General features: G+C 42.0%; 54 protein-coding genes, 3 tRNA genes, 1 other RNA gene and 1 pseudogene (1 of these 59 cut by a window edge). 43 read left to right on the top strand and 16 right to left on the bottom strand.

Translation table 11 applies throughout. The features are described 5' to 3' along the window. Positions 1–256: 256 nt before the first annotated feature. From L3J70_08200 to L3J70_08175, 6 genes are all read right to left on the bottom strand, one after another. On the bottom strand, positions 257–514 hold the full coding sequence (locus L3J70_08200; protein MCF6236332.1) for a DUF2442 domain-containing protein: 258 nt from the start codon (positions 512–514) through the stop codon (positions 257–259). Beyond that, on the bottom strand, positions 495–812 hold the full coding sequence (locus tag L3J70_08195) for a DUF4160 domain-containing protein (protein MCF6236331.1): 318 nt from the start codon (positions 810–812) through the stop codon (positions 495–497). The genes L3J70_08200 and L3J70_08195 overlap by 20 nt, the downstream gene beginning before the upstream one ends. Before the next feature lie 294 nt (positions 813–1,106). After that, positions 1,107–1,244: a hypothetical protein gene (locus L3J70_08190; GenBank protein ID MCF6236330.1), complete on the bottom strand. Its 138-nt coding sequence runs from the start codon at positions 1,242–1,244 to the stop codon at positions 1,107–1,109. Between the two features lie 10 nt (positions 1,245–1,254). Further along, positions 1,255–1,917 carry a M23 family metallopeptidase gene (locus L3J70_08185; protein MCF6236329.1) on the bottom strand — a complete coding sequence of 221 codons (663 nt, stop codon included), beginning with the start codon at positions 1,915–1,917 and terminating at the stop codon, positions 1,255–1,257. Between the two features lie 68 nt (positions 1,918–1,985). Next, positions 1,986–2,363, bottom strand: coding sequence for a hypothetical protein (locus L3J70_08180; GenBank protein ID MCF6236328.1), 378 nt, complete (start codon positions 2,361–2,363; stop codon positions 1,986–1,988). Between the two features lie 120 nt (positions 2,364–2,483). Beyond that, positions 2,484–3,338, bottom strand: a complete 855-nt coding sequence (locus L3J70_08175) for a hypothetical protein (GenBank protein MCF6236327.1) — start codon at positions 3,336–3,338, stop codon at positions 2,484–2,486. A 129-nt stretch (positions 3,339–3,467) separates the two neighbouring features. Between L3J70_08175 and ssrA the strand changes: the two genes are divergently transcribed. Continuing rightward, positions 3,468–3,828: a transfer-messenger RNA gene (gene ssrA, locus L3J70_08170) on the top strand. 67 nt (positions 3,829–3,895) lie between these two features. Here the strand turns inward: ssrA and L3J70_08165 are convergent. After that, positions 3,896–4,336, bottom strand: a complete 441-nt coding sequence (locus tag L3J70_08165; GenBank protein MCF6236326.1) for a prepilin-type N-terminal cleavage/methylation domain-containing protein — start codon at positions 4,334–4,336, stop codon at positions 3,896–3,898. Between the two features lie 361 nt (positions 4,337–4,697). Here L3J70_08165 and L3J70_08160 point away from each other — a divergent pair. The 3 genes and pseudogenes from L3J70_08160 (at position 4,698) to pnp (ending at position 7,562) form a co-directional block, all read left to right on the top strand. Then, a pseudogene (locus L3J70_08160) lies at positions 4,698–4,884 on the top strand (IS3 family transposase). Between the two features lie 181 nt (positions 4,885–5,065). Beyond that, complete coding sequence (gene rpsO / locus L3J70_08155; GenBank protein MCF6236325.1) at positions 5,066–5,335, top strand: 30S ribosomal protein S15; 270 nt, start codon at positions 5,066–5,068, stop codon at positions 5,333–5,335. Positions 5,336–5,465: 130 nt separating this feature from the next. Next, positions 5,466–7,562: a polyribonucleotide nucleotidyltransferase gene (gene pnp, locus L3J70_08150; protein MCF6236324.1), complete on the top strand. Its 2,097-nt coding sequence runs from the start codon at positions 5,466–5,468 to the stop codon at positions 7,560–7,562. 57 nt (positions 7,563–7,619) lie between these two features. Here pnp and L3J70_08145 read toward each other — a convergent pair whose 3' ends face one another. Continuing rightward, the gene (locus tag L3J70_08145) at positions 7,620–7,913 is read right to left on the bottom strand and encodes a hypothetical protein (GenBank protein MCF6236323.1); all 294 of its coding nucleotides are present in this window, start codon (positions 7,911–7,913) and stop codon (positions 7,620–7,622) included. Positions 7,914–8,006: 93 nt separating this feature from the next. Beyond that, positions 8,007–9,449, bottom strand: coding sequence for a cyclic nucleotide-binding domain-containing protein (locus tag L3J70_08140; protein MCF6236322.1), 1,443 nt, complete (start codon positions 9,447–9,449; stop codon positions 8,007–8,009). A 203-nt stretch (positions 9,450–9,652) separates the two neighbouring features. Here L3J70_08140 and L3J70_08135 point away from each other — a divergent pair, with 203 nt between their 5' ends. From L3J70_08135 to greA, 9 genes are all read left to right on the top strand, one after another. Continuing rightward, positions 9,653–10,417, top strand: a complete 765-nt coding sequence (locus L3J70_08135) for an HAD family hydrolase (protein ID MCF6236321.1) — start codon at positions 9,653–9,655, stop codon at positions 10,415–10,417. Positions 10,418–10,424: 7 nt separating this feature from the next. Beyond that, on the top strand, positions 10,425–12,266 hold the full coding sequence (gene uvrC / locus L3J70_08130; protein ID MCF6236320.1) for an excinuclease ABC subunit UvrC: 1,842 nt from the start codon (positions 10,425–10,427) through the stop codon (positions 12,264–12,266). 3 nt (positions 12,267–12,269) lie between these two features. Further along, positions 12,270–12,848 carry a CDP-diacylglycerol--glycerol-3-phosphate 3-phosphatidyltransferase gene (gene pgsA, locus L3J70_08125; GenBank protein ID MCF6236319.1) on the top strand — a complete coding sequence of 193 codons (579 nt, stop codon included), beginning with the start codon at positions 12,270–12,272 and terminating at the stop codon, positions 12,846–12,848. 44 nt (positions 12,849–12,892) lie between these two features. Beyond that, positions 12,893–12,968: transfer RNA gene (locus L3J70_08120), tRNA-Gly, on the top strand. A 22-nt stretch (positions 12,969–12,990) separates the two neighbouring features. Continuing rightward, positions 12,991–13,064, top strand: a tRNA-Cys gene (locus tag L3J70_08115). 32 nt (positions 13,065–13,096) lie between these two features. Next, positions 13,097–13,183 (top strand) — tRNA-Leu (locus L3J70_08110). A 139-nt stretch (positions 13,184–13,322) separates the two neighbouring features. Next, positions 13,323–14,456, top strand: a complete 1,134-nt coding sequence (carA, locus tag L3J70_08105) for a glutamine-hydrolyzing carbamoyl-phosphate synthase small subunit (GenBank protein MCF6236318.1) — start codon at positions 13,323–13,325, stop codon at positions 14,454–14,456. A 13-nt stretch (positions 14,457–14,469) separates the two neighbouring features. Then, positions 14,470–17,706: a carbamoyl-phosphate synthase large subunit gene (gene carB / locus L3J70_08100; protein MCF6236317.1), complete on the top strand. Its 3,237-nt coding sequence runs from the start codon at positions 14,470–14,472 to the stop codon at positions 17,704–17,706. Beyond that, positions 17,703–18,179, top strand: a complete 477-nt coding sequence (gene greA / locus L3J70_08095) for a transcription elongation factor GreA (protein MCF6236316.1) — start codon at positions 17,703–17,705, stop codon at positions 18,177–18,179. The genes carB and greA overlap by 4 nt, the downstream gene beginning before the upstream one ends. A gap of 43 nt (positions 18,180–18,222) precedes the next feature. Here greA and yhbY read toward each other — a convergent pair whose 3' ends face one another. Continuing rightward, positions 18,223–18,519, bottom strand: a complete 297-nt coding sequence (gene yhbY / locus L3J70_08090) for a ribosome assembly RNA-binding protein YhbY (GenBank protein ID MCF6236315.1) — start codon at positions 18,517–18,519, stop codon at positions 18,223–18,225. 16 nt (positions 18,520–18,535) lie between these two features. Between yhbY and L3J70_08085 the strand changes: the two genes are divergently transcribed. From L3J70_08085 to glmM, 5 genes are all read left to right on the top strand, one after another. Next, complete coding sequence (locus tag L3J70_08085; GenBank protein MCF6236314.1) at positions 18,536–18,814, top strand: hypothetical protein; 279 nt, start codon at positions 18,536–18,538, stop codon at positions 18,812–18,814. Between the two features lie 2 nt (positions 18,815–18,816). Then, positions 18,817–19,437 carry a 23S rRNA (uridine(2552)-2'-O)-methyltransferase RlmE gene (rlmE, locus tag L3J70_08080; GenBank protein ID MCF6236313.1) on the top strand — a complete coding sequence of 207 codons (621 nt, stop codon included), beginning with the start codon at positions 18,817–18,819 and terminating at the stop codon, positions 19,435–19,437. Between the two features lie 92 nt (positions 19,438–19,529). After that, the gene (gene ftsH, locus L3J70_08075; protein ID MCF6236312.1) at positions 19,530–21,461 is read left to right on the top strand and encodes an ATP-dependent zinc metalloprotease FtsH; all 1,932 of its coding nucleotides are present in this window, start codon (positions 19,530–19,532) and stop codon (positions 21,459–21,461) included. Between the two features lie 67 nt (positions 21,462–21,528). Next, complete coding sequence (folP, locus tag L3J70_08070; protein MCF6236311.1) at positions 21,529–22,380, top strand: dihydropteroate synthase; 852 nt, start codon at positions 21,529–21,531, stop codon at positions 22,378–22,380. Between the two features lie 82 nt (positions 22,381–22,462). Further along, positions 22,463–23,815, top strand: coding sequence for a phosphoglucosamine mutase (glmM, locus tag L3J70_08065; protein ID MCF6236310.1), 1,353 nt, complete (start codon positions 22,463–22,465; stop codon positions 23,813–23,815). Here the strand turns inward: glmM and L3J70_08060 are convergent. Next, a complete protein-coding gene (locus tag L3J70_08060; GenBank protein MCF6236309.1) occupies positions 23,812–24,336 on the bottom strand; it encodes a DUF2062 domain-containing protein in 525 nt (174 codons plus the stop codon). The two genes, glmM and L3J70_08060, sit on opposite strands and share 4 nt — an antisense overlap. A gap of 69 nt (positions 24,337–24,405) precedes the next feature. Between L3J70_08060 and L3J70_08055 the strand changes: the two genes are divergently transcribed. The 6 genes from L3J70_08055 to kdsB all read left to right on the top strand — a co-directional run bounded on the left by L3J70_08055 (position 24,406) and on the right by kdsB (position 29,756). Then, positions 24,406–26,700 (top strand): DNA internalization-related competence protein ComEC/Rec2, encoded by a 2,295-nt coding sequence (locus L3J70_08055; protein MCF6236308.1) that lies wholly within the window; start codon positions 24,406–24,408, stop codon positions 26,698–26,700. 77 nt (positions 26,701–26,777) lie between these two features. Then, complete coding sequence (locus L3J70_08050) at positions 26,778–27,404, top strand: MotA/TolQ/ExbB proton channel family protein (protein MCF6236307.1); 627 nt, start codon at positions 26,778–26,780, stop codon at positions 27,402–27,404. Then, positions 27,401–27,814 (top strand): biopolymer transporter ExbD, encoded by a 414-nt coding sequence (locus L3J70_08045; GenBank protein MCF6236306.1) that lies wholly within the window; start codon positions 27,401–27,403, stop codon positions 27,812–27,814. The genes L3J70_08050 and L3J70_08045 overlap by 4 nt, the downstream gene beginning before the upstream one ends. Next, on the top strand, positions 27,792–28,820 hold the full coding sequence (lpxK, locus tag L3J70_08040; GenBank protein ID MCF6236305.1) for a tetraacyldisaccharide 4'-kinase: 1,029 nt from the start codon (positions 27,792–27,794) through the stop codon (positions 28,818–28,820). The genes L3J70_08045 and lpxK overlap by 23 nt, the downstream gene beginning before the upstream one ends. Beyond that, a complete protein-coding gene (locus tag L3J70_08035; protein MCF6236304.1) occupies positions 28,813–28,992 on the top strand; it encodes a Trm112 family protein in 180 nt (59 codons plus the stop codon). The genes lpxK and L3J70_08035 overlap by 8 nt, the downstream gene beginning before the upstream one ends. Further along, entirely contained in the window at positions 28,992–29,756 is a 765-nt protein-coding gene (gene kdsB / locus L3J70_08030) for a 3-deoxy-manno-octulosonate cytidylyltransferase (GenBank protein MCF6236303.1), read from the top strand. Before L3J70_08035 ends, kdsB begins: the two co-directional genes overlap by 1 nt. On the opposite strand, the gene L3J70_08025 is transcribed toward kdsB, so the two are convergent. Beyond that, positions 29,757–30,020 carry a hypothetical protein gene (locus L3J70_08025; protein ID MCF6236302.1) on the bottom strand — a complete coding sequence of 88 codons (264 nt, stop codon included), beginning with the start codon at positions 30,018–30,020 and terminating at the stop codon, positions 29,757–29,759. Positions 30,021–30,131: 111 nt separating this feature from the next. On the opposite strand from L3J70_08025, the gene L3J70_08020 reads away from it, so the two are divergent. From L3J70_08020 to L3J70_07955, 14 genes are all read left to right on the top strand, one after another. Beyond that, positions 30,132–30,581 (top strand): low molecular weight phosphotyrosine protein phosphatase, encoded by a 450-nt coding sequence (locus tag L3J70_08020; protein MCF6236301.1) that lies wholly within the window; start codon positions 30,132–30,134, stop codon positions 30,579–30,581. 121 nt (positions 30,582–30,702) lie between these two features. Next, positions 30,703–32,040, top strand: a complete 1,338-nt coding sequence (locus tag L3J70_08015; protein ID MCF6236300.1) for a trypsin-like peptidase domain-containing protein — start codon at positions 30,703–30,705, stop codon at positions 32,038–32,040. Positions 32,041–32,166: 126 nt separating this feature from the next. Then, positions 32,167–32,739 (top strand): hypothetical protein, encoded by a 573-nt coding sequence (locus L3J70_08010; GenBank protein MCF6236299.1) that lies wholly within the window; start codon positions 32,167–32,169, stop codon positions 32,737–32,739. A 241-nt stretch (positions 32,740–32,980) separates the two neighbouring features. Beyond that, positions 32,981–33,409, top strand: a complete 429-nt coding sequence (locus L3J70_08005) for a hypothetical protein (GenBank protein ID MCF6236298.1) — start codon at positions 32,981–32,983, stop codon at positions 33,407–33,409. A 34-nt stretch (positions 33,410–33,443) separates the two neighbouring features. After that, positions 33,444–34,109 carry a C39 family peptidase gene (locus L3J70_08000; protein ID MCF6236297.1) on the top strand — a complete coding sequence of 222 codons (666 nt, stop codon included), beginning with the start codon at positions 33,444–33,446 and terminating at the stop codon, positions 34,107–34,109. Between the two features lie 49 nt (positions 34,110–34,158). Then, positions 34,159–35,076: a hypothetical protein gene (locus L3J70_07995; protein MCF6236296.1), complete on the top strand. Its 918-nt coding sequence runs from the start codon at positions 34,159–34,161 to the stop codon at positions 35,074–35,076. 32 nt (positions 35,077–35,108) lie between these two features. Next, positions 35,109–35,972, top strand: coding sequence for a hypothetical protein (locus tag L3J70_07990; protein MCF6236295.1), 864 nt, complete (start codon positions 35,109–35,111; stop codon positions 35,970–35,972). A gap of 148 nt (positions 35,973–36,120) precedes the next feature. Next, positions 36,121–36,519, top strand: coding sequence for a flagellar basal body rod protein FlgB (gene flgB / locus L3J70_07985; GenBank protein ID MCF6236294.1), 399 nt, complete (start codon positions 36,121–36,123; stop codon positions 36,517–36,519). Positions 36,520–36,521: 2 nt separating this feature from the next. After that, positions 36,522–36,929 (top strand): flagellar basal body rod protein FlgC, encoded by a 408-nt coding sequence (gene flgC, locus L3J70_07980; protein MCF6236293.1) that lies wholly within the window; start codon positions 36,522–36,524, stop codon positions 36,927–36,929. A gap of 15 nt (positions 36,930–36,944) precedes the next feature. Next, positions 36,945–37,613: a flagellar hook assembly protein FlgD gene (locus L3J70_07975; GenBank protein MCF6236292.1), complete on the top strand. Its 669-nt coding sequence runs from the start codon at positions 36,945–36,947 to the stop codon at positions 37,611–37,613. Positions 37,614–37,627: 14 nt separating this feature from the next. After that, complete coding sequence (locus L3J70_07970) at positions 37,628–39,241, top strand: flagellar hook protein FlgE (protein ID MCF6236291.1); 1,614 nt, start codon at positions 37,628–37,630, stop codon at positions 39,239–39,241. Positions 39,242–39,274: 33 nt separating this feature from the next. Beyond that, complete coding sequence (locus L3J70_07965) at positions 39,275–40,018, top strand: flagellar basal body rod protein FlgF (protein MCF6236290.1); 744 nt, start codon at positions 39,275–39,277, stop codon at positions 40,016–40,018. Between the two features lie 29 nt (positions 40,019–40,047). Next, on the top strand, positions 40,048–40,833 hold the full coding sequence (gene flgG, locus L3J70_07960) for a flagellar basal-body rod protein FlgG (GenBank protein MCF6236289.1): 786 nt from the start codon (positions 40,048–40,050) through the stop codon (positions 40,831–40,833). After that, entirely contained in the window at positions 40,833–41,513 is a 681-nt protein-coding gene (locus L3J70_07955) for a flagellar basal body L-ring protein FlgH (protein ID MCF6236288.1), read from the top strand. The genes flgG and L3J70_07955 overlap by 1 nt, the downstream gene beginning before the upstream one ends. A gap of 136 nt (positions 41,514–41,649) precedes the next feature. Here L3J70_07955 and L3J70_07950 read toward each other — a convergent pair whose 3' ends face one another. Continuing rightward, positions 41,650–42,729 carry a hypothetical protein gene (locus L3J70_07950; protein ID MCF6236287.1) on the bottom strand — a complete coding sequence of 360 codons (1,080 nt, stop codon included), beginning with the start codon at positions 42,727–42,729 and terminating at the stop codon, positions 41,650–41,652. A 320-nt stretch (positions 42,730–43,049) separates the two neighbouring features. Between L3J70_07950 and nirB the strand changes: the two genes are divergently transcribed. From nirB to L3J70_07925, 5 genes are all read left to right on the top strand, one after another. Next, on the top strand, positions 43,050–45,482 hold the full coding sequence (gene nirB / locus L3J70_07945; GenBank protein MCF6236286.1) for a nitrite reductase large subunit NirB: 2,433 nt from the start codon (positions 43,050–43,052) through the stop codon (positions 45,480–45,482). A 13-nt stretch (positions 45,483–45,495) separates the two neighbouring features. Further along, a complete protein-coding gene (gene nirD, locus L3J70_07940; protein MCF6236285.1) occupies positions 45,496–45,804 on the top strand; it encodes a nitrite reductase small subunit NirD in 309 nt (102 codons plus the stop codon). A 75-nt stretch (positions 45,805–45,879) separates the two neighbouring features. Continuing rightward, complete coding sequence (locus L3J70_07935; GenBank protein MCF6236284.1) at positions 45,880–48,060, top strand: nitrate reductase; 2,181 nt, start codon at positions 45,880–45,882, stop codon at positions 48,058–48,060. A 16-nt stretch (positions 48,061–48,076) separates the two neighbouring features. Continuing rightward, positions 48,077–50,062 carry a dimethyl sulfoxide reductase anchor subunit gene (locus tag L3J70_07930; GenBank protein ID MCF6236283.1) on the top strand — a complete coding sequence of 662 codons (1,986 nt, stop codon included), beginning with the start codon at positions 48,077–48,079 and terminating at the stop codon, positions 50,060–50,062. A 118-nt stretch (positions 50,063–50,180) separates the two neighbouring features. After that, on the top strand, positions 50,181–50,471 hold the full coding sequence (locus L3J70_07925; protein ID MCF6236282.1) for a c-type cytochrome: 291 nt from the start codon (positions 50,181–50,183) through the stop codon (positions 50,469–50,471). A 41-nt stretch (positions 50,472–50,512) separates the two neighbouring features. On the opposite strand, the gene lolD is transcribed toward L3J70_07925, so the two are convergent. The 3 genes from lolD to acs all read right to left on the bottom strand — a co-directional run. Further along, on the bottom strand, positions 50,513–51,208 hold the full coding sequence (gene lolD, locus L3J70_07920; protein MCF6236281.1) for a lipoprotein-releasing ABC transporter ATP-binding protein LolD: 696 nt from the start codon (positions 51,206–51,208) through the stop codon (positions 50,513–50,515). Continuing rightward, positions 51,201–52,448, bottom strand: coding sequence for a lipoprotein-releasing ABC transporter permease subunit (locus L3J70_07915; protein MCF6236280.1), 1,248 nt, complete (start codon positions 52,446–52,448; stop codon positions 51,201–51,203). Before L3J70_07915 ends, lolD begins: the two co-directional genes overlap by 8 nt. A 99-nt stretch (positions 52,449–52,547) precedes the next feature. Continuing rightward, on the bottom strand, positions 52,548–53,784 hold the 3' portion of the coding sequence (acs, locus tag L3J70_07910) for an acetate--CoA ligase (GenBank protein MCF6236279.1). 728 nt of this gene lie beyond the right edge of the window; the window shows 1,237 of its 1,965 coding nt (coding positions 729–1,965); the start codon falls outside the window, past its right edge — the gene reads right to left on this strand; the stop codon is at positions 52,548–52,550.

Raw genomic sequence — 53,784 nt, 5'->3', positions numbered from 1 at the left:
AAAAGTATTCACTAATCTCAATCTCCGCACAGCACGCAAGACTCGATACGGGTGACTGGTTAAGCCTTGCCCGACAGGGACTTACACCCTGCAAGATGCTCCAAGCTTCGCTTGTCGCACTAACGCCATGCTCATTGGCCGCCCGGAGGGGCTTTTTTTTGTGTAACATGGAGCTAATTGTTATGTGTTTTATTAGCCAAAAACAACTTTAAGCCACCACCATTTTTGGATCTGTGTGAAACGACTTGCTATATTCTTATTGATTTTTGACAATTTTATTGTGGTATAAGTCTTCAACTGAGAAGATCATTGCATAATCATCCCAGTTTAAATTACCATCAATTATTTCAAATTTTAAAAAATCTTCGATGGACTTATATTTGTCATAATCAGGGTGGCCACTTGTAAATATGAATTTTGAAAAATCGACTATCGAATAATGCCCATCATTAAATTCAATATTTAAAATGTGTCCCGTTAAATGCTTTGCTGATTTAACCGATAGCTCTAACATTTCGCACCTTTTGAGTGATTATTTTAGGAGTTATATGCTTTTTCTTTACGAAATAATCGACCCATTTATCCACTATATCAGTAGCATAAACATTTACGAATTCTTCAAATTCTTTGCGCTTTTTCGGCTCTAGGCCAGGGCTTTTATTTTTTAATATTATTTTTTTAATGACACCATTAAGTAAGTGAATTTCAGCTTTAGTCTCTTTTCCGTTGTGTTGTCCATGAATATGAATTGGTTCATGTTCATTACTATAAAAGAAAAAGACAATTCCTAGGTACTCGTATATTTTTGGCATAGTTAACTCCTTTGGTTTTATATATTGATCAATATTAAATACCCCATTGCAATAATGATAGTTAGGGTAAGTAAAATTTAAACTAAGTAGACAATATACTTGGCTAGAAAAATTGTAATAACACCCACGACAATAGCAGAAGCTAATATTTATATAAATACCCAAATTTTATTTAGTTTATAGTGAGATATTAACTAATATGCACTTAAGCCTGCGTATAGTGAAAATAGTAAAACTACTAACCTCTCGTTTTGTTTTTTTTGTGTATTTTATACTCATTCTTCTGAGTAATATTTATCTCCTTCTCTTATTTTTGCCATTTTTCTTCTTTTCATATAACGCCATGCTCAGCGGCGCGACTTTTGCGGATTTTTGCAAAAGGCGTGACGCTTTAGCACGTCCGCTGGAGCATTTTGTTATGTGTTTATCCATTAATTGATCTCTATCTTTTTATAAATGATTTAGCTTTTGGAATATCAAGGGAATGTTTCTCCCATTTTTTATTTTTATTCAATTCCATATACTCACTAAAAACAAAAGGAAGAACTTTTGCATTTAACGGATTATTCATTTGGTCAAATATATTGATATGCAAATGAGGCATTGTTGAGTTTCCTGAATTACCAATGTTGCCGATTAAATCACCAGATCTAATCTGTTGGCCTTCATCTACTTTTATTGAGGCGTTTCTTAAGTGTGCCAGCAAAACCACATAACCTTTTTCTGACTGAACCATGATGTAGTTTCCTACATTTGGCCTTATATCTAGCCTTCCATTTATTTCTATTGGTTTAAACTTATAAGTTGCGTTGTACCACATGGTAATTGTTTTCCAAACATTGGTTTTTTCATTGTCTTTCCACCCACTACCAACTTGTATAACAGTACCGTCTATTGGCGAATAAATGGGATGTTCCCAACAATAATATTTATTGGAAGGGATATTACCTATAAACAATTTGACCTTACTGCAACTGGAATATTTTTTTCTATTAGCATCAGATCTTACAAAATCAAAGGCAAAAGGATGGTGTCCTGGCGGGCATAATAATTGCCATTCTCCTTTAAGAGGAAAGCCTATCTCTATTTGATTTTCACTACTCATATTACTTCCCGTGTGAGATAGATGCCTTGTTATGTTTCTCATTCGATTCCAGCAGGACTAATAATCAATTAAGCCACCAACAAGCTTGCTAAACCAAGCAAGCACACAATTGCAAATAGGGAAGTGGATGGAAAACGAAAAGGGTTGATTGACCCTTTAAGGGCAACAACTGCGCTTAAGCATGAAAATGCGCCAGTAAGAATTGTTAAAAAGAATACCAGTTCAGTGTTCATTGGATTTAAGGCTACATACCCATAGGCACCTCCCATTAACAAAGTGAAAATAGTTGTGATATGCCAAGTGTAATAATTAAGCCACTTTGACGCTATAGGTAAATCCTTATTTTCTAGTAACGGTTTTGCAACAAGAGGGCCACCAATAAAGGTATGCACAACAAAAGTAATGAAGCTCATTACAACTGCCGACCATAGTAAATAAATTTGCATTATCACTCCTCAATAGATGGAATTATTCTTTTGAAACATAACGCCATGCTCATTGGCGGGGCAAAGGGGCATGTATTTTTGCCCCGCAAAAATCATGACGCTTTGCCGCGTCCAATGGAGCTAATTGTTAGACATTTTAATAGTGCCATTTCCAGGTATTTTTTGGGTGTGTTTTAAAATATACCTCTCATACGGTAAGACTTCCGTACTACGACCAGTATTGATTATTTGATTTAATTTTGTCAGTAAATATTGAAATTCACCTTCAGGATGTTTAAAAAAATATATAGAATCAGAAGATACTTTATTCTCACGAGTACGATTAGCTTTTGTATCCATAAATATTATTATACCATCCTCTAATGATACAATTATATTTGGAGATAAGTGTTCATCCATGCTGTTTAAAATTCCATTGTAATTGTCCAATAAGGTGTCTATTTTCAAACCAAATTTTTGACATAAAATAAATCCATATATCTGATCTTTATGGTTTGTTTTTTGATCAAACCTTTCAGACTGAGTTCCTTCACGTGCCATTGAAGAACCATAATTTCTCCAACATAAAGTATTATTAGAATGTCTTTTTAGTTCTTTAACTCGTTTTATTTTATTAATTGCATCTTTTAAATCTCTCGTAGTCAAAGTGCTTTTAATTTCACCTATAGCTACTGTTCCTTCACAAGGTATATAAGTAGCTTCAGGAGTGTCATTTATTGAAAATATAGGACATTGATCTCTTTCATATAATATTATGTCTGTTTGTGTAGATGTATTGCCATATGAATCAATAATGCAACCTGTTGCTATTGCAACTTTTGCTGGTAATAGTTTTTCTAGTTTTAATCTGATTTCATTTTCTCTTGCTGTACCGACTAAAGCAGGAGTAGTTGCTTTTCCTGCTTTAGCGAAGTTATCAATAACTTCTTTTGCTAGGTCATTAAAAAAATCATGTGAATTAAATGTAAATTCCATTTTAGTCCTTTTCTTGTCTAACAGTTAACTATACAGATTACGTCGCACCCTTCGCGTGCGCAATAGGAGAGAGTTGCAAAGGAACTTAGGTCTAGTATAGACTGTCCCACTTACCAAGTACCAAAAATCGGGGGCGACATGGCTTCGACGTGGGTTACAAAACCCGAGGTGCATGCCGAGGTGCAATTACCTCGTAAATCCAACTGCAAACTTTATAGTTGCCAACGACGACAACTACGCACTAGCAGCTTAAGAACCTGCCTAGCGCCCTCTGCCTGAGTCTGTTCTTGTGCACTCAGATCCAGGGGTCGACTCTCACAAGATCGTGATGAAACTTGTCCGGAGTGGACTCACTAAAACTTAACGGAATCGCTGCATATTTTCCCTGCCCTTCGGGTAGTATGTGGTTAAATTAATAGACGTGGATAAGCATGTAGAGCCAAAGGCAGAGGATTTGCGGACGCGGGTTCGATTCCCGCCGCCTCCACCAAAACGATATTTAAAGCCATCTTAGGATGGCTTTTTTTATGCCTAAAACTAGGCACTTACCTTCTTTTTTACCATGTTTGTTCTTCCGTACTTACTACACTGTTATTATCTCTATCCCAATTTCTTTGCCCGGTAGAAAGCAGCTCCAAATAGCCGTCGTCCTTTTGTGGGCCAGTACTAATGGGGGTTGCACGCAATGTATAAGTCGATGCTGTTAAAGCCTGTATTGTTATATTATAAGTTTTTTTATTGCTATGAAGGGGCGTTTGTGATGCGAAAATCGTGGCAGCAGGTGTGCCTGGCACTGTTGGAGCTGCACCCACATAAGTGAGGTTTTGAGATTGAAAACGTACCATCGCTGCTGCGAACTCCATCAACGCACCTTGCACATCCGCACGGTGGCTTTTTTTGACACTATCAACATAGCTCGGGTAAGCAATTCCAGCCAATATGCCAATTATTGAAATGGCTATAAGCAATTCAACCAAACTAAAACCTGATTTTTCCATCACCAACCTCCGGGTTGATTGTTAACTTTTAACCGCCACCAGGCATGATATAAATCACGCCTTGTAGATTTGTTGAGCTGGCTGATGTACCCGTAATAGTAGCCACACCAGTCAGTTCAATTTCATATCCCAAATATTTCCCAGAACCAGAGTTTCGCCCATATACTCCATAGAAGCACAGCGATTCACAACATCACTTTCCTGATGATAGGCTATCGTCGTATCTACGCTATTAATTGAATTTGTATAAACAACATCACTGCTGGTATTTATAAACTGCTATATATCGCCATTTCTGCTGCCTGAAATGTCATGGTTTTTTTTTGCTGACTATTCGATGCTATTTTCTCTAGGCTTTAATGTGGGTCGAGAAAGAACACGAACCATAATGAAAAAACTAAAGCTGATGGTTCGTCAGCGCGTAGCCCACAAGGTCGCGACAAAGTGTAAACCCAGATGATGCAGTCGCAGTTAACTTGCTGAATCAGAACTTTAATCCAGTCGCTGTAAACGAAGTCTGGGCGGGTGACATTACGTACCTAAAAACCGCTGTCGGGTTATGGCCTGAGAGCCTCAATGGGTGATATGCTGGGTAGGCTCTTAAAGGTAGCTGAGAATTATGGCTAATCAGGAAATTTTAAAATAGTACAGTTTTGGGGGTTGCCTTCTTGTATCAGACGCGTAAAATACTGGCCTTATTTGTACTGGAAACATTATTTAGGGGTAAGCATGGCATTCGACGCCGCACGTAAATCAGAAATCGTAAAAGAATACCAAACAGCAGAAGGTGATACAGGTTCGCCTGAAGTTCAAGTGGCATTGCTGTCTGGTCATATTGACCATCTTTCAGGGCATTTCAAAGAGCATAAGCATGATAATCATTCGCGCCAAGGGCTGCTCAGAATGGTTCATCAACGTCGTAAATTGCTGAGCTATCTAAATAAGAAAGATAGCGAGCGTTATCGCACTTTGATCGGGCGATTAGGCTTACGTAAATAAGAATGGACGGGATGCTGATAACTTTTCCAAGTTATCGGCTCTTTTTTTATGGGTAGCTTAAACATAGTTCTATCTGTGAAACGTTCTATAAAATGTCGTTTTAATATTTTAATATTCAAGGAATTTGTTAGTGACACCAATCAGAAAAGAGTTTGAGTTTGGTCAATATGTGGTTGCCATTGATACGGGCGTAGTCGCTCGTCAAGCTAGTGGCGCAGTCTTGGTTAGTATGGGTGATACTGTTGTGCTCGTCACGATTGTTGGTCGAAAAGAAGCTGATGCAGGACGTGGTTTTTTCCCGTTGACGGTGAATTACCAGGAACGCACTTATGCAGCTGGAAAAATCCCTGGTGGTTTTTTTAAGCGCGAAGGCCGACCTTCTGAAAATGAAACGCTCACATCTCGTTTGATTGATCGTCCGATTCGCCCCTTGTTTCCAAAAGGCTTTATTAACGAAGTTCAAATCATTGCAACAGTGGTTTCCCTTGATAAAGAAGTAAACCCTGATATTCCAGCGTTGCTGGGAGCATCAGCAGCATTAGCGATCTCTGGAATGCCAGTGAGTGCAGTTCTGGGTGCAGCGCGTATCGGTTATCAAAACGGTGAATATATACTCAATCCAACAGTATCTGATCTGAAAGAGTCTAGCTTGGATTTGGTGGTGGCGGGTACTGAAAATGCTGTTTTGATGGTTGAGTCTGAAGCCGATTTGCTGAGTGAAGAGGTTATGCTGGGCGCTGTGATGTTTGGTCATGAGAAACTTCAAACCGCAATCAAGGCAATTGAAGAGCTGGCAAAAGAAGTCGGTAACCCTGCCTGGGAGTGGCAAGCGGCTGAAGAAAATAGTGCATTAACCAGTGCAGTTGAGTCGGGTTATACAAGTGAAGTACGTGATGCTTATAAAATTCAGGATAAGCAAGATCGTAGCTCACGTCTGTCAGAAATTCGTAGCAGTGCTGTAGAGGCATTGACTGCTGATGAGTCGGTTGAGTGGTCTGTTGACGAAGTTAAAGCCGCGATTGGCAAATTGGAGAAAAATACGGTTCGTGGGCAAATTATTGCTGGTGAGCCACGTATTGATGGTCGTGATCTGAGTGCTGTGCGTGATATCGACGTTAAAGTAGGTATCTTGCCTCGTGTGCATGGTACTGCGCTGTTTACTCGCGGCGAAACTCAAGCGCTCGTGGCTTGTACTTTAGGTACCGATCGTGACGCGCAACTTATTGATGCAATAGCCGGTGAATATAAAGAGCCATTCATGCTGCATTACAACTTCCCTCCTTTTTGTGTGGGTGAAACAGGTTTCGTTGGCAGCCCTAAGCGTCGTGAGATTGGTCATGGCCGGTTAGCGAAGCGAGGAATTTTAGCTGTGATGCCAGACATGGCTGACTACCCATATGTGGTTCGTGTTGTTTCTGAAATTACTGAGTCTAATGGTTCCAGTTCAATGGCTTCTGTGTGCGGCACAAGCTTGGCCTTGATGGATGCAGGTGTTCCTATTAAAGCCCCTGTTGCAGGTATTGCAATGGGTCTCATTAAAGAAGGCGAAAAATTTGCGGTGCTGAGTGATATTCTTGGTGATGAAGATCATCTTGGAGATATGGACTTCAAAGTTGCCGGTACTGCGACCGGTATCAGTGCGTTGCAAATGGATATCAAAATTGATGGTATCACTAAAGAGATTATGGCGGCTGCACTTGAGCAAGCAAAAGAAGGGCGTTTGTACATTCTGGAAAAAATGAACGAAGTCATCTCTGAAACACGTGAAGAGTTATCTGACTTTGCGCCACGTATTGTAACGATTAAAGTTCATCCTGATAAAATTCGTGACATCATTGGTAAGGGCGGTGCAACAATTCGTGCTCTTACTGAAGCCACAGGCGCATCAATTGATATTGACGATGATGGAACGGTTAAAGTTGCTTCTGCTGATAATGCTGCTGCCGAAGATGCGATTGAACGGATTAAAGCGATCACTGCTGATGTGGAAGTGGGCGCAACTTATGAAGGTAAAATTGTTAAAATAATGGACTTTGGAGCCTTTGTGAACTTGCTTCCGGGTAAAGACGGCTTGGTTCATATTTCACAAATTTGTCATGAACGTGTTGAAAAAGTAAGTGACAAATTGAGTGAGGGCGAAGTGATTAAAGTCAAAGTGTTGGAAGTTGATAAGCAGGGCCGTATTAGATTGAGTATGAAGGCACTTGTTGAGCACGAAGGCGAATAGATAAAACATCTTCTACTCTAAAGGAAAAAGGGGCTATATAAGCCCCTTTTTTTTCAACTACTCTACAGTGTCCATAATTGCAAAATCTTCTTCTTCTCTGATAAATTCTTCAATTATTTCAGGTGGAGGGGATTTGATCTCATCAATTAATTGACTCCAGTCTTGCGGGGTTGGCATTGTATTGAGTTCTAGGCTCCCCCAGCTTTCTTGATCAAGTTTATCTGTCATGCCATCGTAATACTGAATATCAATAAAATCACAGTTTTCCCCTAATGCGGTGACTTCAAATTCATCAATACCAGGTATGCTATACCATTGGCCAACTTTTGGGCGATGTTTATTAATAAGCATTATGTTACCTCACTTTGCTATTCCTGTAACTCTTGTATCGGAAATTTTAATATGGTCTTTAAGTGATTAATCCGAATATGTGACATATTCGTGTTAAAAAAAGTAAAAGTATGTGGTGCTCGAAATAGCGAAAAATAGAAGCATGTAAATAACCCATGAATACTTGTTGTTGGATATGCTTTTTTTGTGTGAGATTGTGTTGGGTTGAGCCAGTTTTGAGTGGGTTTTCACTGGGTCAGACACTTCAAATACGGCATGATTAGTATTGATTGGTGGTGCTGGGGCTTTATGTGGTATTGATGTTGCAGGCTCTTCGCTCTCACTTGCAATAGGGCATCCCCAATAGTCAGAGGCAATTTCCCATACAATTTTTTTGCTTGGTTGAGATTTATTTGACTCCTTTTGTTCTTGTGAGATGGGTGGAGTGCTTGTCCTTGCTTCAGGTGATGTTGGTTTAATTTGTATTGCTGAGTGCGGTGGTTCTGGTTGTTTGGTTGAGGGTTTTAATGGAAGCGATTGTAATTTTTCTTTAAGTGTTGAGACTCGTAAACCCTGTTGAATTAGTAGGTAAGCAGCAACAGCACTGCGCTTCCCGTCACTACTGCAAACGATATAAAGCCGATTTTTATGGAGCCCACTTGCTTTAAGCCTCAACACAGGCAGAGGAACATTAATACTTCCTGAGAGTGCACCATATTTAAATTCATCGGGAGACCTTACATCAATTAATGTCATATTTTTACGATGCTTTTTATAGTTTTCAAATGAAATATGGCTCAATACGGGATTAAGAACGTATTCAAATAGCTCTTTTTTACTCATACAGATTAGCAGGCCATCTTCCATCATTGTGATGGAGGCATTTCTGCGTTTATCTGTAATCAGAGATTCTTCTCCAAACCCTTGACCAACATTGAGCTCAGCAATGATTTGATTCTCTTTATTTTCTCCAATTTTTCTGGATACTTGGCATCGTCCTTTTTTAATAATGTAATAATAATCATGTAACTCACCCTGGCTGATAATGACCTGATCTTTTTTAACTTCGATTTCACGCAAGTCACGCGTTAAAATCAGAATGTTTTCAATGGGTATTTTTGAAAAAACAGGTGAACTTAGCAGGCAGGAAATCCAATAGTCCTGATCTTGAATTTTAGTGGTATCACAACTTGCTTGTTGATTCCAGCTTAGGAACAGGTCGAGCATCTCAGCATTAACGGAAAGCACTTTTAATGAATTTTTTGCCTTTACTGTCACTTGGCGAGGCTGGTGATGTGCTAAAGCACTTCTGGATAGTTCGTCACCCGCTGTGATGGTGATTGTAGAGCCATTAGGCGCTAATATGGTGGCCGAGCCAGAGATAATAAAAATTCCTTGATTATCTTTATCTCCTTGTTCAAACAGCATTTCATCATCAGCAAGGTCTAAAATTCTACATTTGCTGATAAGCGCTTTAAGCTGTATTGAAGAAAGTGTATCGAGAGGGGTGAAGGAGCTTAATAGTGCTTCTGTAAGATTAGTTTCTATTTTTTTCATAATCCGTTACAACCAAATCAGCGAAAATAAACAAGTTTGTGTGCTAGTATTCGCTCACAAAACTTATGATCTATGTATTGATCGGGTTTTTACATGAAAATATTTAATAGCGCTTAAAAACAAGCGTGGGATCACTTAGGACGAGCACGGAATGTATAAGTTATTTTGTACTCGTTCCTTGAAACTATAGACAGGAAGGTTTTATGCCTGATTTGAAAGCAATAATTTTTGATGTGGACGGTACTCTAGCTGATACTGAACGTGACGGTCATCGCGTTGCATTTAACTGTGCTTTCAGTAATGAGGGTTTGGGTTGGAATTGGACACCTGAACTGTATGGTGAATTGCTTGCAGTCACAGGAGGTAAAGAGCGCATTCAGTTTTATATAAATAATCACAGCCCTGACTTTATGCCCTCAAATGGTAATCTAAAGAGTTTTATTGCTGGGCTGCATGCATCAAAAACACGTTATTATGTGCAGTTATTAAAAGAAGGAAAGATTCCTTTAAGAGTGGGTGTAAAGCGACTCATTGCTGATGCTCGTGAGCAAGGAGTTCGTTTAGCTATTGCAACCACGACAACACCTGAAAATGTGACCGCATTATTGGAAAGTACGTTGGGAGCAGAATCTTTATCATGGTTTGAGGTTATTGCTGCGGGTGATATCGTTCCGGCCAAAAAACCAGACCCTGCTATTTACCATTACGCATTGGAGCAGCTCAATTTGGAGCCTGATGAGTGTATGGCTATTGAAGATTCAGTCAATGGAATCAAATCATCCTTAGGTGCTAATCTCAAGACGGTTATTACCGTGAATACTTATACTGAAAACAGTGATTTTTCAGGTGCATCGCTTGTTATCAGTGATATGGGTGAAGAGCTGGATCCATTTAAATTGTTGGATGGCTACGCAAAAGGCGCTAGGTATCTTGATGTCTCTCTGCTTCGAGAAATAATGAACCAGTAGTTATTTCGTGAAAGAGAGCTCAGAAAACAACTCCAGTTTTGATGCTAAAGAGTTTATAAAACACCTGACGGGTCGCCCTGGTGTTTATCAAATGCTGGACTGTAATGACAAAGTTATTTATGTAGGAAAAGCAAAAAACCTAAAGAAGCGAGTTTCCAGTTATTTTCTACGTTCTGGATTAGCACCAAAAGTACAGGCACTGGTCAAGCATATTGATGGCATTGAGGTGACAGTCACTCATACAGAAAATGAGGCTTTGATTCTTGAAAATAATCTGATTAAGTCACTTTTACCACGCTATAACATCCTTCTGCGGGATGATAAAAGTTACCCGTATATATATCTTTCCAGTCATCATAAATTTCCAAGGCTCGCCAGTCATCGTGGGGCGAGAAATAAAAAAGGGCGCTATTTTGGCCCTTACCCTAGTGCGGGTGCGGTGCGAGAAAGTCTGAATTTATTACAGAAAATTTTTCATGTCAGGCAGTGTGAAGATAGCTTTTTTGCTAATCGCTCTCGCCCTTGTTTGCAATATCAAATCAAGCGTTGTACGGCTCCGTGCACAAAATTAATTAGTGAAGAGAATTATCGGCAGGATATTGATCACGCGGCACTCTTTCTTGAGGGGGGGAATCAACAAGTCATTGATACGCTTGTATTAAAAATGGATGCAGCTTCAAGTTTTCTGAATTTCGAAAAAGCAGCTATTTATAGGGATCAGATTATTGCGCTGCGTAAAGTTCAGGAAAAACAATACGTGAGCGGTGATGGTGATGGTGGTGATATTGATGTGGTTGCTGTTGATGTTCGTGGCGGTATTGCTTGTGTTCAGGTCTTTTATATTCGAGGGGGGCGAAGCTTGGGGAGTAAAAGTTTTTTCCCTCGTAATATAAAAGATTCTGACGCAAGTGGTGTGCTGACTGCTTTTTTGCCGCAATACTATTTAGGTAAGGATGTTCCCCAAGAAATTATTGTAAGTGAGTTGCTGGGTGATGCTGTTCTACTGGAGCAAGTGCTGACGGAAAGTTCTGGGCATAAAGTGACGGTGAGTTACAATGTTCGATCGGCGCGTGCGCGTTGGTTGGCTATGGCGATTACGAATGCACGCTATGCTGTTCTGCAGCGGCTTGCAGATAAAGCGGGAATGCAGCAGCGCCTTGAGGCATTGCAGCAGGTATTGGGTATGGATAGTTTGCCACAGCGCATGGAGTGTTTTGATATCAGCCATACTCAGGGGGAGCTTACCGTTGCTTCTTGTGTTGTATTTGATAGTAATGGTCCTCTTAAGTCAGATTATCGTCGTTTTAATATTGAAGGTATTACGCCAGGTGATGATTATGCTGCAATGAATCAAGCGTTGACTCGGCGTTATACGCGCCTTAAAAAAGGAGAAGGAAAGATTCCTGATATTCTTTTTATAGATGGTGGTAAAGGCCAGCTTTCTGAGGCAGAAAAAGTATTGGAAGAGTTGCAAATTTCTGACCTTATTTTGGTGGGTGTTGCAAAAGGTTCAGAACGTATTGCAGGTAATGAGTCGCTTTTCTTGTCGAGTACGAGCAAGCCGATTATACTGCCTTCCGATTCAAAGGCTTCACACTTGATTCAGCAGATTCGAGATGAGGCGCATCGCTTTGCAATTACAGGGCATCGTAAGCGTCGTGCAAAAGCGCGCACTACGTCACCACTGGAGGCTGTGCAAGGGCTTGGAGCTAAGCGCCGTCAAATATTGCTGAAACAGTTTGGTGGATTACAAGAAGTTGCCCGGGCGGGCGTTGAGGACTTGGCAAATGTACATGGAATCAGTAAGCAGCTTGCCGAGCGTATTTATGAACAGTTTCATGAGGCGTAAAAGATGACGGTCGCGACCGCACTTACATTTTCACGCATTGCACTTATTCCGGTTTTTGTGATAGTTTTTTATCTGCCTGTTTCATGGGCAAGCTTTGCAAGTGCACTGATTTTCAGTATTGCTGCGGCTACAGATTGGCTGGATGGTTATTATGCACGAAAATTAAATCAATCGTCTGCCTTTGGTGCTTTTCTCGATCCGGTGGCAGATAAATTAATGGTGGCAGTTGCACTGGTGTTAATTGTGCAAGCAGATCCCACACCGTGGTTAGCTATTCCTGCGGCAATTATTATTGGGCGAGAAATAACAATATCAGCATTGCGAGAGTGGATGGCGGAAATAGGGCAGCGTTCTGCTGTTGCTGTCAGTCAACTGGGCAAGTGGAAAACGACATTCCAGATCACTGCATTGATCATGCTGCTATATCATGATCCTATCTTGTTTTTTCCTATTCGCGAGCTGGGTTATATCGCGTTATACATTGCCGCAGCACTGACTTTATGGTCAATGGTGATCTATATTAAAGCAGCATGGCCACTGTTTTTTGAAGATAATACAAAAAGTGTTGACACTGAAACCTGAAACTCTATAATGAGCGCCTGTTTCAGTACGCTGAAACAGTTAATGCGGGAATAGCTCAGTTGGTAGAGCACAACCTTGCCAAGGTTGGGGTCGCGAGTTCGAGTCTCGTTTCCCGCTCCAAAATTTGTTTTAATAGTTTCATGGCTGAGTGGCAGAGTGGTTATGCAGCGGCCTGCAAAGCCGTGGACCTCGGTTCGATTCCGGGCTCAGCCTCCATATATATCAGTTTTACATTTTAATAGAAATTAGCCCGGGTGGCGAAACTGGTAGACGCAAGGGACTTAAAATCCCTCGAGGGAAACCTCGTGCCGGTTCGATTCCGGCCCCGGGCACCATGTTTATTTACAGTTGAACTGTGTATGCTGAGTAAAGTACAATCTGGCGCAGGCATCAGAATTATAGACGGGAGGAGCCATGAGGTTCGCTCCCGTTTTTTACGTCTGTCTTTAGTACATTTAGAATATGGAGAGGACTTTGCGTACACCTGCGATACTCATGCTTGAAGATGGGACTTTATTTTGGGGTGAATCTATTGGTATGACAGGGGAGGCTACGGGAGAAGTAGTTTTCAATACCTCTATGACAGGTTATCAGGAAATTCTGACTGACCCATCTTACTGCAAGCAAATTGTTACCCTGACTTACCCACATGTTGGAAATACCGGAGCAAACGACGATGATGAAGAGTCGAGTGATATCGTTGCCAGCGGATTGGTGATTCGTGACTTACCTTTATTGCCCAGTAGTTGGCGTTCACAGCAAACATTAGATGAATATCTTCGAACTAATAATGTTGTTTCTATTTGTGGGATTGATACTCGAAAACTGACACGAATACTACGTGAAAAAGGGGCTCTGAGCGGCTGTATTATTGCTGGGGAAAATATTGATGAAGTGGTTGCATTAAAATATGCACGTGATTTTTCTGGCTTACAAGGCGTGGATTTAGCCAAGGTTGTTTCAACAAAAACTGCTTATTCTTGGGGTGAAGGTTGCTGGTCATTTACTGAAAATCAATATAAAACGAATGAAAATGAAAATTTTCATGTCGTTGCTTATGATTTTGGTATTAAACGAAACATTCTTAGAATGCTCGTTGAGCGTGGCTGCCGTGTCACTGTAGTTCCTGCGCAAACATCCGCTGACGATGTTCTGAAATATCAGCCAGATGGGGTGTTTTTATCAAATGGCCCTGGAGACCCGGAGCCGTGCAGTTATGCAATTCAAGCGACGGAGCAGTTGCTTGAAAAAAATATACCGCTGTTTGGTATTTGTCTTGGTCACCAAATATTGGCATTAGCGAGTGGCGCTAAAACTGTCAAAATGAGACAGGGTCATCATGGTGCCAACCATCCAGTGCAAGATCTTGAAAGTAAGCGTGTCATGATTACCAGTCAAAACCATGGTTTTGCTGTAGATGAAGCGTCACTGCCAGAGCATCTATATGCTACGCATAGGTCACTTTTTGATCAAACCTTGCAAGGTATTCACCATAAAGAGAAACCGGCCTTTGGCTTTCAAGGTCACCCTGAAGCGAGCCCAGGTCCTCATGATGCCGCACATCTGTTCGATCATTTTATTGAACTTATGAGAACAACAAACGCATAATTCGAGTCTGTATATGCCTAAACGTACCGATATAAAAAGTATTTTAATTATTGGCGCTGGTCCGATTGTGATTGGTCAGGCGTGTGAATTTGATTATTCGGGTGCTCAAGCTTGTAAAGCATTGAAGGAAGAAGGCTATCGGGTCATCCTGGTGAATTCCAATCCCGCAACGATTATGACTGACCCTGAAATGGCAGATGCGACCTATATCGAACCAGTGCGCTGGCAGACGGTCGAAAAAATCATCGCTAAAGAGCGCCCTGATGCACTGTTGCCAACAATGGGTGGTCAAACCGCATTGAACTGTGCTTTGGATCTTGCTCGTGAAGGTGTGCTTGCAAAATATAGCGTAGAGATGATTGGTGCCAGCAGTGATGCCATTGATATGGCGGAGGATCGTGATCGCTTTCGTAAAGCGATGAAACAGATCGGCCTGAATACACCAAAATCGGGTGTGGCACACTCTATGGAAGAGGCGCATAAAGTTTTAGAAGAAGTGGGTTTTCCAGCAATTATTCGTCCCTCTTTTACGATGGGTGGAAGCGGTGGTGGAGTTGCTTACAATCGCAGTGAGTTTGATGAGATTTGTGAGCGCGGGCTGGATCTTTCTCCGACCAACAAACTCCTTATTGAAGTTTCTGTATTGGGCTGGAAAGAGTTTGAAATGGAGGTGGTGCGTGACTGTAAAGATAATTGCATCATTATCTGCTCTATTGAAAATTTTGACCCCATGGGGGTGCATACCGGCGACTCTATTACCGTAGCACCTGCACAAACATTAACTGATAAAGAGTATCAGCGCCTGCGTGATGCATCGCTCGCGGTATTAAGAAAAATTGGTGTTGATACGGGCGGCTCTAACGTACAGTTTGCAATTAATCCAGAAAATGGCGAGGTGATCATTATTGAAATGAACCCTCGTGTTTCCCGCTCTTCTGCACTAGCTTCTAAGGCAACGGGATTTCCAATTGCAAAAGTAGCCGCCAAACTGGCTGTGGGTTATACATTGGATGAGCTGAAAAATGAGATTACTGGGGGCGCGACACCCGCTTCTTTTGAGCCATCTATCGACTATGTTGTCACCAAAATCCCTCGCTTCAATTTTGATAAATTTCCCGATGCTGAACCACGCTTAACAACTCAGATGAAGTCTGTGGGTGAAGTGATGGCGATGGGAAGAACATTTCAGGAATCACTGCAAAAAGCAATTCGTGGACTAGAAGTCGGACTGGATGGTTTAAACGAAAAATTAACCGATCGTGATACAGAAGCTAAAAGTAAATTTCGCTTTGAATTAAGCATGCCAGGTGCACACCGCTTATGGTACGTCGCTGATGCATTTCGTGCGGGTTCATCATTGGAGCGTGTGCATGAACTGTCTCGTATTGACCCTTGGTTTTTAGCTCAAATCGAAGACTTGGTTAAAACTGAGGACGATGTTCGGCGCGGCGGGATTGATGGACTTAATAAGCAGCGTATTTATGCGCTTAAGCGCAAAGGATTTGCTGATAGTCGACTCGCATCGTTATTGGATATTGGTGAAAAAGAGTTTCGCAAAATACGCCATTCACACAATGTTAGACCTGTTTATAAGCGCGTTGATACGTGCGCTGCTGAAATGTCGACCAATACAGCCTACATGTATTCGACCTATGAAGAGGAGTGTGAGGCAGAGCCAAGCCAGCGAGATAAAATCATGGTGCTGGGCGGAGGCCCTAATCGTATTGGTCAAGGTATTGAATTCGACTATTGTTGTGTGCATGCAGCACTGGCAATGCGCGAAGATGGTTATGAAACGATTATGGTGAATTGTAATCCCGAGACCGTTTCCACAGATTATGATACATCGGATCGCCTCTATTTTGAGCCACTGACCTTGGAGGATGTGCTCGAAATTGTTGCAATTGAGAAACCAAAAGGAGTGATTGTTCAATATGGTGGTCAAACACCATTGAAGCTTGCAGAGGATTTGCAGGCAGCAGGTGTCCCTATCATTGGCACAACTCCTGATGCGATTGATCTTGCGGAAGATCGTGAACGCTTTCAGCAGCTAATAAGTAAGCTTGGGTTATTGCAACCTCCTAATCGAACTGCGCGTGCAGAAGACGAGGCGGTTTCTCTTGCTGAAGAAATTGGCTATCCACTTGTTGTTCGTCCATCCTATGTTTTAGGAGGGCGTGCCATGGAGATCGTTTATAACGAAAGTGATTTGCGGCGCTATATGACAGAAGCAGTTCGCGTATCTAATGAATCTCCTGTTTTGTTGGATCGTTTTCTGAATGATGCAAAAGAAGTTGATGTTGATGCTATTTGTGATGGTGAAAATGTAGTTATTGGTGGGGTGCTTGAGCATATTGAGCAAGCTGGGGTTCATTCGGGTGACTCTGCTTGTTCACTGCCACCATTTAGTTTGAGTAAAAAAATTCAGGATCAAATTCGTCAACAAACAAAAGAGATGGCGTTTGCATTAGGTGTTCGTGGTTTGATGAATGTACAGTTTGCTGTGAAAGGTGATGATGTTTATGTGCTGGAGGTAAACCCTCGTGCGTCAAGAACTGTGCCGTTTGTATCTAAAGCAACGGGTGTGCCGTTAGCTAAAGTGGCGGCACGTTGCATGGCAGGCACCAGTTTAGTTGAACAAAATATTCATAACGAAATAATTCCTGACTACTATTGCGTTAAAGAGGCTGTCTTTCCATTTGCCAAATTTCAAAATGTTGACCCAACTTTAGGGCCTGAAATGAAATCGACAGGCGAAGTCATGGGAATCGGTAAAACTTTTGCCGAGGCGTTTGCTAAATCACAGTTGGGCGCGAGTGTTGACCTGCCTCAAGGGGGTTCTGCTTTTATCAGTGTGCGTGATGCTGATAAAACTCAAGCTGTTGAAGTGGCTCGTAATCTCGAAAAACTAGGTTTTAAACTTTATGGTACGCGTGGTACAGTTCGTGTCATTAATGCTGAAGGTATTGTTTGTGAACAAGTTCATAAAGTAGGTGAAGGTCGGCCTCATATCGTTGATATGATTAATAATGGAGAAATTTCGCTTGTAATTAACACAACAGAAGGAAAGCAAGCTGCTTCTGACTCTTTTGAAATAAGACGAGCAGCCCTCCAGCATAAGGTTAATTACATGACAACTATTTCATGTGCAGAAGCGACTTGTTTAGCGCTTGAAAGCAGTGACCTTGATGAGGTTAACTGTCTGCAAGATCTGCATGAACAACTTAAATTTAAAGAGGACATGGCATGAATAAAGAGCCAATGACCATTCAGGGCGCAGAAAAATTGCGTGAAGAACTCAATGAGTTAAAACATACTGCGCGCCCTAAAGTAATCAATGCGATCTCTGAAGCACGCGCCCATGGTGACTTGAAAGAAAATGCAGAGTACCACGCTGCAAAAGAACAGCAATCCTTTATTGAAGGGCGTCTTGCCGATATTGAAGGTAAATTATCTAATGCTCAGATTATTGATGTAACGACGCTGAATGCAGCAGGAAAAATTGTGTTTGGCACAACTGTTGAGCTGCTTAATGATGAAACAGAAGAAAAAATTACATACCAGATTGTCGGCGTGGATGAGGCTGATATCAAAGAACATAAGGTTTCTGTAAGCTCGCCGATTGCCCGTGCACTAATTGGCAAAGAAGAGGGCGATGAAGTTGAAGTTAACACGCCTGGTGGTGCCGTTTTTTATGAAATTTTAGTGGTTAAATATGTTTGATAAAAAGCACCGTATGATTTGAAATTCATACGGTGTTTAAATTTTATGGAAAAGTAATACGAGGGTTATCGGGGTTACTTTTATACATCAAAATAACATTGCCGACTGATTGAATGAGTAGTGCTTGTGAACGGTTGATTATTTCACTTGTAATTTTTTTTCGTTCATTACGATCTTCAGCGTTGATTTTAACTTTTATAAGTTCATGATGAGACAAGGAAGACGTGATTTCTTCAAAAACTTGATCATTGAACCCTGATTTTCCAAGCAAAACAACGGGTTTCATTTTATGGCCTAAGCCACGTAAATAGCGCTTTTGCTGTTCTTTAATTTGTTTCATTAATTTAAATTACTTTATGTTGCCTCAAAAAATAAGTTCTGAAAGTATAGCATGCAAAACTAAAGGCTTCAGTGTTGCTGCAAGTCCCTTAAATGCTGTTAAGTTGGAACTTATTGTTATATTTATTATTGCAGGACTGTTTTGGTTATTACTTGATGGCCTGAACCTTGACGGAGTGTTACAGGTTATTTTACTCGGAATTTATAGCATGAGTGCCATGTTATGGGTTATCTTTAGAACAAAAAAAATTCTGAGAAAAATTTCAGAAGTACAAGAGAGTGGGAATAACGATTAGTTATGGCACGTAGTAAAAGTAGTGGGCAATGGCTAAAAGAACACTTTTCTGACACTTATGTGAAGCAAGCGCAAAAAGATGGTTTTCGGTCTCGAGCAGCTTATAAATTGCTGGAAATTAATGAGCGAGACTCTATATTGAAATCGGGTATCACGGTCGTTGATTTAGGTGCGGCACCGGGTGGGTGGACACAAGTTGTCTCTAATGTCTTGAGTGGTCAGGGTCGAATTATAGCGACAGATATATTGCCTATGGATTATTTGCCTGATGTTGATATCGTTCAAGGTGATTTTCGAGAGCAGGAGACGCTGGATCAATTATTAAAATGCGTGAGTGATACGCAAGTTGGGCTTGTTATTTCTGATATGTCCCCCAATATAACTGGGGTTGCTGCGATTGATCAACCGCGTGCGATGCATTTATCAGAGCTGGTGGTCGATTTTTTAAATCATATTCCTTTTAAAAATGGCCATTTACTGATCAAAGTATTTCAAGGGAGCGGTTTTGATGAGTTATTGCAGAATTTAAGAATAAAATTTAAAAAAGTTGTGATTCGAAAGCCAAAATCTTCTAGGCCACGTTCGAGAGAGGTCTATCTTTTGGCAAAGAACTACAAACTGTAATTTTCTGAGTGAATAAGTCGACTAAAACGGGCACAATACTATATTATGTTGTCAAAATATTTAAGTGATGTGGAGCGCGCATTGTGAATGAAATGGTAAAAAATTTAATTTTATGGGTTGTTATTGCTGTTGTTTTGATGGCGGTTTTTAATAGTTTTAGCCCACCTCAGGAAAGTACACAGTCTATGCCTTATTCACAATTCATCCATAGTGTTGAACGTGGGGAAGTGGCTCAGGTTTTGATTGAAGGCCGTAAAATTAGTGGCTTGACTCAAACAGGTGAACGGTTTGTGACGTACAGCCCTGGTGACCCTGGTTTGGTCGGTGATTTGCTTAAAGGTGGGGTTGAGATTAAAGCTCAAGCCGCAGAAAACCAAAGCATGTTGATGCAGATCTTTATCTCATGGTTCCCAATGTTGTTGTTGATCGGTGTATGGATATTTTTCATGCGCCAAATGCAAGGGGGTGGCCGTGGCGGTGCGATGTCTTTTGGTCGCAGTAAAGCACGTATGTTAAGCGAAGATCAGGTCAAAGTAACATTTCAGGATGTTGCCGGCATTGACGAAGCCAAAGATGAGGTGAGTGAGCTTGTTGAATTTTTACGTGACCCTGGAAAGTTTCAAAAGTTAGGGGGGAAAATTCCTCAAGGTGTTTTGATGGTTGGCTCGCCAGGAACAGGTAAAACGTTACTTGCCAGAGCCATTGCTGGTGAAGCAAAAGTTCCTTTTTTTACTATTTCAGGTTCTGACTTTGTTGAGATGTTTGTGGGTGTGGGTGCTGCTCGTGTTCGTGATATGTTTGAACAAGCGAAAAAACATGCTCCATGCATTATTTTTATTGATGAGATTGATGCCGTTGGTCGCCATCGTGGTGCGGGTTTAGGCGGTGGGCATGATGAACGTGAACAGACACTCAATCAATTGCTTGTCGAGATGGATGGTTTTGAAGGTAATGAAGGTGTCATTGTCATTGCAGCAACAAACAGACCTGATGTTTTAGATCCTGCATTGTTACGTCCAGGTCGTTTTGACCGTCAAGTTGTTGTGCCGTTGCCTGATGTACGTGGTCGTGAAAAAATCTTGACAGTTCATATGCGAAAAACACCAATTGATGATGATGTAAAACCCAGCATTTTGGCGCGAGGTACTCCTGGATTTTCTGGTGCAGATCTTGCCAACTTAGTTAATGAAGCGGCTCTGTTTGCGGCACGAGAAGGTGAGCGCACAGTGAATATGAATGCGTTTGAGAAAGCAAAAGATAAAATCATGATGGGTGCTGAACGTCGCTCATTGGTGATGAGCGATGAAGAGAAAAAGTTAACCGCTTATCATGAAGCAGGGCATGCTATCGTAGGTCGGTTGGTTCCTTCTCATGATCCAGTTCATAAAGTGACGATTATTCCTCGTGGCCGAGCGCTTGGTGTCACCATGTTTTTGCCGACAGAAGATCGACATAGTATGAGCAAGCAACGTCTGGAAAGCCAAATATCGACTATGTTTGGCGGGCGTATTGCAGAGGAATTAATTTTTGGCGAAGACTTTGTTACAACTGGAGCCAGCAATGATATTCAGCGAGCGACTGATATTGCACGCCGTATGGTGACTCAATGGGGGCTGTCTGATAAATTAGGGCCGTTAACTTATGGCGAAGAGGAAGAGGAGATTTTTCTTGGACGTTCTGTTAGCCAGCATAAAACAGTCTCTGATGAAACAGCGATAATTATTGATCAGGAAGTTCGACGTATTGCTGATGAAAACTATGAACGATCTGAAAAACTCCTGAAAAATAATATTCAAAAGCTTCATTTAATGGCTGAAAGTCTATTAAAATATGAAACAATTGATAGCAGTCAAATTGATGAAATTATGGAAGGAAAAAATCCAACACCTCCTAAGGACTGGGACAGCTCTGACGACTCTTCAAATAATAGTGATAGTGGTGATGGAAAAACGATTAGCGAAGTGAATGATTCAAAGCATAAACCTGCTGATGGAAATATTGGTGGCCCTGCCGAGCAGCATTAATCTTTTTATCAATAATTTAAAGGGCTATTTCAAACAGAAGTAGCCTGAAAAATCAAAAGAAAAAGCAATGTTTAACGCAGGGCATGTATTTAATTTTTCCCGTACAAGCCGTCAGCTTGATCTGAATTTACCCCAAGTTATGGGGGTTCTTAATGTTACCCCCGATTCATTTTCTGACGGTGGTCAGTTTAATTCGCTAGATCAAGAATTGGAGCATGCTTTATCTATGGAGGCCGATGGAGCGGCAATAATTGATGTGGGTGGAGAGTCTACTCGACCTGATGCAAACTCTGTTTCTGTTGACGAAGAGCTTGAGCGGGTCATTCCTGTGATTGAAGCTATCCGTAAAGAATCTCTGGTTCCTGTTTCTATTGATACAAGTAAGCCTGAAGTGATGAAGGCGGCAGTGAGTGCTGGTGCTGATATTATTAATGATGTTCGAGCTCTACAGGCTACCGGGGCTTTAAAGGTCGCAGCACAATTGCAAGTTCCTGTCTGTTTAATGCATATGCAAGGTATGCCTGGTACGATGCAGAAACAGCCAGTATATCATAGTGTTGTCGACGACATTAAAAATTTTTTTCAACAACGTTTAGCGGTTTGTATTAATGCCGGTATTTTACGTGAAAATATAATTATTGACCCAGGTTTTGGTTTTGGAAAAACACTGGAACATAATCTGAAATTACTAAAGAACTTGCCCAGCTTTTCAAATCTTGATGCTCCAATACTTGTCGGTGTGTCTCGTAAATCAATGTTGGGTACGCTGCTTGATGTCCCTGTAGAAAAAAGGCTTCATGGCAGTATTGCGTTAGCTGTGCTTGCTGTCTGGCAAGGTGCGTCAATAATAAGAACTCATGATGTAAAAGAGACTGTTGATGCTGTTCATGTATGCAGTGCTGTTAAAGAGGTTAATTAACAATTTTCGTGCTCGTTTCCAAGCAAAATAATTACAAAAAGTTATTACAATTAATCGTACCGTTTACGCGTAGGGGAAAATAATGAAAAAACGTTACTTTGGAACGGATGGTATCCGTGGGAAAGTAGGGGAAGAGCCCATTACTGCAGAATTTATGCTAAAACTTGGCTGGGCTTTAGGGCGTGTTTTAGCTAAAGGTGAGTCAAGCAAGGTTGTTATTGGAAAAGATACACGCACATCAGGCTACATGTTTGAGTCGGCTCTGGAAGCAGGGTTGTCTGCAGCGGGTGTCGATATCTTGCTTTTAGGGCCAATGCCTACCCCGGCTGTTGCCTATTTAACACGTACTTTCCGTGCACAAGCAGGTATTGTAATCAGTGCTTCTCATAATCCATATTTTGATAATGGTATTAAGTTTTTCTCTGCTGAAGGAAAGAAACTTCCTGATAGCACTGAACTAGAGATTGAAGCTCAATTAGATGAAATCATGAAAACTGTGGATTCAGCACATCTGGGTAAAGCTGAACGTATCGAAGATTCTGCTGGTCGTTATATCGAATTTTGTAAAAGTACCATTCCGGCAAAAATAGGGCTCCATGGTTTAAGAGTTGTTTTGGATTGTGCTAATGGCGCGACTTATCATGTGGCTCCTGCTGTTTTTGAGGAGTTGGGTGCAGAAGTTATTGCAATTGGTGTTGAACCTGATGGTTTGAATATCAATGAAAATTGTGGGTCAACTCAGCCTGATACGTTAAGTAAAGCAGTTTTAACACATCGAGCCGATTTAGGGATTGCTCTGGACGGTGATGGTGATCGTCTGATTATGGTCGATGGCAAAGGTGAAATCATTGATGGCGATGAAATACTTTTTATTATTGCAAACTCTTTTTTGAAGAGTGACTCGCTTGGAAAAAACTCTGTTGTTGTGGGAACCTTAATGAGTAATCTGGGGCTTGAGCATGCACTTGCCAATCTCGGTATAAAATTGGAACGCGCCAATGTAGGTGATCGTTATGTTATGGAGATGCTCAAGAAAAAAGGGGGAGTTTTAGGAGGCGAATCATCAGGTCATATTATTTGTCTGAATCGCTCAACAACTGGAGATGGGCTTATTGCAGCACTGCAGGTTTTGAATGAAGTCAGGCAAACAGGAAAAACACTTCATGAACTCAAGTCGGGTATGAAAAAATACCCACAAAAACTCATTAATGTCAGGGTCAATAAGAAATTTGACTTTCGCCAACACCCATTGGTTTCTGATGCTATAAAAATAGCTGAGGCTGAGCTTGCAGATACTGGGCGTATTTTACTTCGTGAATCAGGTACTGAGCCATTAATTCGAGTGATGGTGGAAGGACGTGATCATGATAAGGTCTGTATACAAGCTGAAAAGTTAGCTCATGCAGTTAAACTCGCGGCTGAAAAAAAGTCCTAATGATGTTTTTTTCCTTTGGTACGGCGTTTATTCCATGCTTGTATCACTTTTATGCGCCATACCAAGTGGATCAAAAGATATCCGATTATAGAGCTGACAATGGCTAAAATAATACACCCAACCAACACTGGAAACCAAACGTTACCGAGCCCATTTTGAAAACTTTCAATGGTAAATTCTATCTCTATCGGAGTGATAGATGAGCCTGTGATCAATATGCCTATTTTAAAGGCTAGGAATAGTATAAAAGGTATCGTGACTGGATTAGTAATCCATACCAAACCAACCGCAATCGGTAAATTAACACGGACAACGATAGCAATAGCAGCCGCTAATAACATTTGAACGGGAACGGGAATAAAGGCTGAGAATAAGCCCACGGCAAATGCACCAGAGACTGAGCGACGGTTTAAATGCCAAAGGTTTGCATCATGTAAAAGAGAACCAAACAGCTTTATAAATCTATGCTTTCGAACCTCCTTGGGTTTTGGCATATACTTTTTAATTATTCTCCTTGGCATATTCTCTTTATATCAGAAGCCTGTATAGTATTTATTTCGTTAGAATAACAAAAAATTATAGGTGTTTGTATGCGCTCAGGGACGATCGCATTTTTATCAGGAATTTTACTATTACAGCAGCTTGATCAGTTGCCTGACAGTCTTTGGTGTGGGCTGTTGCTTTTGATCATTCCAGTGATATTCATCATACCACCGATTTTGAGAGTTGTTTCATATTTTTTTTGTGGTTTTTTGTGGGCATTATTGTACTCAACCATGATATTTTCCAGTCACTTGAATGAGTCACTGGAAGGTAAAAATCTTGTTGTTGAGGGATATATTTCATCACTGCCAAAGGTTCATGAACGGAGCACTCAGTTTGAGTTTGATGTGACTGATCTGATGTTTCAAAACCGATCACAATCACTGTCTGGCAAAATTTTGCTCACTTGGTACAACACCGCACCACAGCTTCAACCAGGAGATCAGTGGCGCTTTGTTGTTCGTTTGAAAAGACCGCATGGTTTTATGAATCCGGGAGGCTTTGATTACGAACGCTGGTTATTTCAGAAAGAGATACGAGCCAGGGGCTATATCAGAGAGAGCTCTGTAAACCAGCGAATCACATTCCAGGTAAGTGATTACCCTTTGCAGCGATTTCGCTACTATCTTGCAGACTCTATTTTATCTGTGCTGAGTGATAGCCCGTATAGAGGGATTGTTATGGCGCTTGCTATTGGTGAGCGCCAACATATCTCAGAGGAACAATGGCAAGTGTTCACAGATACAGGAACAAATCATTTGATGGCGATATCTGGGTTGCATGTAGGAATGGTATCGGCACTCCTGTTTTTTGTTGTCAGGTATTTGTGGGGGAATTTTGGTTATTTGTCTCTGCGCTTTCCTGCTCCCAAAGCTGCGGCCACTGCGGCTATTATTGGAGCCTTTTGTTACGCAGCACTTGCAGGATTTTCTGTGCCTACTCAACGAGCCTTCATTATGCTTCTTGTTGTAATGCTGTGTGTCATCTGGCAGCGCCAACGTGCAGCCAGTGAGGTGTTATCACTATCATTGTTAGCCGTACTATTATTTGATCCAAACTCTGTTTTATCCGCTGGATTTTGGCTCTCTTTTGGAGCCGTCGGCATTATTTTATTTGCTATGAATGGACGTATTGGAAAGCCTGGAGTATGGCAAAAGTGGGGTTACATTCATGTGGTTGTGGGTGTGGGGCTGACTCCAATGCTATTGCTGTTATTCCAGAAGGTGGCACTGCTTTCACCTTTAGCTAATTTTGTAGCCGTACCCTGGGTCAGTGGAATCACGGTTCCATTAACATTGCTAGGAACCATCACAGTAGCTGTGATTCCTTTTGCGGGGGAAGTATTACTTAAATTGGCGGATATTTCCCTCTCTTTGATCTGGCCATTTTTAGCTTATATTGCCTCTATTGATGCAATGCTTTGGAATCAGCATGAACCTCCTTTATGGAGTATTCTTCTTGGGATTGTGGGTATTTTATGGTTACTCATTCCTATGGGATCGCCCGCTCGCTGGTTGGGTCTCATATGGTTAATGCCCATTTTTCTGGTTAAGCCCGCTTCGCCTGAAAATGGTGAAGTATGGTTTACTGTGCTTGATGTAGGGCAGGGGCTTTCTGCGGTTGTGCGCACTAAAAACCATACTCTTGTGTATGATTTTGGCCCTCGATTTAATCAGCGGTTTGATACGGGTAAAGCTGTTGTTGTCCCTTTTATGAAAAATCTGGGCGTTGAGAAAATTGATACCTTGATTGTGAGCCATGGTGATAATGATCATATTGGAGGGTTAAACTCTGTATTAGATCAGTTTCAAGCCCATCGTATTTTAACGAGCACACCAGAAGAGATCGCATATGATCACACAGAGCATTGTCGAACTGGGCAGCGATGGCAATGGGATGATGTCTCCTTTCAAATAATTCATCCCGATAAAAATTCACTATTTTCAGGCAATAATGGCTCTTGTGTGCTTCGTATTGAAAATAAGTGGGGGTATCGTATTCTGATTACAGGTGATATTGAAAAAAAAGCGGAAGCCTACTTAGTCAAGTATTATGCGGTTGAATTACCCTCACACATATTGGTTGCACCACATCATGGCAGTAAAACTTCATCAACTCAGTCGTTTATTGATGTAATTAATCCTGAATATGTTGTTTTTCCTGTTGGTTATAGAAACCGGTGGGGCTTTCCAAAAGAGTCTGTAGTGGGGCGTTATCAAATATTAGGTGCTCAAATGTTTGATTCTGCCTCACATGGTGCGGTTACCTTCAGGACGGGAAAACTAAAAAATAGCGTGGAAACTTATCGTCAATCAGGACAGCGTTACTGGCATGTTAAATAGGGATGTTGTTGCAATAGAAAATCCAGTATTATCTATTCTTTCATGTTATGTAAATAATCTCGAGGCCAAAATAAGATATGTTTGAACTCATCCAGTCCGGCGGTTGGTTAATGGTGCCAATCATACTTTGCTCTGTGATCGCTTTTGCCATCATTTGTGAACGTTTCTGGGCATTACAAAAGAAGCGCATTTGCCCCAAAGAGTTAGTACCTCAAATTCTAAAGCTCGCGAAAGATGATCAGCTTCATGAGCGACGTATCAGTGAAATACGGATACTTTCTCCGCTAGGTCGTGTTTTAGCATCTGGCTTATCCAATCTTAAACATAGCCGTGAGGTTATGAAGGAGAGTATCGAAGATACAGGTCGTCATGTTGTGCTTGAGATGGAGCGCTTTTTGAATACATTGGGTACCATTGCGGCAATTACACCACTGTTAGGGTTGCTTGGCACGGTGATTGGTATGATCAAGGTGTTTACAGCGATTACAGAGCAAGGTACAGGTAATCCAGCCGTACTGGCCGGAGGGATTTCAGAGGCGTTGATTACAACTGCCGCTGGTTTAACTGTAGCGATTCCCACACTGATTTTTCATCGCTATTTTCAAAGGCGTGTTGATGAGTTGGTTTGTACAATGGAGCAAGAGTCGATCAAAATGGTAGAAATTCTCCATGGCGAACGTGATATTGAGGAGAATCAACGGTGAACCTGCGCCAGTTCCGTCGAAAATCACTTGATATTAATTTAACGCCATTGATTGATGTTGTTTTTTTACTGCTAATATTTTTTATGGTATCAACAACGTTTAATCGAGAAACTGAAATTTCTGTTGACCTTCCAGATGCCACTGAGACAACATTGCCCACGGATGAACAATCTATTGAAATAACAATCAGTGAAGATGGTCGATACTATATAAATCAACAACTTGTAATTAATACGCAAGTTAAAACATTAAGGTCAGCTTTAACAAAAGTATTAGGTGATCGAAAAAGCTCACATTTAACAATTATTGCCGATGCTAAAACACCTCATCAATCCGTAGTCACTGCGATGGATGTGGCGCGCCAGTTGGGATTGGTACACATCTCAATTGCAACGCAGCAAACAAAATAATGCGGTGAACCCTCTTTGGTACAGCAAAAGTTGGATTCTCTGGTTATTACTACCCATATCACTGATTTTTTGGGGGGTATCAACGATACGCCGTGCTTTGTATCGCACTGGGATTTTCAAGGTCTCGCACTTTCCTGTTCCAGTGATTATTGTTGGAAATATTACGGTCGGTGGTACAGGTAAAACACCACTGGTTATCTGGCTTGTCCAGTATTTGAAAAAACAAGGGTATTCACCCGGTATTGTCAGTCGGGGTTATGGAGGAACGAAGAGTCACGAATCTCGTGCTGTTACGGTTCACTCGGATCCTGCTGCTGTTGGAGATGAACCATGGTTACTTGCACACCGTTGCCAATGTCCTGTTGTTGTCAATCGAAACCGTCCTTTGGCTGTGGAATATCTTTTAGGCAATTATAAGTGTGATATTGTTATCAGTGATGATGGCTTGCAGCATTACGCATTAGCACGAGATATTGAAATTGTTGTTGTGGATGGGGAACGTCGTTTTGGAAATTCTTTTTGTCTACCGGCGGGGCCACTACGAGAAATTAAGAGTCGCCTGAAACAGGTTGATTTAATTGTAAATAATGGCGGGCCAGTTAAAGGTTGTGAGCATTTAATGCGGCTTGATGGCGTTGAAGTGTGTGCTGTAAAAAATAGTGACCCTATCGTGCGACATCCACTCTCTTTTTTAAAGGGTCAAACAGTACATGCTGTTGCTGGCATTGGTTATCCGTCACGCTTTTTTAAGTATTTAAAAAGCTTTGGGTTGGCTATTGTTGAACATCCATTTCCCGATCATCACAGTTTTATGGAGAGTGACTTTGAATTTGAAAATCACTCTTCACCAATATTGATGACAGAAAAAGATGCAATGAAATGTCAAAAATTTGCAAAGGATAATTATTGGTATTTACCTGTAAATGCTTTTATGAAGCATGAATTTAGTCTACATTTAAATCATTTACTCACAAACGTATTGAAGAATAAGAAAGCTCATGGATAAAAAACTATTAGATATTCTCGTTTGCCCTGTATGTAAAGGGCCAATTTTATATAAAAAAGAGGCGAATGAACTGGTGTGCAAAGCATGCAGACTTGCTTACTCAATTCAGGATGATATTCCAGTTATGCTAGAAACCGAAGCGCGCCAACTTGATGCTGATGAAGAAGTTTAATGAGGTTTCGAGTTGTTATTCCGGCACGTTATGCATCTCAGCGGCTGCCAGGTAAGCCACTACTCGATATTGCAGGGAAAAGCATGATTCAGCATGTTTATGAGCGAGCCATTGCTTCAGGCGCTGATGATGTCATTATCGCTACAGATGATAGGCGAGTTTACCTGGCGGCTCAAAGATTTGATGCCCATGTTGTGATGACTTCTGATCAGCACCACTCTGGTACAGATCGTTTATCAGAAGTGGCTCGAAACCTGAAGTTTTCAAACGATGACATTGTGGTCAATTTGCAAGGGGATGAGCCATTGATGCCTGCAAGTTTGGTGCGCCAGGTCGCGAAAAATCTTGCCACTCATCATCAGGCCAGTATTGCGACCTTATGTGAACGGATCAAATGTGCATCAGAGTTGTTTGATCCACATGTAGTAAAAGTTGTTATGGATCACGATGGCTATGCACTCTATTTTAGTCGTGCGTCCATTCCATGGGATAGAGATGCCTTTTCAATATCAACTGAGGTATTACCTGAGCGCTCTGAGCACTATAGGCATATCGGGCTTTATGCATATCGAGCGGGTTTTTTAGAAAAATTTGTGAGGTGCGCACCCTGTCCTTTAGAAAAAATGGAGTCTTTAGAACAACTTAGGGCGTTATGGTTAGGTGAAAAGATACATGTGGCTGAAGTGCAGGAACATCCCGGCCATGGTGTGGATACTGAAGAAGATCTGGAGCGGTTACGAAAATTATTTCGTAACTGTTCCTAATCAATAATTTAATTTCAGCTCTATAAATTCAGAGCTTAATTCAGTTTTTTCTGCATTGGTGTAAACAGGTAGCGTGATCGTACTTGGAACACGTCGATGTGCCTCTCCATGTTGATCAGGCTGAATAATTCCAGGTTGTTGTGTGGATTTGAGCACTAACGCAGCTTCATCTTCCAGCACTTCAATAATAACATGCTCTTGATCTTGCCAATTGATATGAGTGCCAATCAACGATCGAAGTTGATGTGTCGAAACTGTTTTCATCTGTTTATAATATCATGTGCACGTTCATTAAGTATTAATTATAATCGGCATATAAATCAATCTATATAGTTTTTAAGTGGGGCCTCAGTGGTTAAAGTTCTTTTTGTTTGTATGGGAAATATATGTCGTTCACCAACGGCTGAAGGTATGTTTCAAAAATTGGTTAATCAATATGGGTTGTCGAACTCTCTTGAGATTGATTCAGCAGGCACTCATGCATATCATATTGCAGAGAGTCCTGATCGCAGAGCGCAGGTGGCTTCAGCAAAACGTAAAGCAGATATCAGTGCTTATCGTGCTAGGCGAGTCGAAGAGAGAGACTTCGAATACTTTGATTATATTCTGGCCATGGATAGAGAAAATCTGGACAATTTAATCGAAGCCGCTCCATCTGAGTATCAAAATAAAATAGAGCTGTTTTTAGACTATGCCCCCGATCTGTCTGAAAAAGAAGTTCCTGACCCTTACTATGGGGGGCAGTCTGGATTCGAGCGGGTTCTCGACCTTGTTGAAGTGGCTTCAGAGGGGTTGTTGAGTAAAATTATACTGAAGGATTTTTAAATTTTTTGAATTCAAGCCATAAGTTGCCACTATTTTATTCATAAAAATTATGAGTATTTTTTGATGAATCTGGTAGCATCAATAACTGAATTTTTCTTTGTCATATTTGTGGAGACTGAACATGAATAAAAATCTATTTTCTCTTCTCATACCTGTAGTGCCTGTTTTATTTTTGAGTGCATGTATTGATGAGGAGGTATCAAAGGCTAATCTCGAAAAAGCGTCTGTAAAGATACAACAAATAGCCGAAGATGGTGAAGTTATAGATCTTGGTAGTGGTTTTTTCATCGGTGATGAGGGGTATATCGTTACAAATAACCATGTAGTCGCAGGTGTAAGCACGTTAGAAATATCTGGCTCCGGGTTTACAGGATTAGCAACTCATGTGGCTGCCAATGAATGTGCTGATTTGGCCGTAATAAAACTCGTAGAAGCTGATTCCTCTTCTTATGCAGGGTTGGAGTGGTATCAAGGAACTCCGCAGATTGGAACAAAAATAGGAACTGGTGGTTTTCCTGCAAATACTCAAAGCAGCCATAGTGAAGGTAGCTATACTTACTTTGAAGGGATAATTAATACAAACCCAAAACCATTTGGTTTTCCCTTGCACCCTGTTGATGCATTTATTCATGATGCAGCAATCTCTCCAGGCAGTTCCGGTGGCGCTGTTATTGAACTGCAAACAGGAAAAGTTGTTGGTGTTAATTTTGGGGGTTTAGAGGATAACAATCGTAAAGCTGCAATTTCGTTAGATATTGCGAGAATAAATGTTGAAAAAATGATCTTGGGTGAAGATGTTCCCTCAATCGGAATCTTTGGAAGATTCGCATCTATAGATAATAATACGGGGGTTCGCGTCGTAGCAATAAACAGTGATAGTAAAGCTGAGGCAACAGGTATTAGGCCAGACGACCTGATTGTTAAAGCTGGAGATACAGACTTAGATGATGGTAGTAATGCATTACTACCATACTGCGAAGTTTTGCAAACACATACTGATAATAACCCTGATAATATTTTATCCATAGAAATTTATCGTCCAGATATTGGAGAATTTTGTGTTGGAGAGATCAATGGTGAGGAGTTGACGCTTAAAGATGACAGCAGTCAATCTTGCCCACTGGAATCTATTAAACCATCATCATCAGGTGAAAATACTATTTCGGGAGAGCTTGATTCAGATGATTTTCAGTCAGATTCTGGGGAATACATAGATCATTTTGATGTGATAGCACAAGAATCAGGGATGGCGATGGTTACAGTAGATTCATTAATTAATGGAATTACTATAGGTATAATAAGGGATAGGGATAGTCGAATTATTGATAATGTAAGTGGGAAAGAGTTTGACGTTGTTAGTGGAGAATTATTTCGTATGATTGTGTTCGGTGACTCAGATGAAACGGGTTCCTATGAATTAACACTGAATAATTTGAAATTATCGAAGGAACTTAAATAGGCACTGCTAATTTAGTATAGCTCTGATGCAACAAATTAAAGTGTTGCAATTTTAATTTTTGTGTGTTTACATTGAACTGTAAAAAATATTGACACACTTGTTGAATAATAAAAACAAGAAGATAATATGACATGCAGAATATCAAAGCTCAAAGTCCAGGCAGTAATTTTTCTACTGTGTTCACTGGTGATTCCTACGGCCTATGCAGACCTGCCACTGACCATTGAAGATTTACTCACAGAAGAGCGCCGCTGGCGTGTTGACTTCAATCTAACCTACTCCAACAGTGATCGAAAAAGATCGGATGCCCGTTATGGGCTGATTCAAGTCGGTCAAAATCAATCAATTTCTATTCCATTAAATGTGGGTGATGCCCGAACCAATTCAGACATATTAGCCATGACCGCTGGCGTGCGTTACGGATTAACACTGGATACTGAGCTATACAGCCGCATCACTGGCATCGCAGAAGATCGTCGTAAATTTAATGTCGATGGGTTTTCAAGTACAACCAGCACCCGCCCCACGGATCTGTGGTTTGGTGTGAATCACCGCTTTTCAAATGATAATAATACCCCAGCACTGCTGGGCTTTTCCGAATTGGCACTGGCTGAAAATGTTGCATTTGAAGGGGAAGATATCGTCTTTGGAAAATCATTGTTACTGGGGATAACCACTTACCGCGCAATAGACCCATAATATCTTTATTTATACAAACAATAGAAGATACTGAACGCAAGGATAATAAATTACGTTAATTTAAACAATCGGCATCACCCATTAGCACGTAGGTTGGGATGAACTTGTGAGCCCTAACGTGAACAAAGCCACACCATATTAATCTATATATAATATTTTTTTATAGATATGTAGTTAAAAAATATTGGTCGTAGTAGGATTTAGTTGCTCCGATTATACAAATTCAGGAGGTAACAATAATATGAAAGATGATATTACATTTAGAGCGGCTTATGGCATTTTATTAATTCACGGGTTGGCATTTTACACGATATTGGTATTGATTACTGATGGTTTAAATGTGGATGTTAAGGCTTATTTTTTTAGTGCAATTTTACCTGCCATTGGCACTTTTGCAATGATTCGTTATTTTAAAATTATAGTCACAAAAGAAGGAGTTAGTTCTTATGATTTCTGGGGGAGATCCCGTTTTGTTGAGTGGAATAATATTACCCAGATTAATCCTGTAAGAATAATTGGCCTTAAATACATTAGAGTCGTTTACTCAACAGGAAAGCAACCACTATGGATGCCACTATTCTTGGATGACGTAATTCTATTCAAAAAAGAAGTTAAAAAAAGGGTAGAAAGTAGCAATCCACTAATAGAATATTTAGAGCGTCATGTTTGATTATCCAAGCACTTAACATGATTAATTTGAAAAAATGATAATAAATATTAAACAAACAGTTCTGTTGATCTTGATGAGTCTGGCAATAAATACCGCCAACGCAGCCAATGTGATGTTAACAAACAATGCCTACGGCACCGAAGTTTCGGTTAAAAGCTGGAAAGAATTACGGGATCAGCATATTGTTAAACAGGATTTGGATTATTCATGCGGAGCGGCATCGGCGGCGACAATTCTGAATGGGTTTTATGGTTTGAATGTCACCGAAAAAGAGTTGCTGGACTTGATCAAGCATGAGCATGGTGATGATGGCGCGGCCTCTTTTCAGGATTTAGCGGAAGCGGTGAATGACTATGGCATGAAAGGCATGGGCTTGGCGCTCGGTTTTGAAGAGCTGAAAAAGCTTAAAGTCCCCGCGATTGCCTATATGAAATATCGTGATAATGACCACTTCTCAGTGATACGCGGAGTCAGTGAAAATGGCACGGTTTTATTGGGTGACCCTTCATGGGGAAATCGCAAATTTACCCAACATCAATTCCTCTCCATGTGGGAAACACGCGATGATGATCAGTTAAAAGGAAAAATCCTGCTGATTCTACCTGATGGGGCGGATACCGATTTAATTCAGCGTGAATTTTTCGGGCTATCAGATGAATCCAATTTGGCGATTGAACTTCTGACCACCGATCGAATCTAGTTAAAAATATTTTGGAAATAATAACAACACATTAAGGAGTCTCTTTGTCATGTCGAAACGTCTATCTAGCGGAATTTTTATTGCTACTGTGATGCTCGCGGGGTGTGCTCAAACCCCGACTGAAAATTCATCTTCTCACGCTCATCATACCTCTTCACAAGCGAAAGCAAGTTATGCGCTTGATGCGAAAGGCACCACAGAGCCACTCAGCCAAAAAGAGATCGTTGATCAAATCATGCTTGAATCAGGTCTGGATGAGATGATTGAGCAGATGCCTGCGATGATCACATCAATGAGTGCCAATCAGCCTCCGCCCCCCATGATAAAAATAGAGAACTATGAGAAGTTCAATGCTAATCTCATTCAGATATTCGAACCAGTTAAAACTCGAAAAATATTTAAAGATTATCTTGATGAGCATTATGATGCCAAGCGATATCCTGAATTTTTAGCCCTTTTGAAAACACCTTTGGCACAGGAAATGAAGGCTCTGGACTTAGCATCTCAAACACCCGAAGCACACCAAGAGATGATGGAAACAGGCGATTTACTGATGCGCGAAGCATCACCAGAGCGGCTTGAATTAGTACGCCAATTTGATGAAGCCACAGGTGCCACGGAAATGATGGTTGATATGCAGATGATTATAGCGGGAGCCATTCAACGTAATATGAATGAAATTATGCCCCCTGAACACCGCATGGCAGAAGCGCAACTTGAAGAGATGTTGGAGCAGGGGCGAATGCAATCCATGCTTCCTGCCCGGCAATATATGCAATTGAGTATGGTTTATTCGTACCGCTCTGTGGATGATGAAAAACTCAATGATTATTTTGATCTTCACCAGTCAGAAATTGGTCTTTGGGGCACTGAATTGGCTAAAGGTTCTATATTGAAATGGGCCGAAAGTATGGGTGAGGAGATGGCTGCGGTGATGGAAAAAACGTTTCTTGAGACGAATCAGTAATCCTGATGAGTCGATGAAAGGAGTGCCAGTTTATGTCTAGCCACCTGGTGACCGGTGTTTTGGTTGTTGTTGCGCTCATCGCAGGGTGCTCGCAAACGCCTGTACAAAATTTATCTTCAAAAAATATTCTACAATCATATAGTCAAACAGAAATGATTGATGAGATTATCCGTGAATCAGGTTGGGATGAAAGGCTTGAAATCATCGCTTCGACAGGCTCTAAAAAGAGCTCGGACAAGACAGATATTATGGTGAAAAAGGAGAAATATGAAAAGTTTGAGGCTAATATAGCTCAGGCTTTTGATGCCGTTGAAATTCGAAAAATATTCACCGACTCTCTTGAAGCCAATTATGATGCCAAGCAATTTTCCGAGTTGTTAGCCTGGCTGAAAACACCTTTGGTGCAGGAGATGATGGCCATGGAACTGGCGACACTGATGCCGCAAGCTCAATATGAAATGAGCTTGAGGGGGGATAAGATGATGCGTGAAGCATCACCCCTGCGGCTGGAGTGGATACGCCAAATGGATGAGGCCAGGAATTTAACGGAAGAGCAGGTTGATATGATCATGATGCAAAGAGCTATTATTCAGCGCCACAGAAATAAAGCAATGCCACCTGAATATCACCTGACCGAAGTGGAGCTGGAAAAAAAGTTGACACAGCAGCGCATGAAACTGATGTTACCGACACGGCAATCTATCCAGTTGGGCATGCTCTACGGGTATCGTTCGGTGGCTGATGATGATCTGAATCGTTACCTTAAAGCGTCTCAGTCGGAAATAAATCAGTGGGGAGCCGCTCTCTTTAAAAATGCCGCAATAATGGTTGTGGAAAATATTGGCACCCATAAGGCTGAAGTGATAAAAAAAACGTTTATTGAAATGAATCAATAATATTCTCATTGCCACATAGCGGCATTCCATTGCCGCGTCTGTTTTCAAACCAATCATAATATCATTGGTAACACTCTGTTTTTAATGAAAATCTAAGTTCTGGCACAATGTTTGCTCTGTTTATTCACAAATTAAACAGGAGACGGTGATGCCAAATAATATTAGTAGTGCTCTAGGACAATACGCTGACACGCTGGTATTACGTTCACGGCGTGCTGAAATCTTGGCTAACAATCTTGCAAATGCAGATACACCTGGCTTTAAAGCTCGGGATATGGATTTTGCCAGTGCTCTGAAAGATGCATCAAAAACAGCCATACAACTTAAAACGACCTCTTCCGGACATGTTTCAAGTGCTGCGTTAGCAACCTCAAATAGTGAGGATCTTATGTATCGAGTCCCGACTCAGCCTTCATTGGATGGCAATACGGTTGAAACGCACATTGAGCAGGCTGAATTTTCTAAAAATGCACTGAATTACCAAGCAACGCTCACGTTTTTGAATGGCCGTATTAATGGCCTTAAAGGAGCTCTTAAAGGGGAATAATCATGTCACTTCTAAATATTTTTAATATTTCAGGTTCGGGGATGAGTGCTCAATCTCATCGCTTGAATATTACGGCCAGTAACTTGGCCAATGCAGGCAATACGGCCGGTAAGGCTGAAGATGTTTATCGTGCAAAAGAGCCCGTATTTGAAGCTATGATGAATGAGTTTGATGATGAAAATGTCGGTGTGAGAATGACAAATATTCTTGAATCAAATGCTGAGGCATTGAAACGTTTTGAGCCGAATAATCCATTGGCCGATGAAGAGGGCTATGTTTATTCTTCAAATGTTAACGTCATTGAGCAGATGGCCAATATGATCTCCGCATCGAGATCTTACCAAAACAATATCGAAGTGATGAATACATCAAAGCAGTTGTTGATGAATACATTAAATATTGGCCGATAAATTTAGGTAGATAAAATGTCAACACATATTGATAACAATGTAGTCAGTCAGTTAGGCCTTGGGCAGCAGACTGAGAAGAAAAAAACAGAGCTGGGTCAAGGTGATTTTATGAGGCTCATGACATCACAGTTGAGCAATCAAGATCCATTAAAGCCTATGGATAATGGTGATTTTTTGTCTCAAATGGCACAGTTTAGTACGTCATCAGGAATTCAAACACTGAATGATTCTTTTAGTCAGTTGAGCAACTCACTCTATTCCAGTCAAGCACTACAGGCTTCCAGCTTGATTGGGCGCACCGTGCAGCTTCCGGGTAATACCGCTTATATGGAAAAGCAAGGTGGATTTAATGGTGCTCTGGAGTTACCTGTAAGCAGCTCAGAAGTTCAAGTTACGATCTCGGATTTAGGTGGCAATGTGGTGAAACAGATCAACTTAGGTGCACAGGAGTCTGGGCAAGTTGGATTCAACTGGGATGGAACCGGCAGTGATGGAGAAGCGTTAATGCCTGGAAAATATAACGTGACGGCTCAAGCGGTGATTGATGGAAAAGATCAGGCATTAAACACAGTGATTGAAGCAAAAGTTGAAAGTGTCACATTAGGCAGCGGTAGTAGCGGGCTTATGGTGAATTTAGCAGGCTTAGGTGCGGCTGCTTTTAATGAAGTCAAACAGATCAAGTAACAAGGAGAAGTATTATGCCATTTCGTATTGCTTTAAGTGGATTAAATGCCGCTTCAACAGACCTTCGAGTAATTGGTAATAATGTTGCCAATGCCAGTACAACGGGGTTTAAACAATCTCGGACTGAATTTTCAGATATCTATGCCACATCTAATCTGGGTACAGCGTCCGATGCTGTGGGGAGCGGGGTGAAAGTATCGAATGTTGCCCAGCAATTTTCCCAGGGTAATACTGAATTTACCAACAATGCACTTGATCTGGCGATCAGTGGCCAAGGGTTTTTCAGGCTGGATGATAATGGCACGATTATGTACAGCCGTGCGGGTGCATTTGGTGTAGACAATGATGGCTTTATTGTGAACAGCTCAGATCAAAAACTAACGGGCTATATGGTGGACGATATCGGTAACGTAACAGGGGCACAAGGCAGTATTCAGCTCCGTACTGATGATCTTTCTCCCAGAGCGACGACTTCTGTAGATTTGGGTCTGAACTTAAATGCAGATGCTGAGGTGCCTGGCGCGGCGGTGACCTCCTCTGCCATTCAGTTTGGAGGTGCAATATTGGATACCAATGATTCACCTTACACAACAGGTGATTTTAGTATTTTTGATAGTTATGGCAATGAAGTAAATGACGCAACTTTACAATTTACCTCTGTTGGCGGCACAAACTGGGATGTTGAACTGCTCGTTGGAGGTGCACAGACTCTGCCGCCGACAATAGCAACGGGTGTGAATGTAGGAACCGATGTTGCCACGCTGAGCTGGGATCCTGATGGTGCGGCGAACCAGCCCGCAATTCCAATCACAATTGATACCACTGGGCTGATTTCACAAGCAGTAGGGGCAGGTGCTTCTGATATTACTGCGTTGTCTGATGGCGCAGTACAACGTGAATTTTCTGTCACTGATGCAACAAGTTATAACCGCTCAACATCATTGACTGTATTTGACTCTTTAGGTGCAAGCCAACTGGCCTCTTTTTATTATCGAAAAACAGAAGTTCCAGGTGAATGGGAAAGCTATACATTTATTAATGGCACTCAAATTCCAGGAGCTCAGGCGAATGGTTCGGATTTAATTAACTTTTCAACGGGTGGAAAGCTATTGTCCATTAATGGTGTGCCGGCACCTCCTTCATCAATTAGTACAGCGGATTATAGTCCTGGAGGCGGTGCAGAAAGTATGTCGTTAACGCTTGATTATGCGAGGCTGACTCAATATGGCGGTGGTTTTAATGTCAATGAACTCTCTCAAGATGGCTTCACCACAGGGCGTTTGAGTGGTATTGATATTGATGATACCGGAATGGTTCTGGCGCGTTTTAGCAATGGCCAGACACGGGTAGAAGCGCAGGTGGCATTAGCCAACTTTCGCAACCCACAGGGTCTACGTTCATTGGGTGATACTTCCTGGGCCGAAAGTTTCGATTCGGGGGCTCCACTTGTCGGTTCACCAGGCTCATCCAGTTTAGGTCTGGTTCAATCTGGAGCCTTGGAAGGGTCGAATGTTGACCTGACAGAGCAGCTAGTCAATATGATTACAGCACAGCGAAATTTTCAGGCAAACTCCCAAGTGATCTCGACCGCAGATACGATCACTCAAACGATTATTAATATTCGCTAGTGAATATTAATTTTATAAGTTTGGAGGCATAACATGGATCGAATGCTTTACATTGCGATGTCCGGTGCGAAACAGACCATGCGCTCGCAAGCCGTGAATGCACATAATCTCGCCAACGCTAATACGGCTGGATTTCGTGCAGATATGGAAGCTTTTTCAGGGAAGGCGCTCTCGGGTTCTGGCTGGCCAACGCGCACTTATACTTCAGACAGAAGTACCGGCATAGATTTTACACCAGGCGCAGTGGTGAGTACGGGTCGAGAGCTGGATGTTGCGATTGAAGATTATGGCTTTATCGCGGTGCAAACACCGGATGGTGGAGAAGCTTATACCCGTGCGGGTGATCTGCGTATTGCCAGTGGTGGTGTTGTTACAACGGGTGCGGGTTATCCGGTCAAAGGTAATAACGGAATCATTGCACTGCCGCCTGCTGAAAAAATTGAATTAGGAGCCGATGGTACATTTACAATGTTACCGCTCGGCCAATCTTCTGCGGCACTGGCGGTTGTTGATCGTATCAAGCTGGTTAATCCGCCGTTAGAAGATCTGGTCAAAGGAAAAGATGGTCTTTTACGCTTAAGAGATAACAGTGCAGCTCCGCCAGATGCAAATGTTCGTTTAGTCTCAGGTCACCTAGAAAGCAGTAATGTGAACTCGGTGGACTCAATGATCAAAATGATTTCACTCTCTCGCCAGTTTGAAATGCAGATAAAAATGATGAAAACCACGGAAGATAATGATAAAGCATCCGCTGCGTTATTGCGTTTGCAAGGCTAATTAAGCCGTATCAATAAAAGGAAACAGATATGAATCAAGCATTATGGATCGCTAAAACAGGGCTGGATGCACAGCAAACAAGAATGGCTGTGGTCTCCAATAATCTGGCGAACGTAAATACAACAGGCTTTAAAAGAAGCCGCGCAGTTTTTGAAGATCTTTTCTACCAGAATATTCGCCAGGTGGGAGCGCAATCTTCACAAGATACGCAAATTCCCTCTGGTTTATCTCTGGGTACAGGTGTGAGAACCGTTGCGACTGATAAGCTGCATACTCAGGGCAATATGATCCAGACAGAAAATTCGTTAGATGTTGCAATTGAAGGGCGTGGTTTTTTTCAAATTTTGCAGCCAGACGGTACGCTTGCATATTCACGCGATGGTAACTTTAAAGTGGATAGTCAGGGGCAGATAGTGACCTCTAATGGCTATACACTTCAACCAGCCATTACTGTGCCGGAAAATGCATTGAGCCTTACCATCGGCATTGACGGTGTGGTGAGTGCAACTACTCCTGGTTCGGCAGCTCCGGTGCAACTTGGCAATATTCAACTGGCTGATTTTGTAAATCCAACAGGGCTACAACCCGTCGGTAAAAATCTGTATGTCGAATCAGCAGCCAGTGGAGCAGCCGCAACCTCTACACCAGGTCTGAATGGTGTAGGAACAGTACAGCAGGGCGCGTTGGAAAGTTCAAATATTAATGTTGTTGAAGAGCTGGTCAACATGATAGAAACTCAGCGAGCTTATGAAATGAACTCCAAGGTGATTTCTGCCGCCGATAGAATGCTGCAATATGTGAGTAATAATTTGTAATGGATAGTATTAAGCATATTGTCTATTTATCTGGAATAGCACTGATGATTGCAGGTTGTAGCTATATTCCTCAAAAGCCTGAATTAGCGGACGCTGATGAATTTTTTTACCCAGATATGAAACCTGTAGAAACAACGCCCGGAGCAATTTATGAGTCGAATGCAGGCGGGCTGTTTGAGGATCAAAAAGGTCGCCGTGTTGGCGATATAATCAATGTCAAATTGGCTGAGAAAACAGCGGCCACCAAAAAAGCCAGCACCAGTACCAAAAAAGATAGTGAAGTCAGTGTTGCAGCGCCGACAATTTTTGGAAGTCTTCCATCATTCAAATCACGATTTGACCTTTCTGCCAGCCTCAGCTCTGGCCGTAAATTTACCGGCACGGGAGACAGCACTCAAAGCAACACACTGAATGGCAGCATAGCGGCAGTCATCACCCAGATTTTACCGAATGGAAACTATGTGATTAAAGGGCAAAAAGTACTGGAAATGAATCAGGGTAAAGAGTACATCAAACTCTCTGGCGTGGTACGTCCCAATGATATCAGCACCGATAACTCTATTTTATCAACACAAATTGCCAATGCAAATATCACCTATGCCAGTGAAGGCGTAATGAATGATGTCAATAGAATGGGGTGGTTAGAGCGAGCATTTAATAGCCCTTGGTGGCCGTTTTGATGACGTGGAAATAACTCGGGTGTGTGGATTCAAGATGCCTATATCCATGTTAGAAACCTCAAGTCAGTAAAAAAGTAAAATTATTATAAAAGGCCACTGATTAAATGTTTTAATCAGTGGCCTTTTATGTTGGGTACTACTCTCTAGTCTTTAATGTGTAGCCTGCGGGGATTTCAAAAACACTGTCATGCACGGGTTGAATGGCAACGCTGTTTACTTCGTAAATATAATGAAATATCGGTTCATTGGGGCTAGGTAGAAACATTTTTTTGGCCTTTTTAGAGGCGAAATCTTCTACGCTATCTTGAAGTGCCCCCATTGGATTAGACCAATCAAACCCTTTCTTTTCAGGCTTTGCTGCTACTTGTGTTTCTAGGCAGGCTTTTTTATCAAGATACCAGTCAACTTTAATGGATATTGGATAGCCTTTCACCGTTGCTAATTTTTGGCTCACAGAGCTATTCCACTCGTTGTTTGCCTTTGATGTATCACCGGAAAAAGCAGACAGGGCATTAAAGATTCCATCCGAAAGTAGTAAGGACAAGGGGTTGTTATCTTTCTGTGCCCCTTTTCGGTACGCTCGTGTGGCTTCTTCATTGATTTTCCATACATCTTTCATAGCCGCTGTTGGGATCGTATTCCAGAAGACGATTCTTAAAGTGTTTATATCTTTTTTACCACTGTCGTCTTTATATTCAACTTTCCAGGTTACGTTATACTCTTTTGTTTCATACCCAGATATAGTACGGGTTTGCCCTGTTTCTTTGACTGTGAATGTATTATCAGTGAGGCTCAACTGGCAGCCAGTATCTTCATCAGGATCGTATTTAAACTCCTCTTCATCCTCATCCGTGCTAAATTGTGTGAGGATATTTGTATTACACCCGCTTAACGGGCACTCTAAATATTTTTTATCCAGCAAAGTCCAACTCAGGTTTTTATCCATACGATAGATAATTGTATTATCACCGCCGCCGCCTAAAAGTTTGCTGGCCACCCAAGAGTCATATTTATGTTTGTCGGAAATGCGCCTTTTATCATTGCGCGTGTAGACGAGTTGTTCAAATGTAGAGTCAGGCAATATCATACCACTGACAACGCCGCTGGCCTTCAGAACGGCTGTTGGATTTTTGGGTGTAGTATCAATTTTTTCCGGTGGGGTGGTTGCACACCCAGCCAGTAACACCGCAGTTATAGTCAACCCTGTTTTTTTCATTTTATTTATTCTCCTGAGTCGTAAGTTTGTTGGTTTGTTTTAGAACCTTTAACATAGCTAATGTAATGGTTTTCAGTCAAGGAGTATCTTAAAATGAAAGGTGAGTGATTCGCACTGTTTTGGTAAGTTTTTGTTAGATTTTGGTGCATATTGATTGGTGGAAAAAGTAAATTGGAAGCAGCAAGGCAATATATTTAATAGGTTGACTTACAAATTCTAATTTACTGGCATACAAATTGCTCTTTTCATGTAAAATAGCGACCCATTAAGATGTTGTAAATAATAAGTAACGGAGATCTCGCGTGAAACAAAAATTGGTCATGATCGGTAATGGTATGGCAGGGATGAGAACCATTGAAGAGCTATTGAAACTGGCTCCTGATGCCTACGATATTACTATCTTTGGTGCGGAGCCTTTCGGTAACTACAATCGAATTATGTTATCGCCTGTATTGGCAGGTGAAAAAACCATTGACGAGATTATGATCAATGATTTGCAATGGTATAAAAACAACAATATTACACTGCATGCGAATAAAACAGTGGTTGAAATCAATCGCGCAGAAAAGAAGGTTATTGCAGAAGATGGAACTTTTGAGTCCTATGACCGTTTATTGATTGCTACCGGTTCCAATCCTTTTATGCTTCCTGTGCCAGGGGGCAAGTTATCTGGTGTGATCGGCTTTCGTGATATTCATGATGTTGATACCATGCTCGATAGCGCCAAAACCAAGAAAAAAGCGGTCGTTATTGGTGCGGGCTTATTGGGGCTGGAAGCCGCCAATGGCCTGAAACTTCAAGGCATGGATGTCACTGTTGTGCATATTATGGACTGCCTGATGGAGCGTCAGCTAGATAAGCCAGCAGCCAAGCTATTGCAATCTGAGCTTGAATCACGCGGTATCAAATTTCTACTGGATGCACGAACCCAGGAAATCTTGGGTGATGACCATGTGAGCAGGATACGTTTTGCTGATGGTGCTGAAATTGAAGCAGACCTTGTGGTGATGGCGGTCGGTATTCGCCCTAATTTCGAGTTGGCTCAGAAAGCCGATCTTGAATGTGATCGTGGTATTGTGGTCAGTGAAACCATGCTGAGCAGTGATCCATCTGTCTACTCAGTGGGTGAGTGTGTACAGTTTGAAGAGCATACGTACGGTCTGGTAGCCCCCTTGTTTGATATGGCTAAAGTTTGTGCCAGCCAACTGGCTGATATTGATCATAAACATTATGTACATACCGAAACTTCAACTAAACTGAAAGTCTCTGGTGTTGATCTGTTTTCTGCTGGAATCATCAATGGTAATGAAGCAACGGATGATATTATTTTTCAAGATCCTGCCAATGGTGTCTATAAAAAAATAATTTTGCAAGATCACAAAATTGTCGGTGTTGTTCTCTATGGCGATACATTTGATGGCAGTTGGTATTTTGAGCTGTTACGTGAAGCAACGGATGTCAGCGAAATGCGTAGCCACTTGCTATTTGGGCAAGCCCATTTAGGGGACTCTGGTCACGGCGGTGTTAATGATGCAATTGCTGCTATGAGTGATGATGCAGAAATTTGTGGTTGTAATGGCGTGACTAAAGGCTGCGTCACTAAGGCCATCATTGAAAAAGGCTTACAGACTCTGGATGAAGTGCGGGCACATACCAAAGCTTCCGCCTCATGTGGCTCTTGTACTGGGTTGGTTGAACAGGTTCTTGCGCATACCTTGGGTGCTGATTATTCGGATTCACCTTCTGAAAAACCTGTCTGTAAATGCACTGACTACACTCACGACGATGTGCGCAAAGCAATCACCGAACAGAAACTGACTTCGCTAAAAGCCTTGATGAATGCAATGGAGTGGCGGACGGTTGATGGTTGTGCAAGTTGTCGTCCTGCGCTCAACTATTATTTGATTGCTGCCTGGCCTGGAAAAGTAGAAGATGACTATCGCTCTCGTTTTATTAACGAACGTATTCATGCCAACATTCAAAAAGATGGTACTTACTCAGTTATACCGAGAATCTGGGGCGGTGTCACCACGGCAGATGAGCTGCGCACAATTGCCGATGTGGCAGATAAATATGAAATTCCAACGGTAAAAATTACTGGCGGTCAACGTATTGATCTGCTGGGTGTGAAAAAAGAAGATTTGCCTGCAGTTTGGGGTGATTTGAATAAAGGTGGAATGATCTCTGGCCATGCTTATTCCAAAGGGTTGCGTACGGTCAAAACGTGTGTTGGACAAGAGTGGTGTCGTTTCGGCACTCAAAAATCAATGCAGATGGGCATTGAACTGGAAAAAATGACCTGGGGCTCATGGACACCCGCCAAGTTTAAAATTGCAGTCAGTGGTTGTCCGCGCAACTGCGCTGAAGCAACAATCAAAGATTTTGGCGTTGTTGCGGTTGATTCCGGTTGGGAGTTACATATTGCAGGAAACGGTGGTATTAAAGTTCGTGTGACAGACTTGTTATGCAAAGTTAAAACGGAAGATGAAGTGCGCGAGTATTGTGGTGCTTTCATGCAGGTTTATCGTGAAGAGGCGCACTACCTGGAGCGTACTGCCCATTGGGTCGAACGTATCGGCTTGCCTTATGTGAAACAGCGCATCGTGGAAGATTCTGAAGGGCGTAAAGCACTGAATAAACGCTTTTTGGAGTCACAGGTTTATGCACAAGTTGACCCCTGGGCAGAGCGCGCCAGTGAAGGTGTGGATGCACATGAATTTGTAGCGTTAACTCAAATCAACAAGCAGCAGTAGTGGAAGAAAAATCATGAGTGATTGGATTAAAGTTGGAAAGTTAAGTGATATTCCCCGTCAAGGTTCACGGATTATTAATAGTGATGAAGGCGATATCGCACTATTTCGTACGATTGATGATGAAGTGTTCGCGCTGCGTGATGAGTGTCCACATGAAAAAGGGCCGCTATCACAAGGCATTATTCATGGTAAAAATGTGACATGCCCACTGCACAGCTGGGTTATATCTCTGGAAGATGGTTGTGCATTACCACCCGACGAGGGCTGCGCAACACACTTTCCTGTAAAGCTGGAAGATAAGAACGTTTTTTTGAAATATTAATATAACATCACAAGGGCGGACACTTAGGTTCGCCCTTATTGATTAATCAAGCCGATTCATACTGGACTTTTAAATATGCTATTTGGTCGCCAGAAAAAAAATCCCATCACATTGCCTGATAAAGGCGTTACGACATGGAAATACACCACATGTGGTTATTGCTCAACTGGCTGCTCAATCGAAGTGGGTTTGAATGCCGAAGGCGTTCCCGTCTCATGCCGTGGTGCGAATGATGCCGATGTGAACCGTGGCAAGCTTTGCATTAAAGGTATTTTTGAATACGAACTGTTTAAAAGCGCAGGGCGGGGTACCGTACCATTAGTTAGAGATAAAACCATTGATGCTTATGAAGAAGCCAGCTGGGATCATGCACTGGATCGCTCAGCCTCAGAAATCAAGCGTATTCAGGAAATGTATGGGCGTGACAGCTTTGCTATTGTTTCAACCGGTCAATTATTAACTGAAGAGTTTTATACATTAGGCAAGCTGACGCGTGGAGCAATTGGCACGAATAACTATGACGGTAATACAACGCTTTGTATGGCTTCCGCCGTGTCAGGTTACAAACGCTCGTTTGGCTCTGATGGTCCGCCAGGTTGTTATGATGATTTTGAACATACCGAATGTCTGATCGCTTTTGGTTCTAACCTGCCTGAGCAACACCCTATTATCTATTGGCGATTGCGTCAGGTGTTAGAGAAAAGATCTTTTCCGGTTATTGTGGTTGACCCTCGTGTGACGATGTTTGCTCAAATGGCTGATATGCATTTGGCAATTACCCCTGGAACGGATGTTGTTTTACTGAATTCATTGGCGCACGTTATTTTGAAAGAGGGGCTGGAAGATCAAGCTTATATTAAAGCCAATACCTCAGGCTTTGATGAATTTTCAGAGCTGGTGGCGCAGTATGACCCTGTATCAGCATCAAAAATTTGCGGCATTGATGAAGATACAATTCGCAATGTTGCCCGGCTTTATGCCAAGGCTGGTTCTGCGATGTCGATCTGGACAATGGGTATCAATCAAAGTACCCATGGTTCAGATGGTGTTGTTGGAATCAATAGTTTGAATTTGATTACAGGCAATATCGGAATCGAAGGGGGAACAAGCCTTTCGATTACGGGGCAATGTAACGCGATGGGAACGCGAGAGTGGTCATCCTGCTCCGGGCTTCCTGGCTACCGCGCTCTGGAGAAAGAGGAAGATCGGCAATATATTGCTGACTACTGGGGCATTGATCCAGAGTTTTTTCCTAAAAAGCGTGGCATGGCGCAAACAGATATTTTTCCAGCCATTGAGTCTGGAGAGATAAAAGGCTTGTGGCTGATTGCAACCAATCCTATGACTTCGATGCCGAATACAGCACGTATTCGAAAAACATTAGAAAAGTTGGAATGCCTGATTGTCCAGGATGCTTATAAGGATGTCGAGACGACTGAGTATGGCCATATTTTTCTACCGAGTGGGCTTTGGGCAGAAAAAGAGGGAGTATTCACTAATACCGAGCGCCGCGTTAATTTGGTGAATAACGTGATTGATCCGCCAGGGATTGCCAAATCTGATCTCTGGATTTTCAATCAGATGGCTAAGCGTTTTGATAACGGTCAAAAAATTAAATTTCCAGAAACAGCGGAAGGTGTTTTTAAAGAGTTATGTGAGCTTTCAAAAGGACGAATGCTGGACTACTCCGGCATGACCTATCAAATGATTGAAGAGCAGTGTGGCATTCAGTGGCCTTGCACTAAAGGAGCTGTTGTCGGTGCTCCTCGTTTGTATACGGATGGTAAATTCCAGTATGCAGATGGCAAAGCAAAACTGATTCCACTGGCTTTTATTGATAATAATGAAAAGCCTGATGATGAATACCCTTTTTGGCTCAGCAGTGGCCGTGTTGTTGAACATTTTCATACACGTACACGAACCGGAAAAGTGGGCAATCAAAATAAATTCAGTCCAACTCCGTATATGGAAATGAACCCAGATGCGGCAAAAGCACTTGGCATAGAACATATGAGTTATGCGCGGCTTGTCAGCAAACGTGGTGATGCTGTGGTGCTGGTGCAGTTAACTCAGCGTGTTGCCCCCAATACTGTATTTATTCCCTTTCACTTTCATGACTGTGTTAATCGTCTGACGCTTGGGTTGCTCGATCCTTATTCAAGGCAGCCTGCATTCAAACAAAATTCTGTAAGAATTGAAGCGGTTGAAGATCAAGAGGCAGCGGCTGTGCGTAATGTTGCAGCACGAACTTATTAATATTTAAGGTAGAAAAATGTTTAAAGTACGTGATAACGAGCCGGACTATGCGATTATTCCCAATATAGAGGTTCCTGATAAAAGTCAGCATGGCACCCCCATTCAACTCGCAGACGAAAAAAGTGAGTTGGCGGGTGAAAGCCTGAATATTAATGGTGATGCTGAAGTGGGTGATAACCCTAATCGCTACAAGCAACATGGCTTTCACTTCACTGCGGATAACTGTATTGCATGTCATGCATGCGAAGCGGCGTGTAGCGAAAAAAATGATCTTCCGGCACATATCAGTTTTCGTTCAGTCGGTTATGTAGAGGGTGGAACCTATCCAGCCTATCAGCGCGTTAATATCTCAATGGCGTGTAACCATTGTGAAGATCCGGTTTGTTTGAAAGGCTGCCCGACACGTGCTTACACTAAATATGCTGAATACGGCGCGGTTCTGCAAGACCCTGATATCTGTTTTGGTTGTGGTTATTGCACTTGGGTATGCCCCTATAATGCACCGCAATTGGATCTGGAAAAAGGCCAGGTTTCAAAATGTAATATGTGTGTGGATCGTCTGGAAGTGGGGTTAAAACCATCCTGTGCTTCGGCTTGTTTGGGTGGGGCACTGGATTTTGGCATCATTGAGTCAAAGCCTGAAAATCGCATACAAGCAAAACTGGAAATTCCAGGATTTCCAACGCCTGAAATTACTCGCCCTAATATCCGCTTTCAGCAGACGCGCAGTCTTCCAAAAGAGATGACACGTCCCGATACAACGCCAATTCGTTACGTCAAAGAGGAAGCGGGGCAGGCAGACTTCAAAACACGGGTGCGTCATAAAGAGGGGGAGTCTGGAAAAATCAAACGTGATTGGAGCCTTAAAAAACTGAGCTCACGAGAAGATCCTCTGGTGCTTTTTACCTTGATATCTCAAGGGGTTATAGGTTCTTTTTTAATACTGTTTCTAGGGCCAATGTTTGGCTTGGAAATGTTATCTGTTGAAAGCCATCCGACTACGAATAAATTAATGTTGGTTGCGCTGCTGGTATTAGAGGGCATTGCTTTGGGCATTTCAACAATGCATCTGGGTAAACCGCATCGTTTTTATCGTGCTTTTAATAACTTGCGTTATTCACCTGTGAGTCGTGAAGTCGCCTCTTTGGCTGTTTTTTATACAATGCTGGGCGGATATACATTAATGACGATTGGTCTGTTTAATTGGTTGCCACAAGGAATGGTCTCTTTTCTTACAGGATTATTGGGTTGGTTAGCGGTGATTTCTGGCCCTGTTGCATTGTATGCAATGCACAATATTTATCGCATTAAAGCACGTCCTTTCTGGAATCATTGGCAAGTATTGAGTAGCTTCTATGGCACCATGCTCACGCTAGGCGCATTGTGGGTGGGTTTGGTATTTTCTGCTGTTTTGTTGTATGAAGGATCAAGCATCTCTGAGCTTATGTTACCTATGGCTTGGTTGATGGTGTTGGGTTTGGCTCTAGAATGCATTGGTCTACTTTTTCATGCAGATTATCTCAAAAAATGTGGTAATGAAGCCGCAGCTTCTCACTGGGTGCAGCGCACAACTTTTGGTAATACTTACATTGCACGTAACGTGGGTCTGGGTGTGAGCTTGTTCGCCGTTCTGGCAGGCGCTGTGATATGCAGTGGTGAAGGTGTTGTTGGTTTTTCTGCTTGGCTCTTGTTAGGTGTAGTTATTATGGCAACGATGCTTGTAGGGCGTGCACTGTTTTATGTGTTAGTCATTCCAACCACCATGCCCGGTGCTTTTTTCTGGCGTAATAGTGGATTTCAAGAGCATGCACGGCAATCTGGCCTGGCTGAAATGCCGCAAGTTGGAGTATTACCACATGAGCATTATCAAGAAGAAGCATTAGCTCGCGCTTCAAAAGAGTTAAAAGAAGATTTTCAAATGATAAAGAAGCAAGGTTTGGCTAAGAGTTTTAATCAATTAAAAGAAAATGTACAACAAGTCATTAAAAATAGTTTTAGTTAGTGCTCGTACGAAATCGCTTAGGCAGCTTGGGCTCGTATAAATTTTTTGTGAGCTTCTCTATTGTAATAATTGATAAGTTTGCTAGGATGCAGAGCTTTTAGTATTCAGGAATATGACAGTGAAAAAATTATTATTAGTAGTTGCTGGTGTTGCAGTATTGGCCGGCTGTTCTAAAACAAGTGATTACAAGCCTGAAGTGGGTGCGAGTGGTGAAGATATTTTCAAGGCGGCTTGTGCGTCTTGTCATGAAGTGAATGATAAGGGGCACTATTTTGAGCTGTCGAAAGATATATCTGTAAAAGATAAGATCGCTAAAGGCAGTTTTTCGATGCCTGCTTTTCCTTATATCATTGGTGATGAGCTTGAAAGTTTGAATGAATATGTATTGGCGAATAGCACAACCCAATAAATAGTAAAAGTCAGGTGGCCGTTGTTCTGGCGGTCACTGTTTTATTGTTCTTTTAAACCATCACTTTCAAGCACCAATACCCGATCCATTTTTTCTGCAAGTTGCAGATCATGCGTGACGATCAGAAAGCTTGTTCCCATATCTTGATTAAGTTGTAACATAAGTTCGTAGACTTGGCCTGCAATTTTTGTATCCAGATTTCCTGTGGGTTCATCGGCCAATACACATTGCGGTTTTGTTACAAGCGCACGAGCAAATGCAGCTCGTTGACGCTCTCCACCTGAGAGCTCGCCTGGTTTGTGTTTAAGTCTGTGGCTTAAGCCCACTTTTTCCAGCAGTGCCCCAGCCGCTTCAGTCGCTTTACGCGGTGATGTGCCTCTGATCAAAAGCGGCATACAGACATTTTCAAGCGCTGTAAACTCAGGTAAAAGGTGGTGAAATTGATAAATAAAACCTAAAAATTGATTACGAAGGTGGCCGCGCTGTGTTGTATTCAGTTTTGTTAAACTTTGCCCATTAAGCCAGACTTCACCTTGCGTAGGAGTATCCAACCCCCCCAGTAGATGAAGCAAGGTACTCTTTCCTGAGCCTGATGCGCCAATGATTGCAATACGCTCACCTTTGTTGATAGTTAGGTTGATATTACTGAGTACGTGGGTTTTCAACGAACCTTCGTCGAAGGTTTTGCTTAAGTTTCGGCAATGTAAAACAGATTGATCTATATTACGATCACTCATAACGTAGAGCCTCCGCAGGCTGGGTTCGGGAGGCTCGCCAGGCAGGGTAGAGTGTGGCGATGACGCTGAGAACAAAAGAGAGCGTTCCAATCAGGTAAACATCACTCCAATCCAGATCTGATGGAAGTTTGCTAATGTAGTAAACATCCGCTGCGAGGAACTCAACATCTAACAAGCGTTCAAGTGCAGGCACAAGCGTTTCTACATTGAGTGCTAATGAAACACCTCCCAGGATACCGAGAGCCGTTCCGACCAATCCAATGAGTATGCCCTGTACCATGAAAATTCCCATAATGGAGCTGGGAGTGGCTCCTAGGGTGCGTAAAATTGCAATGTCACTCTCTTTGTCAGTGACAACCATAACGAGTGTTGAAACAATATTGAAAGCAGCGACGGCAACAATCAGCAGTAAAATGATAAACATGACCAGCTTTTCGGTCTGCACTGCACGAAAAAAATTGGCATGGCGGTAAGTCCAGTCACTTACAAAATAGTGGGCGGGCAGGGCAGAAGATAATGTTTTATTGAATGCTGGCGCATTAAACATTTCATCAAGTTTCAATCGTAAACCACTGACATTATTAGTCATTTTTAAAAGTTTAGCGGCATCGTTAATATGTAAAATGGCTAAGCCATGATCAAACTCATACATGCCTACTTTAAAAATTCCCACCACAGTAAAGCGCTTCATGCGAGGCATAAGGCCAACCGGTGTTACGTTCGCTTGCGGTGTTACCAAAGCAACTTTGTCACCTAAAGTCACGCGTAGAGCAGTGGCCAGTTCAATACCCAGTACGATACCAAACTCACCGGCTTTTAAATTATCCAGCGAACCCGCCAGCATTTTTGATGAAACTTCGGAAACTTGGTCTTCTCGCGAGGGTAAGACTCCGCGAATCATTGCGCCTTCGACATGGCGGCTATTCGTTAACATGCCTTCGCCGTCAATATAAGGAGCTGAGCCAATAATTTGGGGGTAGTGATCCAGCTGTTGATCCAAATCTTGCCAGCTATCAAGTTCACCATCATAGCTGGTGACAGTCATATGTGATGCCACACCTAAAATGCGTTCCCGTAACTCTTTTTCAAAGCCATTCATGACTGAGAGCACGGTAATCAATGCCGTCACACCGACAGCAATACCGAGCATGGAAAGCAGTGAAATAAAGGAGATAAAATGGTTTCGGCGCTTGGCGCGGGTATAGCGTAGGCCGATAAATAGTTCGATTGGTTTAAACATAGCGCGGCATTATAGCCGAAATTTTTAAAAACATGCCTGATTTTTTGTAGGGGCGAACCTGTGTGTTCGCCCTTTTGATGAATGCTTTTTTATGATGAATCAAGATTTCCCTTGAAGCTGTAATAAAATAGCTTCATTTTCTAGAGTTGATACATCCTGAGTAATCTCTTCACCACTGGCAATGGTTCGCAGCAGGCGGCGCATAATTTTTCCTGAGCGGGTTTTGGGTAAATTGTCGGCATAACGAATTTCTGCAGGTTTGGCAATGGAGCCAATCTGTTGTGCCACCCATTTACGTAGCTCGCCAGTGAGTGTTTCGTCAATACCGTCTTCAGGGCGCTTGCCACGTAAAACAACAAAAGCAAAAATGGCTTCGCCCGTTGTTTTATCGGGTTTGCCAATCACTGCGGCTTCAGCAACTTTTGGATGAGCCACTAGTGCAGATTCAATCTCCATGGTGCCTAATCGGTGTCCTGATACATTCAGCACATCATCAATGCGCCCCATGATCCAGAAATAACCATCTTCATCGCGGCGGGCGCTGTCACCCGCGAGATAATATTTTCCATCGAAATGACTCCAGTAGGTGTCGATGTAACGTTGTTCATCACCCCAGACGGTGCGCAACATGGAGGGCCAAGGTTTTTTAATCGCTAGATATCCACCTTTATTAGATGCAGTGATGCTGTTGCCTTTTTCATCAAGAATATCAGCGTCAATGCCGGGCAGTGCTAAAGTGCATGAGCCTGGTTTGGTGGCGACTGCACCAGGAATAGGGGCCAGCATGATAGCTCCGGTTTCTGTTTGCCACCAAGTATCAACAATCGGGCATTGGTCTTTGCCAATGATGCTGCGATACCACATCCAGGCTTCTGGGTTGATGGGCTCGCCTACGGTGCCGAGCAAACGAATGCTGGAAAGGTCATGTTTGTTGGGCAGTTCATCACCCAGTTTCATGAGCGTGCGAATTGCAGTCGGAGCGGTATAAAAAATAGTGACTTTGTGACGGTCGCACATCTCCCAAAAACGATCCCCGTTAGGGGTGGTGGGTGCGCCTTCGTACATCACTATCGTCGCACCTGCCGCTAATGGGCCGTAAGCGACGTAGGAGTGACCCGTGATCCAGCCTACGTCCGCGGTGCACCAGAAAATATCGTCATCACGAATATCAAAAACCCATTTTGTACTCATGAGTGCGCCCAGCAGGTAGCCTGCACTTGAGTGCTGTATGCCTTTGGGTTTGCCTGTAGATCCTGATGTATAGAGTAAAAATAGCGGGTGTTCACTGTTCACCCAGGTGGGTTCGCATGAGACATCCACACCTTGCAGTGCCGCA

This window comes from Gammaproteobacteria bacterium, assembly GCA_021648145.1.
GTDB lineage: Bacteria > Pseudomonadota > Gammaproteobacteria > JAADGQ01 > JAADGQ01 > S141-38.
Note: the sequence above shows the minus strand (reverse complement) of the source record. Positions and strands in the feature narration are given on the sequence as shown.

Excerpts from the sequence above, each read along its gene's own strand:
- L3J70_08200 (MCF6236332.1), bottom strand. The coding sequence starts at position 514 with ATGTTAGAGCTATCGGTTAAATCAGCAAAGCATTTAACGGGACACATT.
- L3J70_08195 (MCF6236331.1), bottom strand. The coding sequence starts at position 812 with ATGCCAAAAATATACGAGTACCTAGGAATTGTCTTTTTCTTTTATAGT.
- L3J70_08190 (MCF6236330.1), bottom strand. The coding sequence starts at position 1,244 with ATGGATAAACACATAACAAAATGCTCCAGCGGACGTGCTAAAGCGTCA.
- L3J70_08185 (MCF6236329.1), bottom strand. The coding sequence starts at position 1,917 with ATGAGTAGTGAAAATCAAATAGAGATAGGCTTTCCTCTTAAAGGAGAA.
- L3J70_08180 (MCF6236328.1), bottom strand. The coding sequence starts at position 2,363 with ATGCAAATTTATTTACTATGGTCGGCAGTTGTAATGAGCTTCATTACT.
- L3J70_08175 (MCF6236327.1), bottom strand. The coding sequence starts at position 3,338 with ATGGAATTTACATTTAATTCACATGATTTTTTTAATGACCTAGCAAAA.
- L3J70_08165 (MCF6236326.1), bottom strand. The coding sequence starts at position 4,336 with ATGGAAAAATCAGGTTTTAGTTTGGTTGAATTGCTTATAGCCATTTCA.
- rpsO (MCF6236325.1), top strand. The coding sequence starts at position 5,066 with ATGGCATTCGACGCCGCACGTAAATCAGAAATCGTAAAAGAATACCAA.
- L3J70_08145 (MCF6236323.1), bottom strand. The coding sequence starts at position 7,913 with ATGCTTATTAATAAACATCGCCCAAAAGTTGGCCAATGGTATAGCATA.
- L3J70_08140 (MCF6236322.1), bottom strand. The coding sequence starts at position 9,449 with ATGAAAAAAATAGAAACTAATCTTACAGAAGCACTATTAAGCTCCTTC.
- L3J70_08135 (MCF6236321.1), top strand. The coding sequence starts at position 9,653 with ATGCCTGATTTGAAAGCAATAATTTTTGATGTGGACGGTACTCTAGCT.
- pgsA (MCF6236319.1), top strand. The coding sequence starts at position 12,270 with ATGACGGTCGCGACCGCACTTACATTTTCACGCATTGCACTTATTCCG.
- carB (MCF6236317.1), top strand. The coding sequence starts at position 14,470 with ATGCCTAAACGTACCGATATAAAAAGTATTTTAATTATTGGCGCTGGT.
- greA (MCF6236316.1), top strand. The coding sequence starts at position 17,703 with ATGAATAAAGAGCCAATGACCATTCAGGGCGCAGAAAAATTGCGTGAA.
- yhbY (MCF6236315.1), bottom strand. The coding sequence starts at position 18,519 with ATGAAACAAATTAAAGAACAGCAAAAGCGCTATTTACGTGGCTTAGGC.
- L3J70_08085 (MCF6236314.1), top strand. The coding sequence starts at position 18,536 with ATGTTGCCTCAAAAAATAAGTTCTGAAAGTATAGCATGCAAAACTAAA.
- rlmE (MCF6236313.1), top strand. The coding sequence starts at position 18,817 with ATGGCACGTAGTAAAAGTAGTGGGCAATGGCTAAAAGAACACTTTTCT.
- ftsH (MCF6236312.1), top strand. The coding sequence starts at position 19,530 with ATGGTAAAAAATTTAATTTTATGGGTTGTTATTGCTGTTGTTTTGATG.
- folP (MCF6236311.1), top strand. The coding sequence starts at position 21,529 with ATGTTTAACGCAGGGCATGTATTTAATTTTTCCCGTACAAGCCGTCAG.
- glmM (MCF6236310.1), top strand. The coding sequence starts at position 22,463 with ATGAAAAAACGTTACTTTGGAACGGATGGTATCCGTGGGAAAGTAGGG.
- L3J70_08060 (MCF6236309.1), bottom strand. The coding sequence starts at position 24,336 with ATGCCAAGGAGAATAATTAAAAAGTATATGCCAAAACCCAAGGAGGTT.
- L3J70_08055 (MCF6236308.1), top strand. The coding sequence starts at position 24,406 with ATGCGCTCAGGGACGATCGCATTTTTATCAGGAATTTTACTATTACAG.
- L3J70_08050 (MCF6236307.1), top strand. The coding sequence starts at position 26,778 with ATGTTTGAACTCATCCAGTCCGGCGGTTGGTTAATGGTGCCAATCATA.
- L3J70_08035 (MCF6236304.1), top strand. The coding sequence starts at position 28,813 with ATGGATAAAAAACTATTAGATATTCTCGTTTGCCCTGTATGTAAAGGG.
- kdsB (MCF6236303.1), top strand. The coding sequence starts at position 28,992 with ATGAGGTTTCGAGTTGTTATTCCGGCACGTTATGCATCTCAGCGGCTG.
- L3J70_08025 (MCF6236302.1), bottom strand. The coding sequence starts at position 30,020 with ATGAAAACAGTTTCGACACATCAACTTCGATCGTTGATTGGCACTCAT.
- L3J70_08020 (MCF6236301.1), top strand. The coding sequence starts at position 30,132 with ATGGGAAATATATGTCGTTCACCAACGGCTGAAGGTATGTTTCAAAAA.
- L3J70_08015 (MCF6236300.1), top strand. The coding sequence starts at position 30,703 with ATGAATAAAAATCTATTTTCTCTTCTCATACCTGTAGTGCCTGTTTTA.
- L3J70_08010 (MCF6236299.1), top strand. The coding sequence starts at position 32,167 with ATGACATGCAGAATATCAAAGCTCAAAGTCCAGGCAGTAATTTTTCTA.
- L3J70_08005 (MCF6236298.1), top strand. The coding sequence starts at position 32,981 with ATGAAAGATGATATTACATTTAGAGCGGCTTATGGCATTTTATTAATT.
- L3J70_08000 (MCF6236297.1), top strand. The coding sequence starts at position 33,444 with ATGATAATAAATATTAAACAAACAGTTCTGTTGATCTTGATGAGTCTG.
- L3J70_07995 (MCF6236296.1), top strand. The coding sequence starts at position 34,159 with ATGTCGAAACGTCTATCTAGCGGAATTTTTATTGCTACTGTGATGCTC.
- L3J70_07990 (MCF6236295.1), top strand. The coding sequence starts at position 35,109 with ATGTCTAGCCACCTGGTGACCGGTGTTTTGGTTGTTGTTGCGCTCATC.
- flgB (MCF6236294.1), top strand. The coding sequence starts at position 36,121 with ATGCCAAATAATATTAGTAGTGCTCTAGGACAATACGCTGACACGCTG.
- flgC (MCF6236293.1), top strand. The coding sequence starts at position 36,522 with ATGTCACTTCTAAATATTTTTAATATTTCAGGTTCGGGGATGAGTGCT.
- L3J70_07975 (MCF6236292.1), top strand. The coding sequence starts at position 36,945 with ATGTCAACACATATTGATAACAATGTAGTCAGTCAGTTAGGCCTTGGG.
- L3J70_07970 (MCF6236291.1), top strand. The coding sequence starts at position 37,628 with ATGCCATTTCGTATTGCTTTAAGTGGATTAAATGCCGCTTCAACAGAC.
- L3J70_07965 (MCF6236290.1), top strand. The coding sequence starts at position 39,275 with ATGGATCGAATGCTTTACATTGCGATGTCCGGTGCGAAACAGACCATG.
- flgG (MCF6236289.1), top strand. The coding sequence starts at position 40,048 with ATGAATCAAGCATTATGGATCGCTAAAACAGGGCTGGATGCACAGCAA.
- L3J70_07955 (MCF6236288.1), top strand. The coding sequence starts at position 40,833 with ATGGATAGTATTAAGCATATTGTCTATTTATCTGGAATAGCACTGATG.
- L3J70_07950 (MCF6236287.1), bottom strand. The coding sequence starts at position 42,729 with ATGAAAAAAACAGGGTTGACTATAACTGCGGTGTTACTGGCTGGGTGT.
- nirB (MCF6236286.1), top strand. The coding sequence starts at position 43,050 with ATGATCGGTAATGGTATGGCAGGGATGAGAACCATTGAAGAGCTATTG.
- nirD (MCF6236285.1), top strand. The coding sequence starts at position 45,496 with ATGAGTGATTGGATTAAAGTTGGAAAGTTAAGTGATATTCCCCGTCAA.
- L3J70_07935 (MCF6236284.1), top strand. The coding sequence starts at position 45,880 with ATGCTATTTGGTCGCCAGAAAAAAAATCCCATCACATTGCCTGATAAA.
- L3J70_07930 (MCF6236283.1), top strand. The coding sequence starts at position 48,077 with ATGTTTAAAGTACGTGATAACGAGCCGGACTATGCGATTATTCCCAAT.
- lolD (MCF6236281.1), bottom strand. The coding sequence starts at position 51,208 with ATGAGTGATCGTAATATAGATCAATCTGTTTTACATTGCCGAAACTTA.
- L3J70_07915 (MCF6236280.1), bottom strand. The coding sequence starts at position 52,448 with ATGTTTAAACCAATCGAACTATTTATCGGCCTACGCTATACCCGCGCC.